This window comes from Puniceicoccales bacterium, assembly GCA_031283585.1.
Lineage (GTDB): Bacteria > Verrucomicrobiota > Verrucomicrobiia > Opitutales > LL51 > JAIRTH01.
This window is the reverse complement of sequence record JAITBP010000001.1, coordinates 1-52043: the sequence shown is the minus strand read 5'-3', so window position 1 is coordinate 52043 and position 52043 is coordinate 1. Positions and strand designations below refer to the sequence as shown.

Sequence of the window (52043 nt, the reverse complement as noted above, 5' to 3'; positions counted from 1 at the left end):
TCCATCAGCGCCTTTCTCAGCTCTTCGATCCGGGTATTCACTTCCTTCTCGTAATTCTTATCTTCATCACTCTGGAACCCCCTCGGTCCCTTCTTCACTTTAGTTAATTTACTCATAGTATTATATTTATGTGTTTTTATATTTTATATATTTATTTTTGTTTTCGGCCCCGGCTTTCACCGGCCCCAACCTAAACATCTGTTCTAATGTTATACATATTTTTTACCCTATGCAAGCATTTTTTAAACTTTTGAACACCACACTCCGGATCGTAGCGCCATTCCGGACCAGTGACTTCCGATTTCCCGACGATTCCTATCTCTAGGTAAAGGCCAGCAGGATAAACGATCGGACTCGGAAAATCCAGCGGAGGGTCCGCAAAAGCCAACGGGAAAGCCAAAAAGCGCCGGTCCGAGAGGTGAACCGACGCCGAATAGGTAACTAAAATGAAAAGTGAAAAAACTAAAAAAACTGGAAAAATCAGAACGAATAGGTGGCCACGATGTTGGCAGAACAATCTTTAAAATTACGGCCAAGCTGGCCCTCCAGACCAAAATCCAGGCCCCAGTGGTTCTTTGTCAACCCATAGCCGGTTCGAATAATACAGAGGTTTTTCGTGGCATGACCGATGGCCGGAGCGTACTCCAGACCCAAAAATTGACTATCGCCGATCCGGTTTCTTCGACAAAATTCGCGTTTATAACCAACCTCGACAAAGATTTTCCCCAAAGGTAACTCGCCCTCCATGTGAACGCCAAACACGCCGGACAACATATGACGGCCGGACTTGCCATAGACTATGCCATCCTCGTCATTATCTTCATCGGCCTTGGCCGCTGGGGTAGCCGCCGGTGTCTGTTGATCCGGCTGGGCCGCCGGTTGGGTCGCCGTCGCCGGTTGAGCCGCCGGAGCTGGTTGAACAGCCGCCGCAGTCTTGGTTTGGTCGGGAGCGGGTTCGTCTTCCATCGTCACAACCTCGCTACCGGACCTCTGGTGGACATAATCATAGGATAAAGCCAGCCAGGGCCCAAACTTCAGGTCCTTGTACTCACCGGTTAGCCAAACACTATCCATATTAAAGGATAGCCAGTGGCCCTTGTGTGAACTGAAAAATCTACCGATCTCTGCCTCATGGTCACCTTCTTCATCGGGAATAGGCCTATTTCCCCACTCCTTATATTTTACTTGACCAAACAATCCGGAAAACTTGATCCAAAGATCCCGGACCAAGGATTCCCATTCACCGTAGAAACCACCAAAACCGGTCAGCTGCCTACCATTGTTACCACCTAGCAACGTCATCCCGTTATACCTCACGGTGGCATGGACACAGCCAGCCATCAATCCAAGCACCAACTCATCATTAACGCCGGCATCATAGCCTATTACAGCACCCCATAATCCGGCATGCATACCATAGCCATTGACCTCATTCTGGCGGACCATATCCACCATACCGGCCAGCCAAAGCTCCCGGTTATGGGTTTCTCTAGCCATATGGCCATAGATTGCCTGGCGAGCCATATTGGCCAAAGCAATGGTCACCCGGTTACGTTCCTCCACCGTACTGCGAGATATGGATCTGGCGATATCACCATTATCAAAACCATCTTCGTCCTTATCATAATCGGCAATCAACATACCGAACAGCTTGACCTCATCATTGCTTACACTGCTATTACCCTGCATCTCTTCTACTTTATCGATAAAGTCTCCGGAGACACCAGTATCATCGATTTCATTGGCTTCAAAAGCTTCGCCGTAGGTATGTATGGTTGTGCTAACAATACCATATTTAGATCCACTACCGTCTGTAGGGCCAAAAACATAGTCTGAGATAAAATTATCGGCACCGCTAACGTCAACTCTTTCGGCAAATACACTGGCCTTATTATCTCCAAGCTCAACCAATGTCAATTTGTTCACACTAATACCTGGAGCTTTCCTAACCATGTCCTTGACCAATAGGCCGCAAGAAAGCGCTACCTTGGTACTGTTTTGGCCAACAAAATTATCGACCTTGGCTAAAAATAATTGGCCACGTACATTGCTATCTTCCGGCGTCGCGAATCGAATCTCAGATTCATTACTAAAAATTATCTTATCATTTGCACCAATTTCCAGCCGATGCTTAGCCGCATCGGTAAATACAAGGTTGGCTTTTTCTCCAACCACAAAGGATTTTTCACCCGGAGTAGCCGAGGAGGAATTCAGCACAACTTCGCCAGCAATCTTCAACGTACTTTTAGCACCAACCTGGACCAAGACATTTTTTGTACTATCACCAGATATGATCAATTTTTTCTCACCACCGATGGAACCAAAGCAATTATCAGAAACCAATATCGCCGGATTAACCATCTCTCCCATCATCGATAGGGTCCCACCAGAACCATCGGCAACCAATTTAGCTATTAAGGCATCGCTATCACCGGTGCCAGTAAGCACAAAACTGGCGTTAATTTTTTTATCCTTTACTGTAAAATTAATATTACTGCCAAGCTTTACCATAGCACCACCATTGATGATGATGCGTCCTTTGGTTGCTTCATCAACCTCTGCTCCAGCTAAATCCTTTGCTGCCCTGATCGTTAGGTCATTAGCAGTCGTACCATCATCTTTTACACCCATAAGTGTCAATGTCGCACCTGCCTTAACCTCCAAGCTGTTGGCAATATTCAATTCACCATTTGCTGTATTATTTGCTAACTTCAACGAGCTTTCACCATAGACGATACCTCCTTCGGTGATCAAAACACCTTTTTCAGTATCTACAAATGCAATCAGGTTACCGCCACTGCCATCGGTGCCGATATCGACGAAATCCATGTTATTACCTGCCGTACCACCGGAAGCATCGGTGTATTTCACAATTTTCAAATCTTCGCCTGGATTCGCACCAAGTATCAGATTTTTTACGGTAAAACCAGAATCCAATATCGAACCACTTGCACCAACTTGAACAGCACCAGTCTTGGTGGTTACAACACGCAACGCAGCACCAGTAGGATTAATTTTACCATCGCTGAAAATCAATTTCTTATCGCCGGTTTTCAGCAATAATTGACCGGAAAAGGAATTTAACGTTTCATCAGCTTTGATTTTTACATCATTGGTGGAATAGGTAGCATCAAAAAACACTAATTTTGGCGTACCTTCGATCTTTATGCATTTGCTGTTACGCTTCATTATAAATTCATCCGTAGCTGATGTTGCGTTAAAGCTAAGACCAACGGTACCACCACCTTTCAACGTAAAATCATGCTCACTAACTTCATTATTACCCGTATTGCCTGAAATCTCAATAACTGCGAATTTATCAACCGCGGTGGTCTCAAGATAACCAGTATCAGTGGAACTGTTAATATCTGTTAAGGTTGATCTAACGCCACTGTCCTTAGTTGTAACATCACCCTGCAAATCCACGACACCAAAGCCCATACCCACGACAGTCAATAGGCAAACCTGGCTAAATCGCTTTGTTAAAACATCTTTATCAATTTCCTTACCTTCCATATTGAAAGCATTTCGACTTTTAGGTTTAACTTTGAGCCATCGCTAACCCTAACCAAAATATCTTGGTGGATACTATACGTATTTTTTACATTATACAAGAAAAAATAAAGACATTAACAACACATTATGTAATATATCATATCTCATCTCCATCGACTTCCATCACGCGGCTAATTCGTATCAAGCGATCTTTATCTTCTAAATTTATCAATCTTACGCCCTGGGTAGTCCTGCCAATTATTCTTATGTCTTGAACCGGAGACCTCACCGCCTGACCAAACTTTGTCAGCATCAGGATCTCGTCATCCTCCCTGACGGATAAGGCCCCAGCCACACCGATATTTTTGGCCATCCTGATGGCAATCACGCCGCTGCCAGCGCGTTTCTGTAGCCTATAGCTATCAAATTTTGATCGTTTACCCTGACCATTTTCCGCTGCAACCAGGAAGGTTTCCTCATCTCTAACCACCGTCATCGCAACCACCCGGTCACCGTCCTTTAGGCTTATACCACGCACACCTCTTGTGGCTCGACCCTGATCTCTAAGATCTTTCTCACTGAACCTGATAGACATACCCTTATGGGTTATCAGCACCAGCTCATCGCTACCGTTAGACAGTCTGGCATCGATGACAATATCTCCGTCATCCACATCGATACCAATAATACCACTACGCCGATAGTTTTCATAGGAGCTCAAACAGGTTTTTTTCACCACACCATTGCGGGTGCACATCACAACATATTGCTCACTGGAAAACATTCTGAAGCACAGCATGGCAGCCATATATTCGTCCTTTTGCATCTCCAGCACATTTATTATTGATCGTCCTTTGGCTGTACGCACACCTTCAGGGATATCGTAGACCTTTTCCACATATATTCTACCGTTATTCATCACAAACATGACATTATCATGGGTACCGGCCGAAACCAGATGTTCCACGGTGTCATCCTCGTGCTGGCCAACGCCAATAACTCCTTTGCCACCACGCCGCTGTGATTTATATGCATCGATATTCGTCCGCTTTATAAAACCATTATGCGTAACGGTTATGATACATCCTTCATTGGCAATGACATCCTCGATTCTGAACTCGCCTTCCTCTGGAATAATGCTCGTCTTCCTTGGAGAAGAATATTTTTCTTTCATCTCGATCAGATCGGATTTTATCAAGCTAAATAGCAGCCCTGCATCGGTCAAAATCGCCCTATATTCATCTATTAGCTTCTGCAGCTCGGCATACTCTTGTTCGATCTTATCTCGTTCCATACCAGTTAGTTGATACAATCTCAGTTCCAGGATTGCATCGGCCTGCTCGGTGGACAGTGGAAATTTTGCCATCAATTCTGATTTGGCCTGATCTCTATTTGCAGACTGGCGGATTATCCTTACGAAGTCATCCAGATTATCCAGCGCGATACGATAGCCTTCGAGGATATGGGCCCTGGCTTCGGCCTTTTGCAACCTAAATTCGGTCCTACGATAAATAACTCGTTGTCTATGTTCAAGATAGCATTCTAGCATCTCCTTGATATTCATCTGCTTAGGCCGTCGATTATCCAGAGCTAACATTATGACACCAAACGATGACTCCAGCTGGGTCATTTTGTAGAGCTTATTTATTAATACTCGGGAGGATTCACCGCGCTTTAACTCAATAACTATACGGGTGTTTTCATCGGATTCATCCCGCAGATCGCTAACCTCTTCGATGGCTTTGCTGTTTATCAGATCGGCGATTCTTATTACCAGTGCCGCCCGATTGACATTGTAGGGCACCTGGGTTATAATTACCTGTTCTCTACCACCTTCCAGTTCTTCTATCTCTACAATGCCACGATTTTTTATGATTCCACGGCCTGTTTTGAGATATTTTTCTACGCTTTCCGAACCAACCACCACACCACCGGTCGGGAAATCAGGACCTTTTATTATATGGCACAGCTCGTCCACACTCAGATTTGGGTCATCGATCATCGCACAGAGAGCATCGATCAACTCGCCAAGGTTATGCGGCGGGATATTTGTTGTCATCCCAACGGCGATGCCCGTCGAACCGTTCATCAGCAAATTTGGTAATGCCGATGGCAAGACCGTCGGCTCAACAGCGCTTTCCTTGTAGTTTGGCTGAAAATCAACGGTATTTTCGTCGATATCGCGCAAAATCTCTTCGGCCAGGCGCTCGAGCTTGCACTCGGTGTAACGATAGGCTGCCGGAGGATCACCATCTATGGAACCAAAATTACCCTGGGGCATAATCAATGGATAGCGCAGCACCCAATTTTGACCAAGACGTACGATGGTATCATATACCGAAGCATCGCCATGGGGATGGTAATTTTTTAAAACTTCGCCGACCACACCGGCGCATTTGTCGAAGGGCCGATTACTCAGGAGACCTTCCCGCAACATGGCATACAATACCCTGCGTTGGACTGGCTTAAGCCCATCACGCACATCCGGCAGTGCCCGACTGACTATGACAGACATCGAGTAATCTATATAGGATTTCTGCATGATGTCCGTTATGTTCGATGAAATTATTCCTTCGTTTTCTTGTATCATCCTAGGGTCTCCAATAGGTTAAGCATCTATGTAAGAAGCATTTAACGCGTTATCTTCTATGAATGCCCGGCGGATCGGCACGTCTTCGCCCATCAACATTGAAAAAACCGATTCGGCCATTGCCGCATCTTCGATCGATACTCTCAGTAGTTTCCTGGTCGATGGATCCATGGTCGTTTCGAACAACTGCTTAGGATTCATTTCTCCCAGGCCTTTGTATCGTTGGATAGACAGGCCACGCCGCCCAAGCTCTCGGATCTTTGCCAAAAGCTCCAGGCCAGAGTGCATGCCGAACCTGGTTTCGTTTTCCCTGTCGATGTTTTCAACCACATAATACCTTGGATGTTCGGTTCGTTCAAACGTCGATATGTCTAATCCCGTATCACGTAGTTCCTTTAGAACTTCACTAAGTCTCAGCGATTCAAAGACTTCATGGACAGAAATACGTTGACGGACGCTGTGGCCATCCCGGTCAATTTCCTTTGCCGCAGTGACAGAGAACAGATCGTCAGAAATACCGTATTCAGAATAAAATTTCGACCTTTGTTCATCATCAAAAAGAAACCTGAACTCTTCCTCGTTTCCGGTCCTTATCCTTGCTATGTACCTGGGCAGATCCAACGTTGCCAAGTCATAAGCACTCAGGTACTTAGCCAATGGGCAACCGCACCTTGTTATGCCATTTCCAAGGCTTTCTAATCTTGAAAACGCATTAACCACAGTTTCGACTTTGCTGTGGTCAAATTTCTTGCCATCTTTAGCTGACACCAATGCAATATCTTCTGATCCAAGCTCTAGCAATATCCTATTAAGTTCAGCATCATTATCCACATAGCGCTCCTTTCTCTTTCTTTTTATTTTATAGAGCGGTGGCTGGGCAATATATACATAACCTCTTTCGATCAATTCGCGCATTTGCCTGAAGAAAAATGTTAGAAGAAGTGTTTGAATATGAGAGCCATCCACATCGGCATCGGTCATTATTATTATCTTGTGATAGCGACATTTATCCGGATCAAATCCACCCACGTCGTCGGAACTGCCTACGCCTGTGCCACAGGCCGTGATCATCATCCTTATGGCTTCACTGTTAAGGACCTTATCAATCCGGGCCTTTTCCACGTTGATGACCTTTCCAAATAGCGGTAAAATTGCCTGATTTTTTCTGTTACGTCCCTGCTTAGCTGAACCACCTGCCGAGTCTCCCTCGACTATGAAAAGTTCACATTTTTCTGGAGATTTTTCCGAGCAATCGGCTAGCTTTCCTGGTAATCCACCGGAAGCTAATGCGCTTTTCCTTACCGTCTCTCTGGCTTTACGTGCAGCTTCCCTGGCTCTGGCAGCACTCAAGCACTTGTCCACTATTTTCTTGCCAAGACCCTGGGTTGTCTCCAGGACATATTTCAGATTATCACCAACGATTTTTTGAACCACGCCATCGACTTCACTATTGGATAGCCTGGTCTTAGTTTGTCCCTCGAACCGTGGCTCTGGAACCTTCACCGAAATAACCGCGGTCAGACCCTCCCGCATATCTTCTCCGGTCAAAATTGGATCCTTGTCTTTCAATAAATTATTAGCTTTAGCAAAGGAATTTATCACCCTGGTCAGGGCCGTTTTGAACCCGGAAAGATGGGTACCACCCTCGGTATTGAAAATAGAATTTGCATAGGCATAGATCTGCTCGTTATAGGAATCGTTATACTGCAACGCCACATCGACGGCTATGCTATTATTGCTGTCCACCGAGACAATGCCAGAAAATGCCATGGGGCTTTCATGGATGACAACCTTTCCTCTATTTAGAAACTCGACATATTCGGTTATACCGTTGTCAAACTTAAATATTTCTGATTTATCATTGCGTTCATCGGTTAACAGTATGGTTACACCAGGATTTAGGAATGCCAACTCACGCAGTCTTTTGGCGAGTATATCATACCTAAATTCTCTGATTTCGCGAAAAATTTCCGGATCCGGCAAAAAAGTTATTTTTGTACCGGTTTTTTTCGTATCACCGATGATGGTCATCTTTTGAGTTGGTTTACCCTTGGCGAAAGACATATGATAGATGTGTCCATCACGCCTCACCTCCACATCAAAAACCTCTGAAACGGCATTAACACATTTTGCACCAACACCATGCAGTCCACCAGATACCTGATAAGCTCCTTTGCCAAATTTGCCACCGGCATGCAGATTTGTCATGACTAATTCAAGGGCTGGCATTTTGTATTTTTCGTGCATATCCACTGGTATGCCCCGGCCATCATCTTCCACAGAACAGGAACCATTTACATGCAAAATTACACTAATATTACTGCAATAACCAGCCAGTGCCTCATCTATGGAATTGTCAACAATCTCAAATACACAATGATGCAATCCACGCTCATTTGTATCACCAATATACATATCAGGACGTTTACGAACGCCTTCGAGTCCCTCTAATTTTTGGATCTTCGAAGCATCATAACGACCTTCCTTTAAAATTTCATCAGATTTATCCTGAACAACATCACTCATACACTAGTATATTAGACAATCTCAGACAACTATTCCATGGCAACTAACGGAATGGGAAGACAAATAAATAATCGAAACGCAAAACGCGAACAAAAAATTTCACCAACTACGTAATATTTATACGAATTTACAGCCTGGGGTGGCAGACCGGATTCGAACCGGCGACCCTCGGAACCACAATCCGATGCTCTAACCAGCTGAGCTACAGCCACCATAAACAGTGGACAAATCTCAACACTTTGTCTGTGTTGTCAACCAAGATACGCGGTCCAGCACACAAAATAATCCGAATCCTGATTCAGATTGACAAAACTTTCATACAAATAAAATTAAAGTGGAGTTATGCTGAGCAAGAACAATATTAGGTTTATACCAGCTACCCTAAACAACAGGGCCTGGGCTTTTAATATAGACTGTTTAGTGATAGGCCTTATCTCCATTCCTTTTCTTAGAGACAAAATGCCAGATTTGTCTGCCCTAATGCCCGATACATCCGCACTGCTCAAAGCAGACGATCTAAACGTGATAGCAAAAAATCTAACCGAGCCATTTCAGGGCATAATGATCATAAGCATCATAATTAGCATTATATATTTCAGCATCAGTGAAATATTGAGCCATGGATCGACCCTAGGCAAGAGACTCATGAAGATAAAAACCATTGACATCAACGACCCAGCCTCGAGTCCATCGGCGTTACAAACATTGATACGATCTAGCCTTAAGTGTATTACGGCTTTCTATTGCATAGACATAACCAATATAACAATCTGTGCGTTATCATCGACAAACTTCTTCTTTGGGCTGATCTCGGCCACAGGTTCCTTCGGCTACGACATGATTTCAAGGACTGTGGTGGTGAAATATGACTACTACGAATGCTGCCCGGTTGAAAAAAATCACAACAACGCTGATTGAATGTCATGGCGGGGGAAGAGAGACTCGAACTCTCGACCTTCGGTTTAGAAGACCGTTGCTCTATCCACTGAGCTACTCCCCCTTTGGTGTTAACTTAACTTGTATAACAAAAAAACAAAGGCAAGGATTTTACTAGTTAGCAACCCATATTCATATCTTGTCCGATGGTTAAAATGCTTTAAAAAGTAAAAAAAATACTTAAACTAGTAAAAGTAATGTCATCGATTTCGTCAGTAACTCAAGTTACCCAATCAGCTGCATCCGAGAAGATCAAAAACCTACAGGGTGAATTTGGCAATTTTAAATTAAAGCAACTCAACGGAAGTGGTCCAACTGTAATGAATGCTAGCGGTTATTCCACATTAAAACTAACTGAACTGGATCAAAAAAAAGCAGAAACGGCCCAAACGGTTGTAACAGCCATCTTCAAAGATTACAAAATAGACACTGCCACATTGTTACCTTTAAAAGCATATGATAAAGTTAAAAATGACGCTGATAAATTTACTGCAATGGCATTTACTTTGTTAACACCTGATGAAAGAACGCAAGTGCTAGCTTCGCCAGCTACCATGGAGTCATTTTGCAGAAACATAATCAATAAAAAGAACGAACAATACAAAGCAGCCCAGGGAACGTCTGGCACTCCAAAAGAAGTTGCCACCAATACCTATAACGCTTTACCACGACAGGAAGTACAAGAAGCTTTAAGATCTCTTAAAACCCAATCAAGCAAAACACCAAGCTTACCAGAACCACCTCAAATTATAGAGACACCATTGGAGGATATTCAAGCTATGTCACCTAGTCATGTACGCACCACCGATAACCTTAAAGGAAACCAAATCAGAGGTGTTTCGATAGTACCACTGTTGCCAAACTATGGAAAAGGTATCAACCTGGGCGATAACAAACCAATAAACACCTCGTCAGGTTCTGGTAGCAAACCCATTGCAGGTGGCGATTCCCAGAAAGTCGACCAAAATCAAGCCAAGCCCAATAAGTTTACTGATAGACAATCTAACATGCCTTTTAAAGATAAAGTAGACTATTTTAATAAGGGTCAACCTTTCACTAAACCTAATGTTTCGATAGGTTCTGGTAGCAAACCCATTGCAGGTAGCGATTCCCAGAAAGTTGGTCAAGACATCACGCCAAATACTAAGATCAGCGGCAGCGACGACGGTTCTCAGAAAGTCGGTCAAAACACAGCGACTAGCACTACATCAGGTACTGATAAAGCTGCAGATCCCAATGGTAATACAACCAAATATGCTGATAATTCAAGGATTAATGTTGATAATTCAATACATATACATGAACATCATCATACACCAAAGACAACAGTAGATGAGACAAAGATACCGGAAGTCAATACGCCAAAGCAACAGGGAGTTCCATCGGAGTCAAAGGTGGAAACGCCGAAACAACCTTTCATTGACCCACTTGCCTCATCTCAATCGGCCAATAAAGCAGAGGGTGATTCGATAATAATAGATATATATAGTGATGTTTCCGGTGGAGATATCGCTGCCATAAAAGATGCTATAAGCAAAGTAAATAAGGACATATTCGAAAGGGTTCTCGGTGAAATTGGGAAAAAGGGTGATGATAGAGCCACCAGATATATCGTGGCATCATTCAAATCATTGAGTCCATCCGAACGTGAAGCTGTGCTTAAAAATCCAGAAAGGCTCGAGACAACCCTAAGAAACGCCGCCTATAATTCGACGGTTTCAAAGGCTAGACGAGTAAAAGCGCTACAAAAAGGAAACGTCAACAATGCCTACAATGGACTAACCCTGGAAACAGGATTTACCATTGGCCAACCAATTACAGGAACCTTACCTGCCAGTGTTAAAGAAAAACTCCAGGCTTTAACGTATTTTGAATCGATGCTATCTTCATCAAAAGTCGCTCCAGGCCAGATAGAAGAATTCCGCAAAACGGTTTTCGAAATAATAAAAAACGATGAGGTATATACAGGTGATTGGAATGGTTCATCAATTGATTACCTGGCCAGAATGCTTGCCAATGAAAAGATGCAGGGTTTTACAGAAAAGATAGACGAAAGCATCTGGAGAGGAATCAAACGAGGAGTTTCAGGCTTTTTCAGAGATACAAGAACAATAAAAGAAGACCAGAGAGGCGTGGCAGGTAATACGGCTCTTGGAATGGGCTCAGCACAAAATACCACCATGTCCATGTCATTGGCCGATAGTATAATACACTACAAAGGCAAAAAACAGGAAAAGGTTAGTGAAATAGGCACAGGTGCATAATCCGAAACTCCACCTGCACAAAAAATTGAATACACAACTACGCAGCAAGCAGCAGAGGCTCTTGGAGTAAATTTAAAGAAGATAGATATAAAGAAATAACCTATCTATTTAGCAAAAATCTATCGGTTTCCCGTTTGATGGTCTTTGCCTTTAGGTCCGCTCTTTTATCATAGAGCTTCTTGCCTTTACCCAGAGCCAGTTCAACCTTTATGAGGCCATTTTTTAGGTACATACGCGACGGCACCACACTGATACCGTCCTTCTCTATGCCGGCTCGAATTTTACGTATCTCTCTGGCATGTAATAACAATCTGCGCTTCCGGCAAACCTCATGGTTGGCATAATTGCCAAATTTGTACTCATCGATACGCGCATTACATAGCAATAAAAAACCAGCTCTGTCCACCATTACAAACGAATCATTGATCTCAGCACAACCGGCTTTCACAGATTTTACTTCGGTACCTAAAAGAACTACCCCAGCTTCATAGACTGAACTGACTTCGTATTCTCGGTGCAGCTTCCTGTTCCTTATTTCAAAAAACTTATCACTGTTATGCTTCAACACTAGAAACACCACTAGTCATCCTGGCCCAACTCATAGGAAATTTTTCCTTCTATTATTTCCCTAAGTACTATGTCTTCAACCCTAAGACTCTCCAGAGAATCTATAAAAGGAGTTGCACCAAACCTCAATTGGCGGACCCGCTTAGATACGATATTTATCAATATCATCGGATCTTCAATTATATTTTGTGCCGTCTGCAAATAATCATCTCTCATTTAATAAATACCCTACCGGATTTTTATAGTTGGATTCCTTGAAAACATGTCAATATTTTTATCAACTACAATGGATGCATTTATTATAAATATTGAGTTGATTTCGCTGCGGCGACAATTAGCGTTAAAATATGAATCCCGTTAGATTTTGCGAAGATGATGACGAATGTTGTCATAATAATTACAACAAAATCATCGATTCGATGATACAAAAAAAATTTCTTGAAGAAAGAAAGGTATTCCTTTGGGGCGCTATCGAAGACAGTTCGGCCAAAGACATAACGGAAAAACTTTTGTATCTTGAACTTACTGATCCTGGGAAAAAAATACAATTTTTTATGAATACGCCCGGAGGATCGATCACCGCTGGCATGGCCATCTACGATACGATGAAATTGATGACTTCGCCGATCCAGATAATCGTGACCGGCCTCGCTGCTAGCATGGGCTCAATATTACTATGTGTACCAAAAAAAGGCAGCAGATTTCTATACCGCAACGCTAGAGTCCTAATCCATCAACCACTCATAACCGGAAGGATTGTTGCACCGGCTGTTGACATAGATATCCAGGCCCAGGAGATGGAAAAAACTCGGGATGAGATGAATAAAATATTATCAGATGCTTCGGGCCAGCCAATGGAAAAAATACGTAAGGACACCGATAGAGATTTTTATATGAATGCCAAGGAAGCCATAGAATACGGTCTAGCCGACGCAATCATAGATAAATTATGGTAAGTTCAGGCTATAATGTTTTTTATGACTGCCTTGAAATCACAAATAAACCACAACCGAGAACCATTTAGCCCCGGCCCTCGTCTATTATCTCTGAATCCTGCTTAACTATCCAGGGGCTATTCCTGTCAATATCGCCATTACCGACACACTTCCGTGCTGATCAGTAATACATTGTTACCATGGCAACAACTATCGATAAATAGACAAAGGGCTACCCGATAGATAGCCTCTGTCTACTTAATTTATTGAAAAGAATTACCTTCTGGTTCTTCTGTTTTTCCTAATTTTTCTGTTTCTTCTGTTTCTTCTGTTTCTTTTTCTATTTTTTCTAGTGATACGGCGACGCCTGGAATTACGCCTATTTCTTCTGCCTCTTCTACTTTTTCCGTTATTTCTTTGATATCCTACATTTTCAGATTTTGAATATAAGTAATCCATTCCATAACTATTATAGCTAAAAGTTGTAGAACTAGGGGTTGAATAGCTAAAAGTTGTAGAAGTTGTAGAACTAGAAGTTGAACGGCTAGGAACTTCGTAAGGACCTATAGCAGTTTCAGTATCCAAAATTTTACCAATCTCATTTAAAACTTTAATAATAATACAAAGCTCTCTAGTAATACAGCATTTACACTCCTCAATCATGGCATTATCGAAATCTGGCCCATTCATACTAAAGATATTTTTTAACACACCTACATCAAAAACGCCATATATAATTTTGAGTACAGCATCAAAATATTCACAAACTTTTATAGGCATAAAATATTTCCATTCTGAAAATAAATAATCAATTTCGTATAAGTCTTTAATGATCTCATTCAGGCTATTTTCAGTTATTTCCTTTAAATTTGGTACCTCATTATTACAAATATTGAGAATAGTCTCAATTATCAGGGATGACATGTTATAAAAAATTACCTTTCCCGTCTGTGTGTTGTAGTCACGTAAAATCGCATCCCAGGCAGCTTTATTATCTACCAAAAAATCGGCCAAGTATTTTTTTATTCCATCAATTTCATAAATTTCAATCACTTTACTTTGATCATCTCTCAGAGCAAAGCCTATAGCATTTGTTACCGATTTTTCCGTCATCTGATACTTATGGTGTGATGGGATGGACATTGTATGCGAATACCTATAGTAAGGCACACCATACTGTATTTGAAAGACTACATTTAAAGTGGTAGACTTTTCATTGTCTATTTCATAAAAATCTTCACATTCATCGATACGTTTTACACCCTTATCGAACCATGTTTTCTTTTTCATATAATGTCTTCCATTTAACCGTCCTTCAGGCTCTTCAGGCTTATTAGCATTATTACTAATATTGACCCAGCAGCTAGTATCAGTGCTCATTTTTATAAGGTTAGACAACTTATCAATTTCGGTTTTTTCTAGATTTATTTCATTACTTTTTTTCTCAAAAAGTAAATAATATTTAACACTTGCACCCAATTTGTCTATTCTATCTTGCATATCATCATAATAGTCAGTTTCTTCAATTTCAAGAATCCACTTCAATCCATGCTTATTCACATATTGATCTTGATCCATAGGACCTATCCAATCACCTTTGCCAATAGCATAGTTATGCTCATTGAATCTTACACCATCGCATTTGAAAGCTAACGCCGATTCTGGACAGAACATGGCCACAGCCCAGCAGATAATACACACATAATTATATAGTTTTTTCATCCCTTTTCCTTTTTTAAATTTCTGGCATCTCAACGTGGATTTTATTTCTTGTCAATAAAAAAATTGTAAAAATTTTACTATAATTAAACTTTTAAAAACAGCATGACAAAACTACTCCCATCATTTTTCTTGTAATATTACTAGCAAATTTTTAGCTTCTTAATCATCATTATGGCTCCAAAAAATTATATATTTGAATTCGGAATTAAAACCGATGGCGACGCTTCTATGAAGAGCATCATTGGTGGCAAAGGTGCCAATCTCGCCGAAATGGCAAAGATCGGGTTACCGGTACCTCCAGGGTTTACTATACCAACCGAAGTCTGCATGGAATACTATTCCAATGGCAAAAAGCTACCTGAACCGGTATGGCAACAGGTTCTGTTGGCTATAAAAAATGTAGAAAAACAGCAGGACAAGCTATTTGGAGATAAAGCTAATCCACTACTATTTTCTGTCAGATCTGGTGCTCGAGAATCCATGCCAGGTATGATGGACACAATCCTTAACCTTGGATTAAATGACGAAACCGTCGAAGGACTTGCTAAAAATACCAATAACCAGAGATTTGCCCAGGACTGCTATAGAAGATTCATTCAAATGTACGGCGATGTGGTGATGGGTGTCCATGCCAAGGATGAACACTCCAGAGATCCATTCGAAATAATAATAGACAAGGCCAAAGCCAAGGCGAACGTTTCCGATGACACCCAGCTGTCCCAGGAAGATTTGATCGAAATAATAAAGGAATACAAGGCATTGATCCGTAGCACTACGGGCAGAGAATTCCCCCAGGATATCTACGAACAACTCAGTGGTGCCATTGGAGCAGTGTTCGAATCCTGGCATAATGAACGGGCCATAATCTATAGAAGAAAATATAACATTCCGGCCGAATGGGGTACGGCGGTGAATGTGCAATCCATGGTGTTTGGCAACAGGGGTGACGATTGTGCCACCGGCGTTGCTTTCACGAGAAATCCGGCCACCGGTGAAAAAGTATTTTATGGAGAATATCTAATCAATGCCCAGGGGGAAGACGTGGTTGCCGGCATAAGAACACCACAGCCCATTGCAGGTCTCAAACAGGATATGCCAGGGGTATATGAACAGCTGGTAAAAGTATGCCAAACCCTTGAAGATCATTTCAAGGATATGCAGGACTTCGAGTTCACCGTCCAGCAGGGCAAACTGTATATGCTGCAGACTCGCAATGGCAAAAGAACCGGCATGGCCGCCGTTAGAATTGCCGTCGAAATGGTCGGAGAAAACAGAATAACCAAGGAAATGGCTCTGACTCGCATAGCAGCTGAATCGATTTCATCTCTACTGGTGCCGGTCTTCGATCCAAACGGTAAGAAAGCCGTAAAGAAAATAGCCCAGGGTCTAGCAGCGGGCCCAGGAGCCGCCTCAGGAAAGGTATATTTTTCGGCAAAAACGGCCGAAGAGGCCCACGCTAGAGGTGAAAAAGCCATACTTTGCAGGATCGAAACATCTCCCGAGGATATAAGAGGAATGCTAGCCTCGGAAGGTATCTTAACCACCCGCGGCGGAGTAAGTTCTCACGCAGCACTGGTGGCAAGACAAATGGGAAAAGTATGCGTTTGTGGAGCCGGTGCGCTCCATATGGATTACTCGGCAAAAACCATTTCCGTCGGCGAAACAATAATAAAGGAAGGCGAATATCTATCCATCGACGGAACTTCCGGAGAGGTATTTATTGGCCAGGTCACCACCATACCTTCCGAAGTAAATCGGGTGTTAGCCGGCGCAATGCAGGCTGAAGAGAGCTACACATTCAGGCTGTTCGACACAGTGATGAATTGGGCTGATCAATATCGCAAATTAGATATACGAACCAATGCAGATACGCCGGAACAGGCCGCCATGGCAGTGGCATTGGGTGCCAAAGGCATAGGTCTTTGCAGAACCGAGCATATGTTTTTTCAGGGAGATCGTATCGATTTTATGCGTGAGATGATTCTGGCCGATTGTACCGAGGACAGGCAACGGGCTTTGGATAAACTACAACCGCTGCAACGTGGCGACTTCGAAGGCATTTTCAGGGCAATGAAAGGCTTCCCGGTGACAATTCGTCTGCTAGATCCGCCTCTGCATGAATTTTTACCAAATACTCAAGATACTCAAGCTGCTTTGGCTAAAAAACTTAACATTCCTGAAGATAAAGTCCGCAGTCGGGTTCAGGCATTGCATGAATTAAATCCTATGCTAGGCCATCGAGGCTGCCGTCTCGGCGTAACCTACCCGGAAATAACAACCATGCAGGCCACAGCCATCTTTGAAGCCACAGCCAGTGTCATTCAAAGCGGCACAGCGGTGAATCCGGAAATAATGGTTCCTCTGGTCGCCTATAAAGAAGAACTTGATTCTCAGGTAACGCTAATCCATCAGGCTGCCAAGGCCGTGATGCAAAAAACCGGCCTGGATATCAAATATACCGTAGGCACAATGATAGAACTGCCGAGAGCCGCATTGCTAGCAGATAAAATAGCCGAAACAGCAGAATTTTTCAGTTTTGGTACAAATGATTTGACCCAAACAGCCCTGGGTATGAGCCGCGACGATTCCGGCACATTTCTTCCGGAATATATTGAACAGGAAATAATAAAAACGAATCCATTTGCATCGATAGATAGCGAAGGCGTAGGACAGCTAATCCAGCTTGCCTGCGAGCGTGGTAAAGCAACCAGGCCAAATATAAAAATTGGTATCTGTGGTGAACATGGCGGAGATCCAGCATCTATCATGTTCTGGCATCGCATTGGTCTGGCCTATACAAGCTGCTCACCAAATCGAGTTCCCATTGCAAGAATCGCCGCAGCCCAGGCCAATCTCATGGCTAAATAGGACAACCAAAATTCCGTTGATACTTTATTATTTTATTGCAAGTCCATTGATTTACAAATACCATAACCTCATGAACAAGCATATTATAGATTTCATAGATGGGGACAAACACAAATTAGTTGAGCATAAATGTACGGCGATTAAAAAATCGGATCTACATCTGCCTGGCCCAGATTATATCGACAGAATTCTTGTTCATTCCGACCGGCCAACCACTGTTCTGAATAACTTTGCCAGAATCCTAAACTCAGGTCGGCTAGCCGGCACCGGCTATACTTCGATTCTGCCCGTGGATCAGGGCATAGAACATTCGGCCGGAGCGAGTTTTGCACCAAACCCTCTGTATTTTGATCCGGAGAATATAGTTAAACTGGCCATTGAAGGTGGTTGCAATGCCGTGGCATCTACGATTGGATGCCTGGGATTGCTGAGCAGAAAATATGCCCACAGGATACCGTTTGTTGTAAAACTCAATCATAACGAACTACTTACCTACCCTAATAAGCACGATCAGATATACTTTGGCAGCGTCAGCCAGGCCTATAACCTGGGAGCCGCAGCCATAGGTGCCACCATTTATTTTGGATCCGATGAATCCACCAGGCAAATCCAGGAAACCACCAAGGCCTTCGAATATGCCCATGAGCTTGGCCTGGTAACAATCCTGTGGTGTTATCTGCGAAACTCAGCCTTTTCCACAAAGGAAAAAGACTACCACACAGCGGCAGACCTAACCGGCCAGGCAAACCATCTTGGCGTAACAATCGAGGCTGATATAATAAAACAAAAGCTTCCCACAACCAACGGTGGCTTCAGGGACCTAAAATTTGGTAAAACCCACGATGATGTATATGACAAATTGACCAGCAATAATCCCATCGATTTGACCCGTTATCAAGTGGCAAACTGCTATATGGGTAAAATTGGTCTTATAAACTCCGGCGGTGCTTCGGGTAAAAATGATTTCCAGGAAGCCGTTATGACAGCAATAATAAATAAAAGAGCCGGCGGTTCCGGTCTAATCTGTGGCAGAAAAGCCTTCCAGCGATCGCTGAAAGACGGGATTGCTCTGTTAAACACAATTCAGGATGTGTACCTAGAAAAGTCCATAACAGTTGCCTAGACTTGGATAAGGGACCTTCATGGGTAAAAACTAACCATCGTTATTCGATCGGACAGCGGTGATTTTATTAATCAAATAAAATAATCAAAATATTCATTGAACCCTAATGAATATTATCGCTAAATATAATCCTCATTAACGGAATCTATATATGACCAAACCCGGTCTCTGTGTAATTCCATAGCCAGGTTTCTTATCTCATAAAGCCTATTTTCTATACCTAAATACCTGATCATATTTTTAACACTACCTGCTACCCCTTGGTTAATAACCAAATCTAGGATATCTACAATCTGCCGATTGGTCAACCTGCCGATTATACTTTGAATACTATCCATGGGCACATCAAAAAATACACAACTCAAAGCAGCACCACTGCCGATGGATAAATATTCAATAATTATATTTACAATTTCATTAATCGATAACCCTGCTATCCTATTGCGTATACGCTGACGAAGATCCTGATTATAGTAATTATAATTGACCCTGTTTTTACTGTGGTTTCTATGATTTCCTGTCGAATCAACTGATTGTTCTATACCTGCATCCAAAGAACCTAAATTTAACCACAATCCCATATTAAAAAGTAAAAATATTTTTAATTTCACTGATCATCTCCTTTTTACAATAAATTATAATAAACTAGGCCACCAAAGCAAATAAAACCTAATAAAACCCCATGCCTGAGGTGCAACAAATGTATAATGTTTTGCACAATAAGGTGCTGCATTAAAAAATATTTATAATACCGCCGGCATAAAAATAATAATATTCTAAAGCTTAACGCAATGAATGCTTGCATATTTTTCACTAAATTACAGAATTGAGTTGGCGTATGGAGTGGAGTGAGGCGGTTGTTATCCTATCGGAATTTTTTAGAGTCGAAGATTGGGCCACCGAGATTGGCGGTGTATACGAAGTTGTTTTAGATAAAGCCATCGATCTCAAGGTATACAAAATCGATAATAACACCATTGGACTTAACGGTACCGTCGGAGAACCAATTGGGGACAACAAACAATCTGAATCGGTTTTAAAAAAAATCCTTCAATGGAATTTTGGTCGATTAAAAGACAACAACGATGTGGTTTCTATCGATATGGCCCAGCAAAAGCTACTGATTATACGGCGGCTTGGACTAAAGCATATCGATGATTGTGAAATCATTCATCAAGCCGAATCCTTTGTGTCTAATCTATCTTTTTGGGCCGACGCAACGACAACCCAACAAATACCAATTCAATCCCTACAGCCATACTAAGTTGCACAATGTAAATGATATGAACTACATACCAACATGCTTATGTCTAATATGTCTCTTCACAGATGCATGTGCCTCTGCTTTGCAGAAAACCAGTGAAAACCCATCCGGTACACCGACACCAGCCGTGGTACATAAAGCTGAAGCCGATCAGGTAAACAAAGCCAAAGAAACCGTCGATAACAAAACCGAAAATGTCCTCCCAAAAACATCTAGCCAGGAGGCCAAGAAGGTTAATGACGACAAGGAATTGATCTGCAGCACAATACAAGGTACCATAGAAAATGACTATGGCATGATAGTCAGTCCGGTTAAATCCTCCGATGACGGAATTCCTTGGAAAGATTCTAACTATTATCATTTCTCCAAGGATCAGCAGCTCACAGAATTAATAAAAAATTTCTGTGCCATGCAGGGCGTAGAGGTGGTAGTAAGTGAGAAGATAACCGACATAGTAAATGGTAAATTTAGCAATGTGGTGCCGAAACAATTTTGGCACGACATAACCCAGGCCTACGGTCTCACCTGGCTCTTTGATGGCAGTATTTTATATGTGTACAAAGGCAACGAAATCCTATCAAATGTATGGAAAATGAGCTCGGACGAAATGCGTTCTTTGGCAAAAGTCATGAGCCAGCTAGGGTTTTCCAGTTCAAATTTTTCCTTTAGACCCATGGAAAAATCAGGCATACTGGTGGTCAGCGGCCCACCAAAACTGATGGAAGTTATTTCAGATCTATCATCAAAAATAATTGTGGAACGCATGACAGATATCTATGACATAAAATCGTTTAGATTAAAAAATGCCTGGGCCTACGACATGTCGTTTAATTATAAAGGCGGATCTGTAACAATCCCAGGCGTCGCAACCATGTTGCAAGCCCTACTGTATAATAAACCAGGGGCCATCGGTGATACCAACATAGGTGTAGCTATCAACAGTAAGAATGTCCATAAGGCCACGGCGGTGAAAGACCTGACGGACAATTGCAATTACTTTAAGCCCGACTACGATAAATCCAAGAAAAACAGCGATGAAAATGAAAATTCCAAAGCCACCAAAGCTACCAATAGTAATGGTACAAAAGAGGGCGATGATGGTACAAAAGTCGAAAAATCCTGGAAAGATATATTCATAACCTATGATTCCAGGTTAAATTCAGTCATCGTAAAAGCTAAAAAACAGGACATGGAGCTGCTAGGAAACCTTATCGAGCAACTCGATGTGCCCCAGCAGGCCATAAGGATCGATGTGGCCATAGTAGACATACGCAAAGGTATTACAGAGCAATTTGGTACAAATCTCCTAGAACTAAAGGGCCCTAGATTGGAAGCCCTGTTCAATCCAGCAGATAATGAAAAATCGAAAGCAAGTATCAATGGTATCTTCAAAAACTATACCCTAACAGCAACGATCCAGGCACTGGAAGAAGCCGGTGATGCCCAAACCCTAGCCAGACCATCCGTGTTAACCGTAGATAACATAGCCGCTGTAATAGATCGCTCAAACACCGTATATGTACAGGTTTCTGGCAAAGAATCCCAGGGCCTATATGATGTGACAGCTTCTACGAAACTCGTGGTCGTTCCCCATATAATACCAGAAGAGTTCGACGAAGAAGGGAATCCAAAAATAAAATTACTCGTGGAAGTATCCGATGGTTCTGTGGACAAAGATCCAAGGTTCGGAGCCTCAGGAACGCCAACCACAAGTACCAGTTCTATCAATACCGAAGCCGTGCTCTACGAAGGCCAAAGTCTTTTCATTGGTGGCTACTTCCATGAGCAACACGATAAGGGTGATACCGGCATACCAATCCTCAAGGACATACCAATTTTGGGAAATATATTCAAAAATAAAATGAATTCCAATAACATCCTGGAACGAATATATTTAATCACCCCAAAGGTAATAAAGCTAGAAAGCCAGGCGGATAAAAGGTATAATAGATTTTTTAACGACAGCCACCTATCCGGCGAAGCAACCATGGATTCCAAAGAATTTAACCTGCTTCATGACTACAAAGAAAAAGACTACAAGACCACCAAAGAAGAACGTAGGATCAAAAACAGAGCTGCTAAAAAAGAGGAAAAAAAGCGTAAGGAAAAAGAAAAAAAAGAACAGCTAAAGAAACGTAGAAAAGAACGTAGGGAAAAAATTGCAGAAAAAAAACTGAAAAACTTGTCCAAAAAATCCACATCAACCTCCAAAGAAGAAGGATCCAATTCGAAGGAACCCACGGCTACGGACATACATCGTCGTCGTCGTCGCTGGTAAGACCTATTAAAATATGTAATATATCCACGAATATGTGCTTGCTTTTTAGCCATTAACCTGATCATGTAATGATGGAGGTCGGTATGTACTCTAGCGACATGGATTTTTACAAAAAATTTTACGAAGATCTTTACGCAAAAAGGAAAAATGACATCGAGATTGTTCGCCTATTATCCAGGTTATACTCTGAAAGCGGCGATCTGAAAAAGAGTGTGAAAATGGATAGAAGATATGTCAAGCTTGATCCAACAAGTCCTATAGCACATTATAATCTCGCCTGTAGCTTAGCGCTGATAGGTAAAAAAACCGGAGCCATTCTGGAGATCACCCGGGCCATTGAACTTGGCTACAATGATTGGCAATGGCTCAATGACGACACCGATCTAGATTCGCTGAGAAGTTGTCAAAAATTCAAAGACATGGTTTCTAGTAAGAGAATGAATAAAACGAAGTCATGCAACAAGCAGATCAACTAACGCTGTCCAGGCGTATGTTCAGGCATGACTCCATCCGATGCGCACTGCAGGGCATTGTAGATGTAGAGTTTAGGACACTTATGCTTCTCATAGCAATAAGACAATTTCATATGCCCACCGAAATGAAGGCATTGCTCGAAACCATTGGGTTCTCGGGCATGCTTGTGGCACCAATAACACAAAAACTTACCTGCCGATCCGGATTAAAAATCACCACCATGTGCTGTATCTTTTTCCTAATTATATCGATAGCAATATCATTATCGGCCATCTCTAACTGCTGGCAAATGTATTTCATCTTCTCGGCAATCTCCAGATTTATCTATAAGCAACCGGTATCCATAACCATAGACATCTATAGTCAAAATTACACAAAAGAGGAAAGAGGAGCCAGGCTTGGTCTTTCGATGACTTTCATGGCGATTTCTGGCCTGGTCTTTTCAGAAATAAGTAGTGCATTATTAGATAAAGACTTAGCAAACTTCAGAGTGGTACTCGCCATTGCTGCTGTGGCATCATTGCTATGCGGTCTGTCATTTCTCGGCATACCATCAAAACCTTTGCCAAATGTAAATAGCAGAAAATTATTGGAAAATTTTCACCTGATTTGGAAGGACAGGTTATTTGGATGCATCCTGTTGTGCTGGACATTGATAGGTATCGCCAATCAGATGACCATACCATTGCGCGTGGAGTATCTAGTCAATAAAAAATACGGGATGAATCTTTCCAATCAAACCGTGGCATGCTTTATAGTAATCATACCATCTGCTTTGCGAATTATAAGTTCCCAGTGTTGGGGAATAATTTTTGATAGATTCAAATTCGTTACCATGAAGCAATTGGTAAATCTATGCTATCTAATAGGCGTTCCATTGTTTCTAACAACCAGAGACACATTTTCCATTGCTCTGGCCAGTGTTTTCCTCGGCCTAGGCTACGGCGGCGGCCTAATTGCCTGGAGTCTTTGGGTTACTAAGATAGCCCCAGATAATAAGTTAAGTGAATATATGAGTGCTGACACAGCGGTGGTCGGCCTTAGAAATTTCATATCGCCAGGTATTGGATACTTTTTGCTAACCCAGAGCAGTCCAGCCACCGTTGGTAAGATATCCATGGGGATGATTTTGATAGGCATGCTGGGATTTTATTTTATCGGCAGATCAATCAGACTGAGGTGATTTGCAGCAAATTATATTGCATTACAGCTAAAACTTGAGATAGATAAACAGCGAATAATGAAAATAAATTTAAAGTGGCTAAAGAAATTTATTGATATTGAGGTTACAAAAGATGAACTGACGGATTCTCTTATTAATCTAGGCCTGGAGGTAGAGTCGATTTCCGGTGAAGAAATAAAACCTCAGGATACGCTGGTGGTCGGCGAGATAATAAAAATAGGGAAACATCCTAATGCTGAACGGCTTAGCCTATGCGAGGTGATGGTCGGATCAAATGATACAAGGCAGATCGTCTGTGGCGCAAATAACTTCAAACTCAATGATCATGTACCGGTGGCACTGCCCGGAACAGTTCTTCCCGATGGTACGAAAATCAAAAAATCCAACCTGAGGGGCATTCCATCAGATGGTATGATGTGCAGCGGCATGGAGCTAGGATTGACCAACGATCACTCCGGGCTGCTAATTCTCGAAAAAAACACACCCATCGGCAAAAAATTTCACGAACTATTTGACCCCGAAGATATTACCTTTGAATTGAGTCTAACGGCAAACCGGGGTGATGTGCTCTGTCATCATGGTGTCGCGCGAGAGCTGGCCGCATACCACAATCTGACATTAAAACCTCGCCGGGTTTCGAAGCCCACTCCCAAGGCCAACGGGAATTCATTTTCCGTAGATATCTCCTCGGATTGTTGTAAATACTACTCGGCTTGGAAGATCTCAGGAGTTAGAATTGGGCCGGCGCCGGCCTGGCTGATCCGAGACCTAAAGTCCATTGGAGTAAAAACGATAAATAATCTAGTGGACATAACGAATTGGATCATGTTTTCCTTCGGACAACCGCTTCATGCCTTTGATCTATCAAAAATAACCGACAACAAAATAATTGTGCGCAAAGCACATAGCGGTGAAAAAATCCTTGCATTGGATTCAATCGAATATCAAATGGATAGCGATGATACGGTAATTGCCGATACAAACCGAGCACTGGCCATAGCCGGTATAATCGGCGGAAGTGATTCCTGCATAGACAGCCACACCACAGATATTCTACTGGAAAGTGCCTATTTCGATGCCAATAAAGTCTACCGAACGGCAAGAAAACTCGGAATAAACACCGACAGCTCCTATCGCTACTCCAGGGAAATAGACTCTGATTTTACCCCGGATGCTGGAGCATTGGCTGTCAACATGATACTAGAAATATGCGGCGGCGAACTCCAGGAACCTTGCCTGGTTGTTGACAACAACAGGAGGAAAGCCGTTGCCATAGATCTTTCTCTGGATTTTGTCAGAAAAACTCTTGGATTTAAAATAGATGATGAAGAGATTCTTTCCCTGCTAAAGCGTCTGCAGTATGGTGTGGTTGAGTCAGGAAATGGTACCATAACAGTCTCTGTGCCAACGTTTCGTTGGGAAGTAACCAGGCCCATCGATCTGGTGGAAGAAATTCTACGTATACACGGAACCGATCGGATTCCAAAGACGCAATTTGTTACAAAAGTCTCTAATAGGAAATCTGATAAAATCTCAGAATTTACAAAAAATGCCGGAATTTTTCTGGCAAACAATAACTTCAACGAATGCTATAACTATACGCTCCTGGCCATCAACGACCTGGAATCAATAACTTCCTCCGTCACTGGGTTAAAACTTGCAAATCCATTGCTGGATGATCAAACCCATCTGAGGCCATCGCTGTTGCCTGGCTTGCTAAAAACCATCAGGTATAATATCCAGAACGGCAATAACCCTCAGCGACTCTTCGAGATTGGTAACGTGTTTCGCTGCAAAGATAATATTTTAACCGAAGCCATATCGGTAGCCTTTGTAATTCTGACAGAAAGCCTTAAAAGATCCTGGCTAGCGCATAAAAAGCCAAATTTTTACGACGCCAAGCAGCTAATACTGGCCATTGCTGGACTGGCAGGCATCGAGACCCATCCTCTTTTCTTGGAACTAAATAATAGGTTTTGGCAAAAAAATTACTCGGCCTACGTTGGTGACATCGATAAGAATTCCTACTGCCTGCGGGTCGGGTACATTGATTACAAAGTATGCAATTCACACAAAATAGGCCTGCCGGTTATTGCCGCTGAACTTATCGCTGATTTCTCAGCAATTAGCGATAATCCAAAAATCCATCGATACAAAAAGTTTTCTCCACTGCCCAGGGCTCTGCGGGACATTTCACTACTGGTCAGTAGCTCCGAACCAGTTGCTGTTGTGACAGATAAGTTAAGCACTATGGCCAAAGCTGCCTGTGATAACAGTTTCTTTTTAGAAGAAATCAACCTGTTTGATATCTATAGAGGCGAAGGCCTACCACCGGATTCAAAGAGTCTATCATTTGAACTAAGTTTCAGACCAATTGAAAAAACCCTTGAATCAGAAGCAGTAAATCTGGCTTTTGAAAAAATCCAAGCAGCCATTGAGAAAAATACCACCTATTTAATCAGAAATGGTCATAGGTAAATTTGTAAATTGGTTTATCATTTCATCGATAAATTTACGAATAAATAAACATATACTCATGACCGCATCCACACGTAAGAGGTAATGGTTGTAATTGCAGTAGTTATCTGTGTTATATATGTCTAACCGTAGTGGAGGCAATGGGGTAACAGTATTCAAGTAATTGATACAAAATGACATAAATTCACTCAGATAATCATTTCCTCTATAGTTACTTATATCATAGATAAGCATTAACATTTCCATTGCTAAAGCAAGTAAAGCTGCTTTCAGATTTGCACACTGCCTAAGTACAGCTGGGTCTTCATTGTCTTCATCAAACATTTTATCAATTTCCTGAGGGTTAAAAAATTTGGAATAACAATGGGCCTCATGCCATGTATGCATATCACGTATTGTATATCCTACAATATCTTCATCTGATAAATTAAGTACAATTGACCGTTGCTCATTTTCTATGAACCCTGAATAATCGCCACTTTGGTAGGCATACCCCCCTTGATATAAAGGTATACATAATCCACCGCTAACAACAGCATCAACGTTATATGTATAGATTCTCATACTATCATAATAGTCCTTCAAAATGTCATACAGTTTACGGGGATGTTTTTTGCATAATAATATACGCATTGCGCTTTTCAGCCCAGCTTTGACAATACTAGCATCCATGACCATTACCTCTGGCGATCCGGAGGTCATGGTCCTAGCTACTTTATATAGTATATTATAGTCATTGGATCCATAGGGTGGACCAGCGTTGGCCTGGCCAAAAACCAGAGCACAAAGCAATAACAACGATTTAATTTTTGTTTTCATAACTAACTGACAGTTAGTTATTTTAAAAAAATGTAAAACAAAATTAAAAAATGGTGGCGAGAGGCGGAATCGAACCGCCGACACAAGGATTTTCAGTCCTCTGCTCTACCGACTGAGCTATCTCGCCCTGCCGTCGTGACTTGTACTTTCGACATCGATAAAGTCAATGCCTTTTAATATCAATTGAGCAAGTCAATAATTGGAAAATTACCACCAATTATCCATATCATCTTCTCTGCTAAGCCAATCGTTCTGTCTAGCAGACGTACGATTCTGTCCGCAATATCTATTAGGCTTATTAGGCTTCCTATCCCTAGTTTTATGAAATTGTGTTTGGTTACGACGATGTTTTTTACTGCAACGTTGTTTACCAAACCACCGATAATAGATATCTGCACGAACATCGATAACTGGATACCAAAAATTCTCAATATCGTTTTCTGCTTCTGCTACGGGCAGTTCTATCACATTGGGGAGGGCAATCACTTCATTATTTTCCCGGCCAAATCCATTATCCTGATGTAACCCCGTGGCCAAATCGACCTGTCCAGTCTGGATGGAAAAATAAATTGGCTCGGCTTGAGCTAAACTAATGAAAAACGGAGCCACAGTGATTAGCCGTAATATGTATTCTAGGCATCCCGTGGCAAGTCCCAACACGAATGTGATATCATGATAATGGCCGATCTAGTCAACCAAAAAGATAAAAAATTGTAAAAATATTCGCCAAAAAAATAACTGGACTAATCCATTGGAAGCTGTGGTCACCGCGAAAACAACAGATCGATGTACCAATCGACGGAAAACCTGTGGATGTCGTCGGGGCCCTCGCCTAGCCCAACAAAATTGATTGGCAATCCAAGTTCTTTGTATATACCTACGGCCGCTCCAGCCTTACTGGTGCCATCCAATTTCGTAATTATAATACCGGTCAGGCCAAAAGCTTCGTGAAATTTTTTTGCCGAAGCCAGAGAATTTACACCGACTCCGGCATCCAGAACAAGCCAGCTATGATGAGGTGCAGCTGCATTTTTTTTACCTAAAACGCGTTTTAGTTTATCAAGCTCGACCATCAAAGAATCCTTATTATGTAACCGCCCGGCGGTATCCAGAATAACCACATTTTTTTTTCTTGCAATCGCAGCTTCATAGGTATCGAAGGCAACCGACGCAGAATCTGCACCATGTTGACTACCAATTAGATCAAATCCCAATTTTTTTGACCACTCCTTTATTTGTTCGTTTGCCGCAGCCCTAAAAGTATCACAGGCACCGACCAGGACACTTTTACCCTCGTTTGAAAATTTATTTGCCAACTTTGCCGCTGTGGTCGTTTTACCAGAACCATTTACACCAACTAAACATATCACCGTGGGCACATCGGGAAAATCCACATCCACATCGGCACCGGCCATGATTTTTTTTAGCACAGAAGAAGCTATGTCTATAACTGATTGACCCTTGAGTTGCTTGTCGGTTTTATAAGCCTCTTTTATCCTGGCCAAAATTTCACCGGTTGTATCCACTCCGAAATCAGCACTATACATAGCCTCCTCAAGGGCTTCGATTGTATTCTGGTCCAGCCCCTTTGAAAATATTCCATCGATTATATCGAACAGCTTTGTTGATGTTTTTTTGACCTTACTCCGAAATTTCTTGAATAGCTCAAACACAGCCGGATACTATCTGGATTGTAATGCCTGTGCAAGATGAAAAGATCTAAAAATTCTGGCATCTTTCTTGACCGAGATGGCACGCTAAATGTGGATCATGGCTATGTCTGCGATCCGGAAGAAATTCAATTACTAGACGGAACAACCGAAGCAATTCATTTGCTAAAAAACGCTGAATATAAGCTATTTCTGTTCACGAATCAAAGTGGGGTATCGCTTGGTAAATATACTCTTGCCGACGTGGAGGCCTGTAACAATAAACTCATCAGCCTGCTAGGAATTCCCAACTGTTTTGATGAAATCTGTATCGCCACCGAACCACCAAACCAGGAAAACTCATACTTTTATCGGAAACCTTCCCCACGGTTTATCCTAGAGATGATAGGAAAATACGACCTATCGCCCAGGGCCTGTTATATGGTAGGAGACAAAGACCTGGATGCATTGGCTGGTATAAACGCGGGCATCAATGCCATCCATGTGGCCACCGGTAAGCCCAGGACAGATCCACTGGCGGCCCTAATAAATTCTGGCAAAGTTACTTCCTTTCGTGATTTATTAGAGTTTGCAAAGCATCTAGCTCTTTGAATCAACATACATCGTAATCGATTATTCCAGCGTGGTATGTATCACAGGATAAGATCTATTAATGACTTAAACATCCTTTGTTTGCCCTCGGCCAATGAGACTATCGGCTCATAGCCCAGGTCTCTTTTGGCGGCTTCATGGGAAAAATAATGGTTTTTGCTCAAGGCGATTGCCAGGGCCCTGGTCATCGGCGGATCCTTCGAAAAACTTATGGCCGAATAGAGTTTTTCATAGAAAAAACCTAGGCTATAGGCTTTCCATAGATGAACGGAGCTAGTAACTCTTTCAATACCAATGAATTCAAGGGCATCGTTTATAAAGTCCCACAACCGTATGGGTGATTCCTGGCCGATGAAATAGGCTTTCCCACAGGCAGTATCATCCTCTTTTATAGCTTTAAATGCGAGAAAATGAGCCCAGGCAGCGTTCTCTACCATGGTAATATCGACCACATTTTGCCCATCGCCGACGACTTTCAATTCTCCAATCTGGGCTCTTGCTACGATTTTTGGCATAAAATGAGGCTCGCCAGGCCCAATAATCATATGCGGCCTTACGGCTACTGTCCTCAATTCATCGCCATTGGCACCCAATACATATTTCTCTGCCATTGCCTTGGTTCTGGCATAATGCCAGTGATAATTGTTACCATAGGGAAGGCTTTCGTCTCCACCGGAAAACGATTTACCATTGAAAACGACACTTGGCGAACTGGTATATATCAAATACTTCACGCCGTATTTCTTGCATGCCTTTATCACATTCTCAGTTCCCAGGACATTGGTGGAAAAATACTCGTCGAATTGGCAGCCAATGCCAGCCTTACCAGCGGTATGAAAAACCACATCAATGCCATCTCTCATGGCCAGGTCAACTTCCTCTTCAAAGGTAACGTTGCCGGACACACATTCAACACCACGCTCGGGTAAAACATGCTGTTTTTTCCTCGCAAACGAACGCACTTCCATGCCATGCTTCTGCAATAGAGTAACTAAATGAAAACCGAGGAAACCACTTCCTCCTGTGACAAGAGCTTTCACAAAGTTAGAGCCTGAGGCAAAATAATAGAAAGTCAACCATACGAATTAGACACATTGCATTGAAAATTCCAATGATGCCATTGACATAATACTATTAAAATCACCTAATCAACTATGCCACTACCCAGGCAATGCGAATTCCTACTCTCGAACAAGGTTGAAAAATTTTCATCCGATGGGTTGATCGCATTGATCCTTATCATGGCCACATCGATGATATCCACAGCCATTATATCACCGCTGGTGTTTAATTTGGTATTATTTTTTGAAAAAAACTACCATACTGGCGTCGGTAGGTATTTAGTAACCAAAGGATTAGGTGCTTTTTTTGATCGGATTCGTTGGATTCCAATCGGCATCGGCATCGTGGTTCTGACAAAAAAATTTAGATTTACAAAGGATATTTTTATCGGAAAGCTCCGATGGCAATCACTGGGCTATGGTTTTCTAATTGGCCTGGCTCTTGTATTTCTGGCGACAATTCCACATTGCTACCTATCGCCATCCTCTAGAACAATTTCCAAACCAGAAAACCCGATAACAACGCTCATATATTTTCTTATGATCAGTGCCAGCGTGGCCTTTTTTGAAGAAATAGTCTTCAGAAACATTCTACTGAAAATATTTTACACAGCGTTTAGGCCAATAATAGCCGTTATTTTGTCTTCCATGTTCTTTGCATACATGCATTTCAAGGGGCATATTTCATTGGATGAAAATGGTTACACCAGCATAAAAGATGGATTTCTATGTGCCTATTCCTATATCACTTCCTGGATAACCTACTTCTCTGTTGTCGAATTTTCAACACTTACCCTACTCGGCATGTTGCTCTGCCTCATCACATTGAGATATCAGTCCCTGGCCATTGCCATCGGCATCCACTGGGGCATGGTCTTTTCACTGCTCACATACAAAGAATTTGCTCATATTTCCACTGCACCACTTACATTTTTCGGCACTCACAGGGTTACGGACTCGCCCTTTGTGGTTTTGCTGCTATCACTGGCTGTCATTGGAGCCTACTACCTTAATAGCTTCTCCTGGCAAAACCGGGTCCGGCACTATCATTGACAGGTAAAATCCTGAGGACGTATTTTACTTGCAGATGGCCATCAAAACCATTTCATTCTGACCCTGGTGGTGGAAAATGTTGTGATTATAGGAAGCGGCTGTGCTGGCCTGACCGCAGCCATATATTGTGCCAGAGCCGATCTGCATCCTATTATAATAGAAGGAGTTCAGCCAGGTGGTCAGCTAACCACAACCTCATTAATAGAAAACTTCCCTGGGTTCCCCGAAGGCATAGATGGGTTTGAACTCGTCAATAACATGAAACAGCAGGCCGAAAGATTTGGTGCCAAATTTCTGGCCGATGAGGTGGTTTCCGTTGATTTTTCCAAAGGAGCCAAGAAGCTAATCCTGGCCACCGACGCCATTGAAGCCAAAGCTGTTATAATAGCCACCGGTGCCGCACCAAGGTTTCTCAACATTCCTGGAGAAAAGAACTTCTGTAACGGTAAAGGGCTAAGTACCTGTGCCACCTGCGACGGAGTTTTTTTCAGAAACAAAACCGTTGCTGTCATTGGTGGAGGTGATTCTGCCTGCGAAGAAGCACTGTTTTTAACCCATTTTTGCCAAAAGGTATACCTTATCCATAGGCGAGATAAACTCCGTGCATCGAAAATCATGGCTGATAAGGCATTGACACATAACAAGATAGAAATCTTATGGAATTCCATCCCGGTGGAAATGCTCGGCAAAGAAAAATTATCTGGGCTGAGATTGGTCACCGATGGTAGCGAAACAACCTTATTCTGCGATGGTGTGTTTCTGGCCATAGGCCATATCCCAAATACGGAAATATTTTCTAACCACATTGCCAGGAACGATGAAGGCTACATTATCGTGGACTCTACCAGAACAAACATCGAAGGGGTCTTTGCTGCCGGCGACTGTGCCGATCCAAAATTCAAGCAAGCCATAACCGCTGCCGGATTAGGTTGCTCAGCGGCCCTTGAATCCGAGCATTACATAACGACAAAATGGTAGATAGCCCAAATAAAATACAATCGGCCCGGCCAGAGCCAAATGCCCAGGTCACACCCTCTCTTCGACCAAAATCTTTTGAGGAATTCACCGGCCAACGGAAAACTCTCGATCGCCTGCTTATCATGACCAATGCTGCAAAAAAGCGTGGCGAATCGCTCAGCCATATACTGTTCAGTGGACCGCCCGGCCTGGGGAAAACCACCCTGGCATTTATTCTTGGCAATGAAATGGGTACCACGGTAAAAATAACATCGGGTCCGGTGATAGAAAAAGCTAGTGATCTTGCCGGACTGCTCACAAGCCTAAACCATGGCGATATTCTTTTTATCGACGAGATTCATCGGATACCAAAAACCGTTGAAGAATACTTATATCCTGCCATGGAAGACTTTAGAATAGATATTATGATAGACCAAGGGCCAAACGCTCGGAGTCTACGGCTGGATATTCCAAAATTCACTTTGATCGGCGCCACAACCAGAACCGGTTTGCTAAGTTCCCCTCTTAGAAGTAGGTTTACATTGCAAACCAGGTTGGATTATTACGATCTGATAGATTTGACTAAAATAGTCCTGAGAAGCGCTGCTTTACTATCTATTAATATAGAACCAGCTGCCGCCATAGAAATAGCCAAACGCTCCCGTGGTTCCCCAAGAATCGCAAATGGATTGTTATCCTTTGTCAGAGATTATAACCAGCAGTTTAACAACGATCTTGTGACCATTGAACACAGCAAAAGCGCCCTGGATCTACTCGAAATAGATGAATACGGACTGGACGAAATGGACAAAAAGATTCTGTCCTGCATAGCAATCAATTACCACGGTGGGCCGGTGGGAGTAAACACGCTGGCCATTGCCGTCGGTGAGGAAACCCATACCATAGAAGAGGTCTATGAGCCATATCTGATCCAAGAAGGCTACATAAGAAGAACACCCCAGGGCCGGGTAATAGAAAGTAAGGCCTTGAAAGCCATTGGCTTACCCGTTGATAAAAATAATCAAGGAGAATTTGGGATCAGCTAGTCAATTCCTCTTGACAACTTTGAAGTTTTTGAAACAAATAACTAGGTCCGTAGCCGGATATTTTCCAGTAGGTTTTATTTATAATGACAAAAGAAGAGATAAAAGGTATCGTTAAAAATATAATAGCTGAAATTGCACCGGATGAGGACATTAGTCATATCAAAAATGATGTTCCATTGCGTGATCAGCTGGATCTGGATTCCATGGATTTTTTGGATATAGTAATGGAGCTACGAAAAAAACATAACATAGATGTTCCAGAGGCTGATTACAAACAGCTAGAATCTCTGGATAGCTGTGCCGATTATCTGCTAAGCAAATTCAATAGCTAGTCTTGGCACAGGTTCACCGTTGTGGCTTTTGAAATCTTTATTTCCTTCCATCTGTTCGTTCTGTATCTCCTATATAAAAGCACTACCCTGAGGAACAAATCGAGGATCATCACATGCCAAGCAACAACAGCGCTACACTCCAGTTTCGTATGCGCCATTAGGGTATATATTGGTAAAAACTCTAACAACCAATAACAGGATATATTTACAATCATTGTATATTTTGTATCACCAGCTGCGGTCAACAGGGATTGAATCGTCGTCCATAGGCCATCAAATAAAAACGCTAGCCAGGCCCAAATCAACATCGATTTGGCCAATGGATCAACAGCTTTCGACAGACAATCACCTCGGAATAATCCTATCAAAAGGTCTGGATGAAACACCATAAATAATGAAGTTATGGCAGCTAAAATAATCGAAGTTTTATAGGCAGAATTGATACATAACCTGATGGCATCGTAGTTCAAATAACCTATGGCATTGGAGCAAATTGTTCGAATACCAGTGCCAATGCCCTCGATGACAAAGAAAAAAGCAACATAGAGCGAGTGGGTTATGCCAAAGGCAGAAAAATCGTCATTGGACACACGTTTCTTGATTAGTTGTACCAATATGGACCAACCACAGCAATTTATACAGGAATTCAATGCCGTCGGAAACCCAATAACAATACAATCCTTCATCAGTTTCCAGTTAAACTTCATCTCGTTGACATGGTATTTTTCAAAATATTTTTTTCTGAAAAACAAAGCAAATAGTACAATGAATCCCACCAATTGGGACAATCCAGTGGCAATCGCCGCACCGATTATGCCAAACTCTGGGAATCCCGGGACAACTCTATGGCCAAACACGAGCACCATATCCAATACTATGTTTAATAGGTTTACCACTATCGCAATCACTGGTACAATTCCTACAGCTCCTCTCCCTATGAAAAACGATGCCATCGCGCCAAAAGATGCATAGTTTACAGGTAAAAATAATATCATGAGACGTAGATATGGTATACCCATCGGTTTATCCCTATCGATCAACAAATTAGGCACAAGCCAGATAGCTATCGGAATAAAAATCAACCACATTAATGCAGAAAACCAAATCATCTGCCATACCACCGGACCGATTAACTTAAATTTTCTAGCTCCATTGAACTGACCAACAAAAACCTCGGCGATAAGAACTATGCTCATGGCCATAGACACAAACAGCCAGTACCACTGCATCACACTAAAGCATACGTTAAAAGCATCCTGAGAATAATGGGATAGCACAATCCTGTCTCCCAAAATCATTAGACAACTCGAGGCCGAGGATACCATCATTGGCCAGGAAATGGATAATAGTTCGCAAATGCTTCCGGGCTTATGCTTTGACAGCGAATTATGAATGTCAGGAATCATAAAAAAATAAACAGAATCAACAGCACCACATGAAGGTGAAATTCGGACAAATGGTGGGCCCTGAGGGATTCGAACCCACGACCAAGGGATTATGAGTCCCCTGCTCTAACCACTGAGCTAAGGGCCCAACTATACCGAATGGCACGAAATTTGTGTACTCATGTTAACTTTACAAGCATAATTTTATCTTTTCAATTGGTTGTTAGCCGTTATGAGTGTTCCTCAAGAAAAAATTCTATGCCTGGAAACCAGGCTTGGTCCTGGGGTTAAAATAGTCAAATTTGACGATAATGGTTTAATTGCGCTTGACAAACCTCCGGGAATAGTGTCACACCCCAACGGCAAATCCATAGAAGAAACTGCTCTACTAAAGGCATACTATGACCAGAAATTAAAAAAATATTCTCTGGGAAACAGTTTGGATTTCTTTCTACTAAATAGACTAGATTCACCCACATCCGGTGTGATCATCGGGTGTTTCGACCAGGCATTGGCCGAAGCAGTAATCCACAGCTTCGCCCTAAACAGTGTAGAGAAAAAATACATTGCGTTGACCAAATTTACCCCCTGTCCAAATCGAGGCCGCTGGGAGGAATGTTTCCAAAAAACACTTATAAACAATAGGCTTCGCCTGAGAAAAGCGCCAGGTGAAAAATGCATAACCTGTTACAAAATTCTAAAAATCATTGATTTTCGAGGAACGGCATTGGCATTGCTAGAACTTAGGCCGATTACTGGGAAAACCCATCAACTCCGAGCCCAGTGTGCCTTTCACAATCTAGCAATCATCGGAGATAAAACCTACGGCGACTTTGGCCTGAATAAACAGCTTAATAAATCAAATTTATCCAGAATGTTCCTACACTCAGAATCTCTAAAAATAGCATATAACTTGCATGGAAAAGCGTATAAGTTCCTTGCCATCAGCACATGCAATTTCAAAATATTATAAATAGTAAATTAATTTGATTGCATTGGAAAAATTAATGAATAGCATTTCAGAGTGGTTTTATTTTTATGAAAAATATATTTCGTTCCAGTTTTTTGGTTTTGTGTTGTGTGCTTTACATCAACGCAAACGGCCAGAATGAGTCTGCCACCGTTGATTATGACCAGGATGAGACCAGTGTATTGGCTGATAGTCCAGCGGTCTCTAATGCTACAATAGATACCAAAGCCAAGGGCATTACCATGGATGATGTGGCTATCTATGTAAAATTGGCAGATTTAAAAAATGCCTGTACGAAGGTGATAAAAATTGTAAATTCTATAGACAGTTCAAGAATCTGTGAAGGTATTATTTCCGGATTTCTTTCATCGTTGGGGTACCCTGACTTCAAGGCATTTGATAATAATTACGGCATAACATGCTTTTTCTGTGACAATACCGACCCAATTATATTAGCTAGAATGAGCCAAGATAACAAATCTGCCATTGATGAATTTATTAAAAAATTTGAAATAAAAACTAAAATTGTAAATGGATGGACATTTTTTTCCACATCCAATAGCGCCTTCGATTCTATTCTTGATCCGGCCGGGCTAATAGCTATAGCCAACGCTGCCGAAAGAAACGACCTGGAGCTTGTTATACCGAAGACTAATAAATGTATTTACGAACTAATCGATAGTCAATTTATTGCGCTATGTTTACTACAAATGCAAAAATCAAGTAACGGTAATAACGCTACATTAAATCAATCATCGCTGGAGTTACTGCATAGCATAATTGATGAGTATATCAATACTATTGAAACGCTGCGTTTATCACTGGATATAACCGATGCAAGTATTATTACAGCTATGACCGTTGATTTCAAACCAGGAACATCGCTAGCGAAATTTTTTGATAGTAAAAATTTTACCAATTCAATCCCAGGTTGGGCTAATTTTATGGATTATGATTCAATATCAAGCATAGCACGATATAATCTTCCTTTGACCATAGACTATGCAAAAGATATACTAATTCAGCTTGGCGTATGCAATCCGATTATCGAACAAGATCAACTCTCTAAGATAACATCCATATTTAAGTCATCCTGCGACGGAACATTTGTATCTACAGCAGGTCTTGATGAAGCTTGTGCAATATTAATTAACATGATAAATGGCATTTCACGCAGCGGGGATATCATTGACCAAGATGTCGTTGAAAAACTCAGAGCCTCTGTTCCAAAAATTACATGTTTTTCTTGGAATGGATCCAAGGATGAATTTTTCACAGCCTATAAATTTATTATGGAAAAAATTTATATACAGACTCCGAAAAAAATTCTATCTCTTACCTTTGGCGAAGATACAGCTAATTATAATAGTTCCTTCAACGAAGTTGGTGACTATAAAGGTGTGACAATATGTGAATCAAAGGTATTCATCACAGATCATAATGAAAAAAGTAATGCAGCCAAAACAATAGACATTTCCCATAACTATGTTGCACTGGTCGATACTGACACAGGTATATCTGACCTGGGTCTAAGTAACACACCTAGAAATATCGCTGTGATCGGAGATACTCAGGAATGTGTAAAAATTTTGATAGAAACAATAAAAGATAAAAAGGCTGCTCTAAAACCTTTGCTGACCTGCATTGGTACATTTAATATTGGGGACATGTCTATCACAAAAATAGATGTAAAATCATTGCTTGAGTCCATTATCACAATTAGTAAATCAAGCCTAAAGCCGAACTATGATGTCACAAAACCAATCAATATCAGGACAATCGCCAGCGGTGGATCTATGAACTGGTCCGTTGAAATCCATAAACAAACCATTACAGAACTAATATCCCTCGTGATTTCTGCCATAGTTCAAAATAAGACAGCGGAACTGTTTAACACTAGTCCTAGTCCTAATCCTGATCCTAAATCTGAAGAAATTAATCCAAAAAATAAGAAAAAATTAAATAAAATTGATTCTTCACATAAAAAGAAGAATCCGCTTACTAAAAAGAGCCATAAGAATAAGTTACATCCTGAACCTCAAGCATTCGAGAATCAAGACGATTCCAGTAATAATGGTGAAAAATTTATAATACCGGTAAAAACACCATTACTGTACAAAACCAACTCTCGCCTACATGCCTAAGATGTACTTGGATATGAAATGCCTATTATAAGTCGAGAGTCCATAGAAAATATTCGGGAGAAGGTTGATGTCCTAGACCTAGTGTCTAGGTACGTCAATTTAAAGCGGTCTGGGAGTAGCTGGAAAGGCCTAAGTCCATTTTCCGATGAGAGAACACCATCGTTTTATGTACTTCCGGATAAAAAATTTTTCAAATGTTTCAGCACCGGGTTAGCCGGTGATGTTTTTAGATTTCTGCAATTGAAAGAAAATTTTTCGTTCCATGAGTCGGTGGAATGGCTAGCCAAAAAGTACTCCATAACATTAGAATACGAAACAACCTGCGATCCATCTATCAACTCCATAAGAAACGAGTTGCTTGAGATTCATAAAATTGCAGCCGAATATTACAATAATGTGTTTTTTTCCACAACCAAAGATGCCCAGGCGGTCAGAAAATATTGGACAGACATACGGAAATTTTCACTGGACGTTGCAAAAAAATATACCATCGGGTTCTCACCCAATGCGGACAATTCACTTATAAACCTCCTGATTAAGAAAAAATTTTCTCCGGAAGCACTGAAACAATCCGGGTTATTTGTACTTAATGATCAAGACAATATCGATCAAAAAAAATTAAAGCTAAGGTTCAATGGCCGGCTCATGATTCCCATCCCAAACGTCCAGGGTGATGTGGTAGCGTTTTCTGCCAGGAAGATCGATGGAATAACGGCAAATTTATCGGACTCAAAATATATAAATTCACCAGAAACCCCGATTTTTCATAAAGGCAGTCTGCTGTTTGGACTGGATCGCGCAAGAAAATATATTCAACCCATAGGGTCATTTTATATAGTTGAAGGGCAACTGGATGTCATTCGTTGTACGGAAGCCGGCCTAACTACTGCGGTGACCCCCCAGGGCACCGGTATCACCGAAACCCAGCTGAACACGCTCCGAAGGTATTCGGTAAAAGTTCACTGTTTAACCGATGGGGATGAAGCCGGCCTAAAATGTGCCAAAAGAATCGCTGAATTATCTTTTAAAACCAATATCGATGCAGTTATATTGAAATTACCCAATGGCTATGATCCGGATTCGTTTATACTCGAGCGAGGCTCCGACGGTATTGAAACGCTCCTGACCGAAGGGATTTCGTCCATAAAATTTATAATAGACACCTTGCTTCCTAGAGCAAATCAATCGACTCCAATGGAAAAGGAACAGGCCCTGAAAAAAATATACGAAATATTGGCCCATTGCACATCGATTGTTGCCACCGAAGGATATCTAAGAGAAATCGCATCGTACATCGGGATCAATTACCTGTCCGTCCAGAGTGATTTTTTGTCATTCACAGGAAAAGCAAGATTTTCCGATTGTATTGGCAAAAAACCCAATAGGGTTCCAACAACCACAAAAATAAGTTCGGTGGAAAGCGACATTCTATCCATAGTCATTCATCATAGCGCCATCGGGGCCAGGTTGGCCCAGCTGGTGGATGATTCTATGATCGATGCCTCAGGCCTTCATGGCCAAATACTTATAAAAATTTTGTCCCGGCTAAAAAAAGGACTCTGGACAGGGGTCTCTAGCCTGGAGGACGGATTTTGGACCGAGGCAGAAATAAACGAAATATTTTCCATTGCCACCGATGACGATGGAATTGATGATCCAGAAGATGCTGCCAATATATGCCTAGCGAAATTACACAAGGATTATATAAAAAAAAGGCTTGACTTTATACAAAAAAAAGAAAAGACATCGATGTTTTTTACAAAAAATAAAGAAAATCTAGACAATAGGGTCGCAATTGAAAGTCTTCAGGAAGAAAAAAGTCGTCTACGTGGATTACTTGGCGTTCCGCCAAGGTTGTAAATAAACATAATTTTGACATTTTAATATGGTAACTAATAAGTCGTCATCGGATACAGATGCTGTGAACGGCATGGATAGCCGTGTACGCGAACTGATACGTTTCGCAAAAGAGCAGGGATATCTAACTCTACAGGACATAAGCGAGTACCTACCGGAAAGCATAGAAAACCCCGAGGATGTCGAGAATATGATGAACATTCTCGATAGCCTTGAAATAGAGATAGTTGACACAAATGATGTGGAGCGATACGTAAGGCAGCGTGAAGCCGGAACCCTCGATGAAGCTCACACCGAGGATGTGGCAGAAGATCCTGTCCGAATGTATCTTAGGCAAATGGGTCAGGTCCCTCTTCTGACGAGAGACGAGGAAATATCCATTTCGAAAAGAATAGAAAAAGCCGAACTTCAGGCTCAGGATGAACTATTCTCGGTTCATCTGACTGCAGATTTTCAAATCAATCTGGCTGAACGGCTTCTACAGAGAGAAGAGCGGTTTGATCGGATTGTCCTGGATAAAAAAATCGAGAGCCGAGAGGTGTATTATAGAATACTCGAACGTTCGATCCAGGATAGTAAATTGTTAGTAGAACGCATCCATGACATCTGGAACAAGTTACAGACGTCTGGAGTCAATGAAACCGAGCAAAAACGCCTGAAGCAATTTCAATCCCAGCTGAAAACTGTCATGAAAAGATTTTGCTTCAAAATGAAAATTTTTGAAGATTTTTTGCAGAAACTAAGGCCAGATTTAAAACAAATAGAACAGCTCATCCATGAATCTAATCGCATCGAATCCATCTCTACGAAAAAAAAAGTAGACACAACCGAAATGTCCAATCGGATAAAAAAGGCCATGAAAAAACTCGAACTGAAGTATCAAGTCTGTCCGATTAGACTACTGGAAATAGTAAAAAAATTCCGAGAATACATGCGCGAAGCTCACAGGGCCAAAACCGAGATGGTTGAGGCAAATCTGAGACTTGTGATTAGCATAGCAAAAAAATATACAAATCGCGGACTGACATTTCTGGACCTTATCCAGGAAGGAAATATGGGACTGATGAAGGCCGTCGAAAAATTTGAATACAGGCGTGGTTACAAGTTCTCTACCTACGCCACCTGGTGGATAAGACAGGCAATAACCCGTTCCATAGCCGACCAGGCTAGAACTATACGGATTCCGGTGCATATGATAGAGGTCTTGAATCGGGTGATGCAGATACAACGTCAATTGCAACAAGAACTTGGGCATGAACCATCCGCCGAAGAGGTCGCCGGCGAAATGAACCTATCGCTGGACAGGGTGAAAGCCATAATGAAGATGGCCCAGCAACCGATTTCGCTCCAGAGCCCGGTCGGAGATAACGAAGATTCAAGTTTTGGCGATTTTATTGAAGACAAGAGTGCAGATAATCCCTATGACATGACAGCCTACAGTTTGTTGCGCGAAAAGATAGACGACGTGCTGGTCAGTTTAACCGAGAGAGAACGGGATGTTTTGATGCTCCGATTTGGTCTCAAAGACGGCTACAGCAGAACGCTGGAAGAGGTTGGGCAAACATTTAATGTTACCCGCGAAAGAATAAGACAGATCGAAGCCAAAGCTCTACGAAAGATGAGGCATCCCACAAGGATACGTCAACTAAACGGATTTTTTGAAGGAGATTTTGACACAGAAGGCCCTGGATTCGAAGATTTTATACAATCGCAGTAAAATTGGCAGGTTCGGTGACATGGATCTGGCCAAGAGGTCCAAATGCGGCATCAGCGGTCTGCTGCTGGTTCTATATGTCATTGCCTACTGCATACTGGTCCATGGCAACCTATATCAGGATTCACATCCATTGAGGGTTCTGGTCTATGCTGTCTTCGCCATCTGGGTTTTCTGCGAATACCTAAGGTCACCAAGTAATTGCGGCCTAATATATTACCTTGGTGGTGGCCTGGTATTTTATGCTACGATCCTTGGTCTATTGAATTTTCACAGGCCATTCTTTTCCTGGTATAGTCTACTATCTGACCTTATAACCCTGTCAGGTTTTTTTATCGGAATAATGCTCTGCGTAATAAAAGGCAACCTGGTGATTATGAAGACGTTAACAGCCTGTTTCTATTTGCTTTTTCTACTGGCATCCCTGGGCACCCTATTGGACCTTCATGCCACGTCCAGATATCAAAGGCTGGACAATATGTCCGTTATAACCGCCATAGATTACTGCATAAGATTGTTTCCTATCGCCCTATGCTACAAACGGTTGTCCCGCGCCAACCTAATCCCTCTTCTGGTGATTTGGCTATTAATTGTTCCAATCATCATAACCTTTACCTGTAGTCGTGGCAGCCTCCTCATATATGTGACCTGTACACTGTTGGCCGCCCTCAGCTTCAATCCGGAGAAAATAACCATTTCTACGGTAATAACATACATACTGGCCATTCTGATATTTCTGACATTCTACTTGATTAACCTGGACCTGTTTACCAACCTAATAAACCGAATTGTCGACACGGAATTACAAAAGGAAACCAGGTTCTATGAAATAACAAACGTGGTGAAAGATGCCGGCATTGAGCTGATCCAGGGTCGAGGGCTGGGAGCCAGAAACTACAACCACCTCAACTTCGAGTTTGTTGAATCATTTTGCACCGTACCTCATGCCGCTGTTCTAGGATTTATGTATAAATTCGGCATCCTTGGGTTTTTATTTTTCTGGTTATTTCCAACCGTAGGCGCAGTCCGATTGATTTTCTCCGGGCATAAAACCGCCACGGCCTTCGCCCTATCGCTGATAGTATTCAAGCTAGGAGATTGCATCGGAGGAACTTGGGACTCAATTGGAATGTTATTCTTCTCCATAGCATTGTACCTGAGCCTGGGCTCAAAAAACCGTCCATGGATCAAGCCAATTGATACCTAGGGTTGTACTTTTTCGCCATACAACGTGGTTACCGCCGACGATGTTATTCTAACATCAACAAACTCTCCCACATCTGAATCATCGCCGGGGAATAGAACTTTCCTGTGATTAGCGGCCCGGCCCTGAAACATGGCTTCGCCCCGTTTGGCTCTTCCCTCCACAAGAACCGATTGCAATGTATTTAACATCTTATCATTGTAGGCCTTAGAGTATACTTCCAGTTTTTTAAGCAACACACTATTTCGCTGCTCTTTCACCGGCTGTGGCACCTGATTCGGCATGGCTGCCGCCGCGGTACCACTACGGCTGCTGTATTTAAATATGAACGCCATATCAAACCTAGCCTCATCAAAAAGCGAACAGGTTTCCAAAAAATCATCCTCGTTTTCGCCGGGAAACCCAACGATCAGATCGGTTGAAATGGACATGGTAGGAACCGCATCTCGTAAAGCCTGAACGATTTCCATAAAACCATCCCGGGTGTATGCCCTCATCATCGCTTTCAATATCCTATCCGATCCGCTTTGCGCCGGCAAATGCACCTGGGGACACAATTTTGGTAGATTTTTATAGCAATCGATGAGATCTCGACGAAACCCAACCGGATGGGGCGATATGAACCTAATTCTTTGAATGCCAGGTAGGTTATGGATTTTTTCCAATAACTGAACAAAGGCGCTTTTGCCATTTTTTTGTTTTATATGGCGGAACCCATATCTGTTGACTATCTGGCCAAGCAGAATCACCTCTTTAACTCCTTTGGCAGCCAATGCGCTGATTTCCGTGATAATATCATCCATCGATCTATGTCGTTCAGCTCCTCGGGTTTTTGGAACAATGCAATAGCTGCATTTCATGTTACATCCGGACATTATTGAAACGAAGGCGCTTGATTGCTTTTGTCTTACACTGTGCATCGAATCCATGGCCCCGTCGGACTCGGCACGATCCACCTGGATGATAAAGCTCTTCCTTCTGGAAGCTATATCTTCTATACAATCGCCAATTCTACTGTAATTGCCTGGGCCAAGAATTATATTCACACCGGGTACGCGTCTCTTGATTTCTTCGGCCAGATTTTTGGCCATACAACCAATGACACCAAGAACGACATCACGCCTGGCTAGGTAAGCTAGTTTACCAAGAGCTTTTAGCTCAGCAAGTTCTCTGACGCTGCAGGTATTCAAAATGATAACATCTGCCAGACTCTCGCTGTCGACCATATCATAGCCCTGGGATTTCAGGGATGAATGAACTGCCTCTGAATCACGCTCATTCATCTGACAGCCATAGGTTTTGATGAAAACTTTCCTCATCTATCAATCAGCCAATGGCTTAAGCGTAGGATATAGAATCGTATCCCGAATGTTGTCAGCCTCGGTGAGCAAAATCACCAGTCGATCTATGCCAATGCCCATACCACCGGCCGGAGGCATACCATATTCAAGTGCTAAAAGAAACTCATTATCAAGATTTTGCCTCTCCTCGCCCAGCTGTGCCTCAAACATTTCCCTTTGAATAAATGGATCATTCTGTTCCGAATAGGATGGCGCAATCTCCTGGCCATTGATGCATAACTCAAATACATCCAAGACCTTGGGATTTTCCTGATTCAATTTGGCCAAGGGACACAGTTCCTTCGGCAGCTCCAGAACAAAGGTCGGCTGTATCAGATTCGGCTCAACCAGCTTTCCAAACACATTGTCAGTGATTTCATAATCCTCCTGGTCTGGACTGGCCTCAACGCCTAACTCCTTGCAAGCCTTAATCTTCTCTTCCTTAGTCCTGGAAAACCACCGGCCGTCATTGGTGGCTTCGATGACCAGATTGCCATAGGTTTCTTCACGCCACTTCCCGGATAGCTCGATCTCTTTCCCATCATAGCGGGTTAATTTTGTCTTTCCGAGGACAGTTTTGCACAGATGCTGAATCAGATCATAGATCAATGACATCATGCCCCGATGATCCGAGTAGGCCTGGTAGAGCTCTATCATGGTAAATTCTGGGTTGTGCTTCCTGGAAAGCCCTTCGTTCCTAAATACTCTACCCATCTCAAAAACTCGATCAAACCCTGCCACCAGCATTCGCTTTAAAAACAACTCCAGTGATATTCTCAGATAGAAATCATGATCAAGCGCATTCATATGGGTTACAAACGGTTTGGCAGCAGCACCACCTGGTATATTCTGCAACATCGGAGTCTCGACTTCGGTGAACTCCCTATTCCACAGAAACCTGCGGATCTCTTTCAGTATTTCGGTTCTTTTAAAGGCCATGAACCTTGACTTCTGATTCACGATCAAATCCAGGTATCTTTGCCTGTAGATTTGCTCGTCATCCGCGAGACCATGCCACTTTTCAGGCAATGGCCGCATCGACTTCGATAGAAGCCTAAGCTCATCAACTCTTACGGTTATCTCATCGGTTTTTGTTTTAAATAGCCTGCCCTTCGCACCAACAATATCACCGATATCTAACTTCTTAAAGCTTTTGTAGTTGTCTTCGCCAATATCGTCCTGAGAAACATACAGCTGGATGTGACCATCCCTATCCAGCAAATTGATAAAGCTCGCCTTGCCCATCAGCCTGTATGCAACGATCCTTCCTGCCACGGAAACACTTACGGAGTCACCATCATCACCAAACAGTTCTTTTGCCTGGGCCGACGTGTGTTGCTGATCCCAATTTTGACGAAACGGATCGAACCCACTACGACGTAGTTCCACTAATTTGTTTCTTCTGATGGCAATCAACTCACTGCTTTCCCGGTCTTGCATTTTATAAATCTCCTGAAAAACCTTTAAAAATCAGCAAACCATGTAAACAATAAAACATAGCTTCGGGCCACATATGTCAGAATTATATGGTATATAGGTAGTTCTGAAGCATACTCATGGCAATATTCGAACCACCGGTATTGGTCTGGTTTGGCAAATTGGGCCTAGGTGGCGCACTGGATTTTAACTCGCAAATGGATTTTATTCCGCTTTCCCAGCATTTGATATACATATGGGAAATTTTATTTATGTCGCTGCTGCCCAAGTACAACCTAACTGCTATGCCCTGATCGACCCAGATCTGAAGATTTTTATACATTTTTATCAATTTCTCGGTATCAATGGAGTAGGCTGTTTTGAATTTTGCTTTTATATCATCTGGAATTTCGTCGATGGCTGCGATTTCACCATCGAAATAACAGATCTGCTCAAAAATATCATCGGTCCAAATATCCTCTTGTTTCAAGGTCTTCACCATGGCAGGGTTAACGAACAAAAGCACATCACCGCCACCGTAGGACTTTTTGAATATGTTCTTCGTTGCCGGATATATGCCAGGGAAACATCCCATCAGTTTTGATACCCGTTCCTCGGTGGAATAGGCCAACAGGGAACAATTTCTCAGACCAGAGTTATCCATAGTTTCCCTGATATGTCTGATCATTTCGTTATCTCCCGCATCAAACCTGGCGTTATACTCGTAAAAATCGAATGGTAACCTGTGTTTTCCCCAGAGAGAACACTCAAATTTGTCGAATCTGCCCTTTTCCCTGGCCAGTTCGCAGGATATATCCATGGCAAAAAGTAGTATTTTGCGCGCACACAAAGAGGCAAATTCTACGGCCTCATCCGAGTCGAATTCATAATTCAATTTATATAACGCATTCTGCAGACCTGTCATGCCCAGGCCAATAGGTCTATAGGCCCTGGTCATGGCCACCGAGCTTTCGGTGGGGAAATAGTTGGCATCGATCATCGAATCCATTGCCCGAATGCATATTTCCATGTCTTTACGAAGCCTGGGAAAATCAACATCACCGTTATCATCGACATACCTGGATATAACCACCGATCCGGAACCACAGGCAATCGATCTGTCATCACCGGCCGGCAAAAGCACCGATTGGCACAGACCGGCGCTCTGGACACATCCCGATGTCATATCGGATACATTGCAGGTGTCTTTAAACAATATTCTTGGATTTCCGGTCTCAAACATATTTCTGAGTAACGCAAACCATAACTCATTGGCCTTTATAACCTTACTCCAAATTTTATTCTCCTTCGCCAGGCATTCTAGTTTTTCGTATTCCACTTCAAACTCAGCCCCATAGGTCTTTATAAGTGCCTTGGCATCATCAACTTTAAACAAGGTCCATGATTTTTGTTCCTTTAGCCTTCGCAGAAACAGATCCGGAATCAGTACCGAAGTATTCAACCTATCGCAGTCCGATGACTTGGACTTTTCCTTGCTAAATCCAATGAAGTCGAATATATCCGAGTGCCATATTTCACAGCTAACACAACCAATTCCCACCATATTGCCAGCACCACTGGTCATAATGGAAAGCTGATGTTTATGTAGCTGTAGAAAAGGAATAACACCGTTCGTAACGCCTCTTGTCCCTTTAATTTTACTACCACTTCCTCTTATGGCACTCCAGGACCCACCCAGATTACCACCCAATCTCGAAATCAATGCACTTTCGATAACACATTTATTCAGAATGCTTTCAATATCATCGCTGACAGAATATATGTAGTCAGACATCATCTGAGCATTCCTGGTGCCGGCGAAATACAGCGCCTGTTCCGATAGACAAAACATCCTATCTTTGAATAAATTGTACAACGCTATCGCCTTGTCATCTCGGTCGATTTCTTCCTTTAGGAAAACACCCATGGCAACCCGCATCCAAAGTATCTGGGGTGTTTCAAGCAATTTACCAGTGTTGGAATCCCTAAGAAGATAGTTATCGGTCAACGACATGGTCGCAACTATATCGAAATCCATGTCAGCACTAATTGAAAGGCAATCAGCGAGTTTCGGCAGATCATAGGTTAGCATGTCATCGTCAAGCAATCCCAGTGCAACAGCCCTGGAGATGTATCGGACAAAATAATCCCGATGTAGCCTACGTAGATTTCCGATATCTTTGTCCAATGGATTCCACCCAAAGATGTTCTGGTATAAATAGGACAAGGATAACCTTGAAGCAAACACGGAAAAATTTGGATCTTTTCTTACCAATTTGCAGGCATTTGACAAAATATGCCTTTCCAGCTCTACCTCGGATAATTCCCCGGGGATATTGTCTCTAAGAGCTGTCATTATTTCCTCGGACCCAATTGCAAAATCCAGTCCAATCCTGGCAAAACTAATTCTTTCGCGGAGATCGCTACCGTCCCAAAAGACAACCGACCCATCGGCCATTTTTACAAGAATCATCGCACCTTGCAATGTATCCTGGCCGTAGGACACAACAGATTCCCTATTGTCGCCATTGCGCAGCTTAGCTCTCTCGGCTCGATATAAAATATAGGCTTCGGCAATCTTGAAATTACCACTTTTCATCAGCTCTTCCTGGACCAAATCCTGAACCTGTTCGATGTGGATAAATTTCATACCCGATGAAATTACACGTTCTGTGACATTTTCTGAAATAACCCTCGACGGCGCCGGATCACAGCATTGAGCCAAAAATGCTCTTCGTACGGCATGTTCCACTTTGAACCTATTCCAAGGAACAATCTTACCGTTCCTTCTTATCAATTTCACATCGACAATATCCATGTCCGTGTCCAGTGCCCTGTCATTAACATAGGCACACTTCATCAAAAAACATCTAGCGATGTCATGGAAGGAATTCCGCACCAGCACATCAGAAATAATATCATGAATATTAACATCTTCATCATCAGAAACCTCTGCACATACCTGACGCACCACATTGGCCACCAGCGATCTATTTTTTTCAGAAAAAATTTCATCATTGCTTGTGGCTAGCATAAGGTCGGTTATTGCACCGCCGACTTTGTTAGCAATTTCCTCTGCAAAGGTTTGATTTGGCCCCAATACATCGTTGCGTACCACCGAAGCCCAATCGAAATTCGGCTTCATATCGCTTGGTGTGGCAACAAAATTCTTAATGGCCAAATCCTCACATAATCTATCTCTTACAACCATAACTGCTTTTGATTTTCAATAATACTCAAGTTCAGCTAATTAAACTCTAATCAATTTGCTAGAAACCAGAAACTCATCTGTTATACAAGAAGAAAATCCATTGAAAATTCAATGAATTTTGTTTATGTTTCATTCAAGAAATGTTTGTTGGAGCCGCAATAAAAATAAAAATCAAAAAAGTGATAGCTAGAATACTTTTTATCCTAAAATTCGTTGATAAGATTCTTATCAGATTCTTACTAATTAGCTTTCCGATCTTTGTTATAGGTACCACAATAAGACTCATAATTAATTGTTTCGCCAAAAAGACTAGAGACATAAATTAACACCAACAGGTTGATAGTAGTAAAAAAACTGAAAATGGTAATTACAAGAAAATTTATCAGGCTTTGATTGCCCTATTCCAGATCTGTGCCTAGCACCACAGGGTTTCGGCAAAAGATGAAAATTCCAGCCCTAATTGCCCTGATAATCAGCAAAATCCAACTACAAATGGCCAAACTATCTCTTGACAATAGCCGGGTAGTATATTGCATAAAATATACCATTCGCCAGAGTAGCTCAGGGGTAGAGCAGAGGACTCATAAGCCTTTGGTCGGCGGTTCAAATCCGCCCTCTGGCACCACTCACAATTCATTTGCCAATAGTTCGCAATTGTGAATGGTCTTCACCGTTGCCAGGGCAGCGGTTATATCGGTCTAGGCCTCCGTAGGTTATAAATCAGAACCAATTTAATTCAATATATTCATATTTTTTGAGGCCCAGATATATTTTTTTGTAATGTGTTCGAATGGTAATTCTTATGATGCATAGGTCCAAACATCACAGCACAATAGCTTGAACCTCACTGCAAATGCGCTATAATTAGGACCATGAAATTTAATGGATTGGCTGCGCTAGGATTAGGTATCTCACTCATCATTGGCGCCCAATGGATTACACCTTCCGCATATGCTCAAAAGAAAAATCTACACCATCGCCGAACCCCATCCAAAAAGCGGTTCCATGGGAAAAACAGTATAAGATTTAAAAATAAGCACAAACCCAGAGTCAACCGCAACAAAACCAAATCGGCCAAAAGAAAAAAATCGAGAAAAGTAATATACAATCATCATAATATGGCGACAAGACCCGCATACCTATCCACATTAAGTCAATTAATTCCATTAACTCCATTAAGCCAATTAACTCCATACACTAGCCCGCCGCCTCGCGTTACTTTTGCCCCATTGACGCCTTCACACACATTCACATCACGTGCGGCCACACGGAATAATGACATATCGATACAAGATACATTCACATTGCTCGACCTACGCAACCTGCAATATGAAGATGAAGACTATACTGATAACTATGCAGACGGTACATACCTGATAGATACCATGCAGGCATCGCTATCCAGCCTATCCGATATCGATGATCCTTCAGTCAGAATTGACAGATTGAAAGAGAACATCACCAGGTTCGAAACAGAATTCCGTCAACTATATCCAAACACAAAATTGCACCTATTGCCAGATATTGGTCAAGCTATACTGACTACACTAGCTTCGGCAAAATGTGAACTAATTGATAGCAAAGCTAAAAATAGCAATGGAATAAAAATTGATAATGTTCTGAAAAACACAAAATATTGTGATTTGGTCTCCAATGTTAACGTTAATGCAACATTCGATGAAATCGAAAATAAGATAATATCTTCCTTCGACTCGCTGGATTACGAAGTATTAAACAAAATATTGATAAATGCAAATGCTACCGGAGGATCCAATACCATATACTTCACCCAGTCCAACACCATAGCCACCTTGTTGCATAATAACTTTTTTGCAAAACTATCTCCGACAGGAATGACCAATAATGCCGATATCCTTTTTATGATGACAAACCTAAGTAACTGTCTTCTAAATGCGGATGATAGGATCAAAGAAAAGCTATTGACCCTGATATCTAATCACACGGATCACTGCCATGATCAAGCTATCACAGGCATACAACTTGCCAATTACATGGCCATCGCTTACAATCAGAAAGGAGAATCTGACATAAATGAGAACATAATCTCTATACTTGTAAATTTATACAAGCATCTGGCACTGTATCAATCCTTGGCATCCTACGGCATAGAAGAACTGGAAGGTGTTTCCTACCTAACCAAATGTATGTCGTCCATAGTGTTCCCTGGCATCACAGCGCCTAGTTATCTTCACCATATATTTGGTGCAATTTACACCGAAGACAATGGTGACCCCATAAAGAATCTGGACAAGGTACTAAATAGGATCAATGACAAGGAAAGACTGGTAGATTTCATCTGGGCTGGGGTCTATGATGGAGTAGCCATCGGTAAAGAAATGTTTGGAAAGATAGTACTAAAAGACGATGCGAAATATCAAGAGTTATTAAACGATGAAAAAAATACTAAGGCTGCTGTTAATGATATCGAAGAGTATAATAATCTTATAGGTAAAGCCGATGAATCTGGAGATTATTCTAAAGCCGAGGCATATCTCGAAAATTTCCTAAAGGCCAAAACAGAAGCTGTCATAGACTATAAAAGAAATAAG

Annotated in this window: 34 protein-coding genes, 5 tRNA genes and 3 pseudogenes; 23 read left to right on the top strand and 19 right to left on the bottom strand. The window is 42.0% G+C overall.

The features are described 5' to 3' along the window. Positions 1–480: 480 nt before the first annotated feature. The 4 genes and pseudogenes from LBB20_00210 to LBB20_00195 form a co-directional block, all read right to left on the bottom strand. The gene (locus LBB20_00210; protein MDR2735256.1) at positions 481–3516 is read right to left on the bottom strand and encodes an autotransporter outer membrane beta-barrel domain-containing protein; all 3036 of its coding nucleotides are present in this window, start codon (positions 3514–3516) and stop codon (positions 481–483) included. 136 nt (positions 3517–3652) lie between these two features. Next, positions 3653–6085 carry a DNA gyrase subunit A gene (gyrA, locus tag LBB20_00205; GenBank protein ID MDR2735255.1) on the bottom strand — a complete coding sequence of 811 codons (2433 nt, stop codon included), beginning with the start codon at positions 6083–6085 and terminating at the stop codon, positions 3653–3655. An 18-nt stretch (positions 6086–6103) separates the two neighbouring features. Further along, positions 6104–8560: pseudogene (gene gyrB, locus LBB20_00200) on the bottom strand (DNA topoisomerase (ATP-hydrolyzing) subunit B). Positions 8561–8746: 186 nt separating this feature from the next. Next, a tRNA-His gene (locus tag LBB20_00195) sits at positions 8747–8823 on the bottom strand. Positions 8824–8953: 130 nt separating this feature from the next. On the opposite strand from LBB20_00195, the gene LBB20_00190 reads away from it, so the two are divergent. Further along, positions 8954–9529 carry an RDD family protein gene (locus tag LBB20_00190; GenBank protein MDR2735254.1) on the top strand — a complete coding sequence of 192 codons (576 nt, stop codon included), beginning with the start codon at positions 8954–8956 and terminating at the stop codon, positions 9527–9529. Between the two features lie 6 nt (positions 9530–9535). On the opposite strand, the gene LBB20_00185 is transcribed toward LBB20_00190, so the two are convergent. Continuing rightward, positions 9536–9611 (bottom strand) — tRNA-Arg (locus LBB20_00185). A 133-nt stretch (positions 9612–9744) separates the two neighbouring features. Between LBB20_00185 and LBB20_00180 the strand changes: the two genes are divergently transcribed. Beyond that, entirely contained in the window at positions 9745–11811 is a 2067-nt protein-coding gene (locus LBB20_00180) for a hypothetical protein (GenBank protein ID MDR2735253.1), read from the top strand. 100 nt (positions 11812–11911) lie between these two features. Here the strand turns inward: LBB20_00180 and smpB are convergent, their stop codons facing one another. Further along, positions 11912–12391 carry an SsrA-binding protein SmpB gene (smpB, locus tag LBB20_00175; protein ID MDR2735252.1) on the bottom strand — a complete coding sequence of 160 codons (480 nt, stop codon included), beginning with the start codon at positions 12389–12391 and terminating at the stop codon, positions 11912–11914. After that, positions 12391–12594: a DNA-directed RNA polymerase subunit omega gene (locus LBB20_00170; protein MDR2735251.1), complete on the bottom strand. Its 204-nt coding sequence runs from the start codon at positions 12592–12594 to the stop codon at positions 12391–12393. Before LBB20_00170 ends, smpB begins: the two co-directional genes overlap by 1 nt. Positions 12595–12725: 131 nt before the next feature. Between LBB20_00170 and LBB20_00165 the strand changes: the two genes are divergently transcribed. Continuing rightward, complete coding sequence (locus tag LBB20_00165; protein ID MDR2735250.1) at positions 12726–13334, top strand: ATP-dependent Clp protease proteolytic subunit; 609 nt, start codon at positions 12726–12728, stop codon at positions 13332–13334. A gap of 255 nt (positions 13335–13589) precedes the next feature. Here the strand turns inward: LBB20_00165 and LBB20_00160 are convergent, their stop codons facing one another. Beyond that, positions 13590–14993 carry a hypothetical protein gene (locus LBB20_00160; protein MDR2735249.1) on the bottom strand — a complete coding sequence of 468 codons (1404 nt, stop codon included), beginning with the start codon at positions 14991–14993 and terminating at the stop codon, positions 13590–13592. 213 nt (positions 14994–15206) lie between these two features. Here LBB20_00160 and ppdK point away from each other — a divergent pair, with 213 nt between their 5' ends. Together ppdK and LBB20_00150 are read left to right on the top strand one after the other, a co-directional pair. Then, positions 15207–17903: a pyruvate, phosphate dikinase gene (ppdK, locus tag LBB20_00155; GenBank protein MDR2735248.1), complete on the top strand. Its 2697-nt coding sequence runs from the start codon at positions 15207–15209 to the stop codon at positions 17901–17903. 70 nt (positions 17904–17973) lie between these two features. Continuing rightward, on the top strand, positions 17974–19026 hold the full coding sequence (locus LBB20_00150) for a class I fructose-bisphosphate aldolase (protein ID MDR2735247.1): 1053 nt from the start codon (positions 17974–17976) through the stop codon (positions 19024–19026). Between the two features lie 119 nt (positions 19027–19145). Here LBB20_00150 and LBB20_00145 read toward each other — a convergent pair whose 3' ends face one another. Beyond that, a complete protein-coding gene (locus LBB20_00145) occupies positions 19146–19607 on the bottom strand; it encodes a hypothetical protein (protein ID MDR2735246.1) in 462 nt (153 codons plus the stop codon). Between the two features lie 257 nt (positions 19608–19864). On the opposite strand from LBB20_00145, the gene LBB20_00140 reads away from it, so the two are divergent. The 5 genes from LBB20_00140 (at position 19865) to pheT (ending at position 26703) form a co-directional block, all read left to right on the top strand. Continuing rightward, positions 19865–20290 (top strand): CesT family type III secretion system chaperone, encoded by a 426-nt coding sequence (locus LBB20_00140; protein ID MDR2735245.1) that lies wholly within the window; start codon positions 19865–19867, stop codon positions 20288–20290. Positions 20291–20372: 82 nt separating this feature from the next. Continuing rightward, positions 20373–22568, top strand: coding sequence for a hypothetical protein (locus LBB20_00135; protein MDR2735244.1), 2196 nt, complete (start codon positions 20373–20375; stop codon positions 22566–22568). Positions 22569–22636: 68 nt separating this feature from the next. After that, positions 22637–23044, top strand: a complete 408-nt coding sequence (locus LBB20_00130; GenBank protein ID MDR2735243.1) for a hypothetical protein — start codon at positions 22637–22639, stop codon at positions 23042–23044. Further along, complete coding sequence (locus LBB20_00125) at positions 23023–24225, top strand: MFS transporter (GenBank protein ID MDR2735242.1); 1203 nt, start codon at positions 23023–23025, stop codon at positions 24223–24225. Before LBB20_00130 ends, LBB20_00125 begins: the two co-directional genes overlap by 22 nt. 57 nt (positions 24226–24282) lie before the next feature. Continuing rightward, complete coding sequence (gene pheT / locus LBB20_00120; protein MDR2735241.1) at positions 24283–26703, top strand: phenylalanine--tRNA ligase subunit beta; 2421 nt, start codon at positions 24283–24285, stop codon at positions 26701–26703. Here the strand turns inward: pheT and LBB20_00115 are convergent. From LBB20_00115 to ftsY, 4 genes are all read right to left on the bottom strand, one after another. Beyond that, the gene (locus LBB20_00115; GenBank protein MDR2735240.1) at positions 26680–27522 is read right to left on the bottom strand and encodes a hypothetical protein; all 843 of its coding nucleotides are present in this window, start codon (positions 27520–27522) and stop codon (positions 26680–26682) included. The two genes, pheT and LBB20_00115, sit on opposite strands and share 24 nt — an antisense overlap. Before the next feature lie 51 nt (positions 27523–27573). Beyond that, positions 27574–27649: transfer RNA gene (locus LBB20_00110), tRNA-Phe, on the bottom strand. An 80-nt stretch (positions 27650–27729) separates the two neighbouring features. After that, positions 27730–28131, bottom strand: a complete 402-nt coding sequence (locus tag LBB20_00105) for a hypothetical protein (protein ID MDR2735239.1) — start codon at positions 28129–28131, stop codon at positions 27730–27732. A gap of 155 nt (positions 28132–28286) precedes the next feature. Beyond that, entirely contained in the window at positions 28287–29195 is a 909-nt protein-coding gene (ftsY, locus tag LBB20_00100; GenBank protein MDR2735238.1) for a signal recognition particle-docking protein FtsY, read from the bottom strand. A 36-nt stretch (positions 29196–29231) separates the two neighbouring features. On the opposite strand from ftsY, the gene LBB20_00095 reads away from it, so the two are divergent. Beyond that, positions 29232–29783: an HAD-IIIA family hydrolase gene (locus LBB20_00095; protein ID MDR2735237.1), complete on the top strand. Its 552-nt coding sequence runs from the start codon at positions 29232–29234 to the stop codon at positions 29781–29783. Between the two features lie 41 nt (positions 29784–29824). On the opposite strand, the gene LBB20_00090 is transcribed toward LBB20_00095, so the two are convergent. Further along, on the bottom strand, positions 29825–30823 hold the full coding sequence (locus LBB20_00090) for an NAD-dependent epimerase/dehydratase family protein (GenBank protein ID MDR2735236.1): 999 nt from the start codon (positions 30821–30823) through the stop codon (positions 29825–29827). A 114-nt stretch (positions 30824–30937) separates the two neighbouring features. On the opposite strand from LBB20_00090, the gene LBB20_00085 reads away from it, so the two are divergent. The 4 genes from LBB20_00085 to LBB20_00070 all read left to right on the top strand — a co-directional run bounded on the left by LBB20_00085 (position 30938) and on the right by LBB20_00070 (position 34232). Continuing rightward, on the top strand, positions 30938–31897 hold the full coding sequence (locus tag LBB20_00085) for a CPBP family intramembrane metalloprotease (GenBank protein MDR2735235.1): 960 nt from the start codon (positions 30938–30940) through the stop codon (positions 31895–31897). 66 nt (positions 31898–31963) lie between these two features. Then, entirely contained in the window at positions 31964–32875 is a 912-nt protein-coding gene (trxB, locus tag LBB20_00080) for a thioredoxin-disulfide reductase (protein MDR2735234.1), read from the top strand. Beyond that, on the top strand, positions 32869–33900 hold the full coding sequence (gene ruvB, locus LBB20_00075; GenBank protein MDR2735233.1) for a Holliday junction branch migration DNA helicase RuvB: 1032 nt from the start codon (positions 32869–32871) through the stop codon (positions 33898–33900). Before trxB ends, ruvB begins: the two co-directional genes overlap by 7 nt. Positions 33901–33983: 83 nt before the next feature. Further along, complete coding sequence (locus LBB20_00070; GenBank protein ID MDR2735232.1) at positions 33984–34232, top strand: acyl carrier protein; 249 nt, start codon at positions 33984–33986, stop codon at positions 34230–34232. Here LBB20_00070 and LBB20_00065 read toward each other — a convergent pair. Together LBB20_00065 and LBB20_00060 are read right to left on the bottom strand one after the other, a co-directional pair. Next, positions 34229–35638, bottom strand: a complete 1410-nt coding sequence (locus LBB20_00065; protein ID MDR2735231.1) for an MATE family efflux transporter — start codon at positions 35636–35638, stop codon at positions 34229–34231. The genes LBB20_00070 and LBB20_00065 overlap by 4 nt on opposite strands. Positions 35639–35689: 51 nt before the next feature. After that, positions 35690–35765: transfer RNA gene (locus LBB20_00060), tRNA-Ile, on the bottom strand. An 84-nt stretch (positions 35766–35849) separates the two neighbouring features. Here LBB20_00060 and LBB20_00055 point away from each other — a divergent pair. From LBB20_00055 to LBB20_00030, 6 genes and pseudogenes are all read left to right on the top strand, one after another. Next, positions 35850–36590 carry an RNA pseudouridine synthase gene (locus LBB20_00055; protein MDR2735230.1) on the top strand — a complete coding sequence of 247 codons (741 nt, stop codon included), beginning with the start codon at positions 35850–35852 and terminating at the stop codon, positions 36588–36590. 65 nt (positions 36591–36655) lie between these two features. Beyond that, positions 36656–38731: a hypothetical protein gene (locus LBB20_00050; GenBank protein MDR2735229.1), complete on the top strand. Its 2076-nt coding sequence runs from the start codon at positions 36656–36658 to the stop codon at positions 38729–38731. Positions 38732–38749: 18 nt separating this feature from the next. Beyond that, positions 38750–40591 (top strand): DNA primase, encoded by a 1842-nt coding sequence (dnaG, locus tag LBB20_00045; protein ID MDR2735228.1) that lies wholly within the window; start codon positions 38750–38752, stop codon positions 40589–40591. A 70-nt stretch (positions 40592–40661) separates the two neighbouring features. Next, positions 40662–40988: pseudogene (locus LBB20_00040) on the top strand (RNA polymerase subunit sigma). A 567-nt stretch (positions 40989–41555) separates the two neighbouring features. Continuing rightward, positions 41556–42305: pseudogene (rpoD, locus tag LBB20_00035) on the top strand (RNA polymerase sigma factor RpoD). Beyond that, positions 42247–43509, top strand: a complete 1263-nt coding sequence (locus tag LBB20_00030; GenBank protein ID MDR2735227.1) for a hypothetical protein — start codon at positions 42247–42249, stop codon at positions 43507–43509. The pseudogene rpoD and the gene LBB20_00030 overlap by 59 nt, the downstream one beginning before the upstream one ends. Here the strand turns inward: LBB20_00030 and miaB are convergent. From miaB to LBB20_00015, 3 genes are all read right to left on the bottom strand, one after another. After that, the gene (gene miaB, locus LBB20_00025) at positions 43506–44825 is read right to left on the bottom strand and encodes a tRNA (N6-isopentenyl adenosine(37)-C2)-methylthiotransferase MiaB (protein ID MDR2735226.1); all 1320 of its coding nucleotides are present in this window, start codon (positions 44823–44825) and stop codon (positions 43506–43508) included. The two genes, LBB20_00030 and miaB, sit on opposite strands and share 4 nt — an antisense overlap. A gap of 3 nt (positions 44826–44828) precedes the next feature. Then, on the bottom strand, positions 44829–46286 hold the full coding sequence (lysS, locus tag LBB20_00020; GenBank protein ID MDR2735225.1) for a lysine--tRNA ligase: 1458 nt from the start codon (positions 46284–46286) through the stop codon (positions 44829–44831). An 82-nt stretch (positions 46287–46368) separates the two neighbouring features. Beyond that, positions 46369–49473 carry a ribonucleoside-diphosphate reductase subunit alpha gene (locus LBB20_00015; GenBank protein ID MDR2735224.1) on the bottom strand — a complete coding sequence of 1035 codons (3105 nt, stop codon included), beginning with the start codon at positions 49471–49473 and terminating at the stop codon, positions 46369–46371. A 550-nt stretch (positions 49474–50023) separates the two neighbouring features. Between LBB20_00015 and LBB20_00010 the strand changes: the two genes are divergently transcribed. Together LBB20_00010 and LBB20_00005 are read left to right on the top strand one after the other, a co-directional pair. Further along, a tRNA-Met gene (locus LBB20_00010) sits at positions 50024–50098 on the top strand. 247 nt (positions 50099–50345) lie between these two features. Next, the coding region (locus LBB20_00005) for a hypothetical protein (GenBank protein ID MDR2735223.1) at positions 50346–52043 on the top strand (1698 nt) is incomplete at its 3' end.

Excerpts from the sequence above, each read along its gene's own strand:
- ppdK (MDR2735248.1), top strand. The coding sequence starts at position 15,207 with ATGGCTCCAAAAAATTATATATTTGAATTCGGAATTAAAACCGATGGC.
- LBB20_00070 (MDR2735232.1), top strand. The coding sequence starts at position 33,984 with ATGACAAAAGAAGAGATAAAAGGTATCGTTAAAAATATAATAGCTGAA.
- miaB (MDR2735226.1), bottom strand. The coding sequence starts at position 44,825 with ATGAGGAAAGTTTTCATCAAAACCTATGGCTGTCAGATGAATGAGCGT.
- LBB20_00130 (MDR2735243.1), top strand. The coding sequence starts at position 22,637 with ATGATGGAGGTCGGTATGTACTCTAGCGACATGGATTTTTACAAAAAA.
- LBB20_00095 (MDR2735237.1), top strand. The coding sequence starts at position 29,232 with ATGAAAAGATCTAAAAATTCTGGCATCTTTCTTGACCGAGATGGCACG.
- gyrA (MDR2735255.1), bottom strand. The coding sequence starts at position 6,085 with ATGATACAAGAAAACGAAGGAATAATTTCATCGAACATAACGGACATC.
- LBB20_00165 (MDR2735250.1), top strand. The coding sequence starts at position 12,726 with ATGAATCCCGTTAGATTTTGCGAAGATGATGACGAATGTTGTCATAAT.
- lysS (MDR2735225.1), bottom strand. The coding sequence starts at position 46,286 with ATGCAAGACCGGGAAAGCAGTGAGTTGATTGCCATCAGAAGAAACAAA.
- LBB20_00055 (MDR2735230.1), top strand. The coding sequence starts at position 35,850 with ATGAGTGTTCCTCAAGAAAAAATTCTATGCCTGGAAACCAGGCTTGGT.
- LBB20_00065 (MDR2735231.1), bottom strand. The coding sequence starts at position 35,638 with ATGATTCCTGACATTCATAATTCGCTGTCAAAGCATAAGCCCGGAAGC.
- LBB20_00085 (MDR2735235.1), top strand. The coding sequence starts at position 30,938 with ATGCCACTACCCAGGCAATGCGAATTCCTACTCTCGAACAAGGTTGAA.
- LBB20_00125 (MDR2735242.1), top strand. The coding sequence starts at position 23,023 with ATGCAACAAGCAGATCAACTAACGCTGTCCAGGCGTATGTTCAGGCAT.
- LBB20_00150 (MDR2735247.1), top strand. The coding sequence starts at position 17,974 with ATGAACAAGCATATTATAGATTTCATAGATGGGGACAAACACAAATTA.
- LBB20_00145 (MDR2735246.1), bottom strand. The coding sequence starts at position 19,607 with ATGGGATTGTGGTTAAATTTAGGTTCTTTGGATGCAGGTATAGAACAA.
- LBB20_00210 (MDR2735256.1), bottom strand. The coding sequence starts at position 3,516 with ATGGAAGGTAAGGAAATTGATAAAGATGTTTTAACAAAGCGATTTAGC.
- LBB20_00140 (MDR2735245.1), top strand. The coding sequence starts at position 19,865 with ATGGAGTGGAGTGAGGCGGTTGTTATCCTATCGGAATTTTTTAGAGTC.
- ruvB (MDR2735233.1), top strand. The coding sequence starts at position 32,869 with ATGGTAGATAGCCCAAATAAAATACAATCGGCCCGGCCAGAGCCAAAT.
- LBB20_00190 (MDR2735254.1), top strand. The coding sequence starts at position 8,954 with ATGCTGAGCAAGAACAATATTAGGTTTATACCAGCTACCCTAAACAAC.
- pheT (MDR2735241.1), top strand. The coding sequence starts at position 24,283 with ATGAAAATAAATTTAAAGTGGCTAAAGAAATTTATTGATATTGAGGTT.
- LBB20_00170 (MDR2735251.1), bottom strand. The coding sequence starts at position 12,594 with ATGAGAGATGATTATTTGCAGACGGCACAAAATATAATTGAAGATCCG.
- LBB20_00050 (MDR2735229.1), top strand. The coding sequence starts at position 36,656 with ATGAAAAATATATTTCGTTCCAGTTTTTTGGTTTTGTGTTGTGTGCTT.
- LBB20_00115 (MDR2735240.1), bottom strand. The coding sequence starts at position 27,522 with ATGAAAACAAAAATTAAATCGTTGTTATTGCTTTGTGCTCTGGTTTTT.
- dnaG (MDR2735228.1), top strand. The coding sequence starts at position 38,750 with ATGCCTATTATAAGTCGAGAGTCCATAGAAAATATTCGGGAGAAGGTT.
- LBB20_00015 (MDR2735224.1), bottom strand. The coding sequence starts at position 49,473 with ATGGTTGTAAGAGATAGATTATGTGAGGATTTGGCCATTAAGAATTTT.
- LBB20_00180 (MDR2735253.1), top strand. The coding sequence starts at position 9,745 with ATGTCATCGATTTCGTCAGTAACTCAAGTTACCCAATCAGCTGCATCC.